Origin of the sequence: Corallococcus sp. AS-1-12, assembly GCF_020036995.1 — a bacterium.
In the GTDB taxonomy this organism is placed as follows: Bacteria; Myxococcota; Myxococcia; order Myxococcales; family Myxococcaceae; genus Corallococcus.
Window position 1 is genome coordinate 568,191 of sequence record NZ_JAIQDD010000001.1, and the last position, 57,671, is coordinate 625,861.

General features: G+C 71.0%; 29 protein-coding genes (2 of these 29 cut by a window edge). 22 read left to right on the forward strand and 7 right to left on the reverse strand.

Features of this window, described 5'->3' with window-relative positions; translation table 11 throughout:
- The 8 genes from era to K8556_RS02220 all read left to right on the forward strand — a co-directional run.
- On the forward strand, nt 1–252 hold the 3' portion of the coding sequence (era, locus tag K8556_RS02185) for a GTPase Era (protein ID WP_223738356.1). The gene continues 702 nt to the left of window position 1, outside the view; the window shows 252 of its 954 coding nt (coding positions 703–954); its start codon lies beyond the left edge, outside the window; the stop codon is at nt 250–252.
- 70 nt (nt 253–322) lie between these two features.
- A complete protein-coding gene (der, locus tag K8556_RS02190; protein ID WP_223738357.1) occupies nt 323–1,732 on the forward strand; it encodes a ribosome biogenesis GTPase Der in 1,410 nt (469 codons plus the stop codon).
- A 98-nt stretch (nt 1,733–1,830) separates the two neighbouring features.
- Nucleotides 1,831–2,640, forward strand: a complete 810-nt coding sequence (locus tag K8556_RS02195; RefSeq protein WP_370639876.1) for a tol-pal system YbgF family protein — start codon at nt 1,831–1,833, stop codon at nt 2,638–2,640.
- 46 nt (nt 2,641–2,686) lie between these two features.
- The gene (locus K8556_RS02200; protein WP_223738359.1) at nt 2,687–3,826 is read left to right on the forward strand and encodes a PQQ-binding-like beta-propeller repeat protein; all 1,140 of its coding nucleotides are present in this window, start codon (nt 2,687–2,689) and stop codon (nt 3,824–3,826) included.
- 8 nt (nt 3,827–3,834) lie between these two features.
- Entirely contained in the window at nt 3,835–4,260 is a 426-nt protein-coding gene (locus tag K8556_RS02205; RefSeq protein WP_370639874.1) for a (deoxy)nucleoside triphosphate pyrophosphohydrolase, read from the forward strand.
- On the forward strand, nt 4,260–5,135 hold the full coding sequence (locus K8556_RS02210; RefSeq protein WP_223738360.1) for a ribonuclease H-like domain-containing protein: 876 nt from the start codon (nt 4,260–4,262) through the stop codon (nt 5,133–5,135). Before K8556_RS02205 ends, K8556_RS02210 begins: the two co-directional genes overlap by 1 nt.
- An 11-nt stretch (nt 5,136–5,146) precedes the next feature.
- A complete protein-coding gene (locus tag K8556_RS02215; protein WP_223738361.1) occupies nt 5,147–6,211 on the forward strand; it encodes a hypothetical protein in 1,065 nt (354 codons plus the stop codon).
- A gap of 69 nt (nt 6,212–6,280) precedes the next feature.
- A complete protein-coding gene (locus K8556_RS02220) occupies nt 6,281–7,162 on the forward strand; it encodes a DUF3014 domain-containing protein (RefSeq protein ID WP_223738362.1) in 882 nt (293 codons plus the stop codon).
- A 3-nt stretch (nt 7,163–7,165) separates the two neighbouring features.
- Here the strand turns inward: K8556_RS02220 and K8556_RS02225 are convergent, their stop codons facing one another.
- A complete protein-coding gene (locus tag K8556_RS02225; RefSeq protein WP_223738363.1) occupies nt 7,166–7,723 on the reverse strand; it encodes a hypothetical protein in 558 nt (185 codons plus the stop codon).
- Between the two features lie 310 nt (nt 7,724–8,033).
- Between K8556_RS02225 and chrA the strand changes: the two genes are divergently transcribed.
- The gene (chrA, locus tag K8556_RS02230) at nt 8,034–9,197 is read left to right on the forward strand and encodes a chromate efflux transporter (RefSeq protein ID WP_223738364.1); all 1,164 of its coding nucleotides are present in this window, start codon (nt 8,034–8,036) and stop codon (nt 9,195–9,197) included.
- Nucleotides 9,198–9,319: 122 nt separating this feature from the next.
- Nucleotides 9,320–9,619 carry a hypothetical protein gene (locus K8556_RS02235; protein ID WP_223738365.1) on the forward strand — a complete coding sequence of 100 codons (300 nt, stop codon included), beginning with the start codon at nt 9,320–9,322 and terminating at the stop codon, nt 9,617–9,619.
- 46 nt (nt 9,620–9,665) lie between these two features.
- Here the strand turns inward: K8556_RS02235 and K8556_RS02240 are convergent, their stop codons facing one another.
- Nucleotides 9,666–10,505, reverse strand: a complete 840-nt coding sequence (locus K8556_RS02240) for a LysR family transcriptional regulator (protein WP_223738366.1) — start codon at nt 10,503–10,505, stop codon at nt 9,666–9,668.
- Between the two features lie 95 nt (nt 10,506–10,600).
- Between K8556_RS02240 and K8556_RS02245 the strand changes: the two genes are divergently transcribed.
- From K8556_RS02245 to K8556_RS02265, 5 genes are all read left to right on the forward strand, one after another.
- On the forward strand, nt 10,601–11,374 hold the full coding sequence (locus K8556_RS02245) for a DsbA family protein (RefSeq protein ID WP_223738367.1): 774 nt from the start codon (nt 10,601–10,603) through the stop codon (nt 11,372–11,374).
- A gap of 206 nt (nt 11,375–11,580) precedes the next feature.
- Complete coding sequence (locus K8556_RS02250; RefSeq protein ID WP_223738368.1) at nt 11,581–16,680, forward strand: non-ribosomal peptide synthetase; 5,100 nt, start codon at nt 11,581–11,583, stop codon at nt 16,678–16,680.
- Nucleotides 16,677–19,655, forward strand: coding sequence for a type I polyketide synthase (locus tag K8556_RS02255; RefSeq protein WP_223738369.1), 2,979 nt, complete (start codon nt 16,677–16,679; stop codon nt 19,653–19,655). Before K8556_RS02250 ends, K8556_RS02255 begins: the two co-directional genes overlap by 4 nt.
- On the forward strand, nt 19,652–20,407 hold the full coding sequence (locus K8556_RS02260) for a thioesterase II family protein (protein ID WP_223738370.1): 756 nt from the start codon (nt 19,652–19,654) through the stop codon (nt 20,405–20,407). Before K8556_RS02255 ends, K8556_RS02260 begins: the two co-directional genes overlap by 4 nt.
- Nucleotides 20,404–22,149 (forward strand): acyl-CoA dehydrogenase family protein, encoded by a 1,746-nt coding sequence (locus K8556_RS02265; protein WP_223738371.1) that lies wholly within the window; start codon nt 20,404–20,406, stop codon nt 22,147–22,149. Before K8556_RS02260 ends, K8556_RS02265 begins: the two co-directional genes overlap by 4 nt.
- A 209-nt stretch (nt 22,150–22,358) precedes the next feature.
- Here K8556_RS02265 and K8556_RS02270 read toward each other — a convergent pair whose 3' ends face one another.
- Both K8556_RS02270 and K8556_RS02275 read right to left on the reverse strand, forming a co-directional pair.
- Nucleotides 22,359–23,681, reverse strand: coding sequence for an amidohydrolase family protein (locus K8556_RS02270; protein WP_223738372.1), 1,323 nt, complete (start codon nt 23,679–23,681; stop codon nt 22,359–22,361).
- Between the two features lie 11 nt (nt 23,682–23,692).
- On the reverse strand, nt 23,693–24,532 hold the full coding sequence (locus tag K8556_RS02275; RefSeq protein WP_223738373.1) for an MBL fold metallo-hydrolase: 840 nt from the start codon (nt 24,530–24,532) through the stop codon (nt 23,693–23,695).
- Between the two features lie 104 nt (nt 24,533–24,636).
- Here K8556_RS02275 and K8556_RS02280 point away from each other — a divergent pair, with 104 nt between their 5' ends.
- The 3 genes from K8556_RS02280 (at nt 24,637) to K8556_RS02290 (ending at nt 28,573) form a co-directional block, all read left to right on the forward strand.
- Nucleotides 24,637–25,413, forward strand: a complete 777-nt coding sequence (locus K8556_RS02280; protein ID WP_223738374.1) for an AraC family transcriptional regulator — start codon at nt 24,637–24,639, stop codon at nt 25,411–25,413.
- A gap of 200 nt (nt 25,414–25,613) precedes the next feature.
- Nucleotides 25,614–27,707: a S46 family peptidase gene (locus K8556_RS02285; protein ID WP_223738375.1), complete on the forward strand. Its 2,094-nt coding sequence runs from the start codon at nt 25,614–25,616 to the stop codon at nt 27,705–27,707.
- Nucleotides 27,708–27,787: 80 nt separating this feature from the next.
- Nucleotides 27,788–28,573, forward strand: coding sequence for a phytanoyl-CoA dioxygenase (locus tag K8556_RS02290; protein ID WP_223738376.1), 786 nt, complete (start codon nt 27,788–27,790; stop codon nt 28,571–28,573).
- Nucleotides 28,574–28,662: 89 nt separating this feature from the next.
- Here the strand turns inward: K8556_RS02290 and K8556_RS02295 are convergent, their stop codons facing one another.
- Nucleotides 28,663–29,973 (reverse strand): HEPN/Toprim-associated domain-containing protein, encoded by a 1,311-nt coding sequence (locus K8556_RS02295; protein WP_223738377.1) that lies wholly within the window; start codon nt 29,971–29,973, stop codon nt 28,663–28,665.
- 92 nt (nt 29,974–30,065) lie between these two features.
- On the opposite strand from K8556_RS02295, the gene K8556_RS02300 reads away from it, so the two are divergent.
- Nucleotides 30,066–30,884 carry an IS5 family transposase gene (locus tag K8556_RS02300; RefSeq protein ID WP_223738378.1) on the forward strand — a complete coding sequence of 273 codons (819 nt, stop codon included), beginning with the start codon at nt 30,066–30,068 and terminating at the stop codon, nt 30,882–30,884.
- A 304-nt stretch (nt 30,885–31,188) separates the two neighbouring features.
- Here K8556_RS02300 and guaA read toward each other — a convergent pair whose 3' ends face one another.
- Nucleotides 31,189–32,742, reverse strand: a complete 1,554-nt coding sequence (gene guaA, locus K8556_RS02305) for a glutamine-hydrolyzing GMP synthase (protein WP_223738379.1) — start codon at nt 32,740–32,742, stop codon at nt 31,189–31,191.
- Between the two features lie 124 nt (nt 32,743–32,866).
- On the opposite strand from guaA, the gene K8556_RS02310 reads away from it, so the two are divergent.
- Nucleotides 32,867–33,454 carry a hypothetical protein gene (locus K8556_RS02310; RefSeq protein WP_223738380.1) on the forward strand — a complete coding sequence of 196 codons (588 nt, stop codon included), beginning with the start codon at nt 32,867–32,869 and terminating at the stop codon, nt 33,452–33,454.
- 97 nt (nt 33,455–33,551) lie between these two features.
- On the opposite strand, the gene guaB is transcribed toward K8556_RS02310, so the two are convergent.
- Complete coding sequence (gene guaB / locus K8556_RS02315; RefSeq protein WP_223738381.1) at nt 33,552–35,009, reverse strand: IMP dehydrogenase; 1,458 nt, start codon at nt 35,007–35,009, stop codon at nt 33,552–33,554.
- A gap of 164 nt (nt 35,010–35,173) precedes the next feature.
- Between guaB and K8556_RS02320 the strand changes: the two genes are divergently transcribed.
- Complete coding sequence (locus tag K8556_RS02320) at nt 35,174–37,417, forward strand: TIGR02266 family protein (RefSeq protein ID WP_223738382.1); 2,244 nt, start codon at nt 35,174–35,176, stop codon at nt 37,415–37,417.
- 138 nt (nt 37,418–37,555) lie between these two features.
- Nucleotides 37,556–57,671, forward strand: the 5' portion of a protein-coding gene (locus K8556_RS39660; protein ID WP_223738383.1) for a non-ribosomal peptide synthase/polyketide synthase. Its footprint extends 8,411 nt past the window's final position; only the first 20,116 of its 28,527 coding nucleotides appear in the window; the start codon lies at nt 37,556–37,558; the stop codon falls past the right edge of the window.

Below are 57,671 nucleotides of genomic sequence, written 5' to 3' on the forward strand. Positions count from 1 at the left end.
CCGCGCCCGGGCACGCCCCCCGGCCAGTTGGGCGGCCTCATCCGCATCGCGGCGTCCATCTACGTGGAGCGCGACAGCCAGAAGGCCATCCTGATTGGCAAGCAGGGGCAGATGCTGAAGCTCATCGGCACGGACGCGCGCAAGTCCGTGCAGCGCCTGCTGGGCGCGCACGTGTACCTGGACCTGCGCGTGCGCGTGGAGGCCCGCTGGAGCGAGCGCGCCGCGGGCCTGAGGAAGCTGGGTTACGAGTGATGTCGCCGCTGAAGTCCGTGCCGCAGACGTCGTTGCCTTCGAAGTCGTCGTCGCCGTCGAAAGAGACTCCATGAAGCCGCTGGTCGCCATTGTCGGTCGCCCCAACGTGGGCAAGAGCACGCTGTTCAACCGCCTGGTGGGCCGGCGCATCGCGCTCGTCGAGGACCAGCCCGGCGTCACCCGCGACCGGCACTACGCCGACGCGGAGTGGGAGGGCCGCGCCTTCACCCTCATCGACACGGGCGGCTTCGTCCCCGGTGAGAAGGACACGCTGCTCAAGCAGGTGCGCGAGCAGGCGCAGTTCGCCGTGGAGGAGTGCGACGTCATCATCTTCGTGGTGGACGCCCGCGCGGGCATGACGACCGCGGACGAGGCCGTCGCCAACTACCTGCGCAAGGCGGGCAAGCCCGTCGTCGTGGCGGCCAACAAGCTGGACAACGAGTCCGGGCAGATGCAGTCGCTGGCCGGCGAGTTCTTCCGCCTGGGCCTGGGCGACGTGAACGCCATGTCCGCCGAGCACAACCTGGGCATGGGCAGCCTGATGGACTCCGTGGTGTCCAAGCTCCCGGAGAAGCAGGAGGGCGAGGACTCCGAGGCGCCGCCGGACGACGGGAAGATCCGCGTGGCCATCATCGGCCGGCCCAACGTGGGCAAGAGCACGCTGGTCAACGCCATCCTCAAGGAGAAGCGCGTCGTCACCAGCGACGTCGCCGGCACCACGCGTGACCCCATCGACTCGGAGGTCACGTACAAGGGCAACCCGCTCATCCTCACGGACACCGCGGGCATCCGGCGCAAGAAGACCATCGCGCACCAGGTGGAGCAGTACTCCGTCATCGCGGCGCTGAAGGTCCTGGAGCGCAGCGACGTGGCGGTGCTGCTGATGGACGCCACCGAGCCCGCGGTGGATCAGGACGCGAAGCTCGCGGGCCTGTCCATGGACCGGGGCCGCGCGCTGGTCATCGTGGTGAACAAGTGGGACCTCATCGCGGAGGACAAGCGCCGCCAGGAGGCCTTCCGCGAGGACCTCAAGATCGCCCTCAAGTTCGTGGGCTACGCGCCGGTCATCTTCACGTCCGCCCTGCACGGCTCCAAGGTGGAGAAGGTCGTGGACGTGGCGGTGGAGCTGGCCAAGCAGTTCCGCTTCCGGGCGCCCACCCCCCAGCTCAACAAGCTGCTGGACTACATGGTGGACAACAACCCGGCGCCCATCGTGAAGAGCAAGCCGCTGCGCCTGTACTACATCGCCCAGGTGGCGGCGGCCCCGCCGACCTTCACCCTCACCTGCAACGAACCGCAGGGCGTGCCGGACATGTACAAGCGGTACATCACCAACCAGATCCGCAAGACGTTCGATTTGCGGGTCCCCATCCGCCTGCTCTTCCGCGAGCGGCCAGGCAAGGCCAAGCGCGAAGCCCGCAAGAACCCGCACCTGGCGGGGAAGGGCGGCAAGGGTGGGAAGCGCGCGGGGCGTGACTGACCGCGCTCGCGCGTTGACACTCCCAGCGGGCGCTCTTTACAGTGCGCCGCTTTCCCAGCAGAGCGAAGAGCACCGTCGAGCCGGAGAGAGGTCCCTTCATCGTGGCCCAGCAGAAGACCGAGAAGATTCGCCAGCAGGAGCTTCGTCAGCCGGACGCCTTCCAGAAGGTGGGCGCGGACGCGCGGGACTGGCTGATGCAGCGCCAGAAGTTCCTCGCCATCGGCGCGGGCGTGCTGGTGCTGGGCGCGGTGGGCGTGGCCATCGCCAGTGAAGTGTCCAAGCGCGGCGAGGAGCAGGCCGCCATGGCCCTGGGCCAGGCCCTCACCGTCCTGGACCGCCCCGTGACGGGCGTGGACCCGGTGGACCCCTCCGCCTCGGAGCCCCCGTTCCCCACGGTGCAGGCCCGCGACGAGGAGGTCGTGAAGCAGCTTGCCGCCTTCCGCAAGGAGCACGGCGGCACCCGCTCGGCGACCACGGCCGCCCTGCCGCAGGCCAAGGCCGAGTTCCGGCTGGGCAAGAACGACGACGCCCTGGCGTCTCTGGACGTCTTCCTCAAGGGCGCCCCGGAGAACGACGCCCTGCGCGCGAGCGCGCTGGAGGGCCAGGGCTACGCCTACGAGGCCAAGGGCGACTACGCCCAGGCCATCACCTCCTTCGAGGCGATGGAGAAGGCGGACACCGGCGAGTACCTGGTCGGCATGGGCGCGTACCACAAGGCGCGCATGCTCATCCTCCAGGGCAAGAAGGACGAGGCCGCGCAGGTGCTGTCCAAGATCCCCACGGACCACCCGAACAGCGCCGCGGCCCGTCAGGCCACCGAGCGCATGGCGGTGCTGGCCGCGGAGGGCGTGAAGGTGCCCACGCCGGCGCCGCCCGCCGCGACGGACACGGACGCGGGGCAGCCGTAGCGCGCTCATGACCATGCGGCTTGCTCGGTGGAAGCGGTGGGTGGGAATGGCGGCCGGGGCAGGGCTCCTGGCCGGGTGCGCGACGGCGCCGCTGTACGGCAACCCGGAGCTGCCCGCGGCGCCCCGTCAGCCGCCGGTGGATTACTTCCGGGTGGACTGGTGGACGGGGCTCGTCGACAAGGTCCCGCTGCTGGAGTACTCGCCGCGCGAGCCCGCCTCCCCGGTGTACGACCCGGAGAGCCGGAACGTCATCGTGCAGACGCGCGACGGCTACGTCCGCGCGGTGGGGCCGGACGGGAAGGTGTCCTGGTCCCTGCGCACCGGAGCCCGGGCGCTCGCGGGCGGCCTGGTCAGCGAGGGCGTCGTCTACGTGCCGGGCGGTGACGGCGTGCTGTACGCGCTGGACGGACGCACCGGCGCGGTGAAGTGGAAGTACGCCACCAACGAGTCCCTGGCCACGGTGCCGGTGCTCGCGGACGGCCTGGTGCTGGTGTCCACGGACACCGACACGGTGTTCGCGGTGAAGGCCACGGACGGCACGTGGGTGTGGCAGTACCGGCGTGACCCGCCGTCCGGCTTCACCATCCGGGGCGCCTCCGCGCCGAGGGTGGACCAGGACACCGCGTACGTCGGCTTCTCCGACGGCTTCCTCGTCGCCCTCAAGGTGGAGGACGGCGCCGTCGTCTGGGAGAAGTCCCTGTCGGGCGCGGGCACGGAGTTCCTGGACGTGGACACCACGCCCGCCATCGACTCGGCGGGGCGGCTGTATGTCGCGTCGTACAAGAACGGCCTGTACGCCCTGGAGGCGGACTCCGGCGCCGTCATCTGGAACACCAGCGTGGGCGGCCTGACGTCGCTGCTGTCGCGCGGCGAGGTGCTGTTCGCCACCGGTGACGGCCGCGTGGACGCCTACCTGGGGGAGACGGGGAAGCTCATCTGGTCGCTCCCCCTCAAGGACAGGACGGCGCTCGCTCCGGTGTTGGCCCGGGGGATGCTCCTGGTGCCCAACGAGCGTGCATTGCTGTTCGTGGACCCGACGACGGGCAGGTCGCGCATGGCGTGGAACCCGGGCGTGGGCATCACCGCGCCGCCGTTCGTGGTGGGCTCGCGGGTGTACGTGCTGTCCAACAACGCGTACCTGTACGCGCTGGACCTGAACGACGTGAAGAAGGGGCCGCGCGGGTGACGCGCGCCGTGCCCCGGACGGTTCGGGTGGTGGCCGCGCTGATTCCCCGGCCCGGTCCGGAAGACGGCGGGCCGCGGTACCTGGTTCAGCAGCGCCTCCCCGGTGGGAGCCGCGCGCTCCTCTGGGAGTTCCCCGGCGGCAAGGTGGAGGCGGGCGAGACGGACGAAGCCGCCCTCGCGCGCGAGTGCCGCGAGGAGCTGGACGTGGAGCTGTCGGTGGGCCGCCGCCTGTGGGAGGGCCGGCACACGTACCCGGACCTCACGGTGGAGCTGGTGCTGTTCGCGGCCACGCTGGTGTCCGGTGAGCCCAAGCCGCTGGGCGCGCACCAGCTCGCGTTCCACACGCCCACGGAGATGCAGGCGCTGCCGTTCTGCGAGGCGGACGTGCCGCTCCTGGACGACCTGCTGGCGGGAAGGCTGGGTGCGCTCGATTGATGCTGCTGCACACGTTCCAGCTCATCCCCGGCGTGGGGCCGTGGCGCGAGAAGGACCTGTGGTCCAAGGGCATCCGGACCTGGGATGACTTTCCGGACGGCGGCATCGTCATCAGCCGCAAGGCGGACACGGTGGCCCGCGAGCGCATCGCGGAGGCGCGGGCGGCGCTGGCCCGGCGCGACTTGAAGGACCTGGCGCGCATGGTGCCGCCGCGCGAGCACTGGCGCCTGTTCCCGGAGTTCCAGGACGACGCCGTCTACTTCGACATCGAGACGGACGGCAGCAAGACGCAGGTGCCCACGGTGGTGAGCCTGTTCGACGCCGCGGGGCTGCACGTCTTCATCCAGGGCCGGAACATGGACGCGCTGCCGGAGGCCCTGGCGAAGCGGCGGCTGTGGGTGACGTTCAACGGCTCGTGCTTCGACGTGCCGGTGCTGAGGGACTACTTCGGCGAGAAGAACTTCCCGGTGCCGGAGGCGCACATCGACCTGCGCTTCGTCACGCGGCGGCTGGGGATGGGCGGCGGGCTGAAGGAGATCGAGGACAAGCTGGGCGTGGGCCGGCCGCCGCACCTGAAGGGCGTCAACGGCTACGACGCCGTGCTGCTGTGGCGCGCGTACCTGCGGCGCGGCGACGTGGAGGCCCTGCGCTACCTGGTCGAGTACAACCTCTATGACTCGTTCCAGCTCCGGTCGCTGATGGACCTCACGTACAACAAGGGCGCGGACGACCTGAACCTGGACGTCCCCCGGCTGAAGGTCTTCGAGCGCGGGGACCTGCTGTACGACGTGAGCCGGCTGCTCCTGGAGCTGGGCCCCACCGAGCGCGACGTGGACACGCTCGCGCGCGTGCGGGCCATGGAGCAGGATTCCTGAGCGGCCAGGTCGTGCCTTGGATTGGCCGGCCGAGGCCCGGCACGCCGTGGGGCATTCCCAGCCGCCGCGTGGCGCTCACCCGCGTCACGACGCTGCCGGTGACGGACGCGGAGTGGGCGGGCGACGGCTTCGTGCTGCCTCCCACGGGCTCGGGCTCGAGCGCCGCGGTGGGGCTGGCCTTGGGGACGCGGCGCCTGGCCGTGCTCGAGGCGCGGGAGTCCTGGCCTCCGGGGCGCGCGCTGGAGCTGCCTCGGGCCACGGGGCTCGTGGCGCTGCATCCGTCGCTCCGGTGCGCGGCGGTGCTGGGGCCTGGGCGCATCGAGGTGGTGGGCCGGGCGCCGGAGGGCGGTCCGGTGGAGACGCCCGCGCGGGCCTGGACGCGGCACACGCAGGCCCTGGGGTTCGACGTCACCGGCGAGGGCCTCTGGGCAAGCGGTCTCCAGGACGGCCGGGCGGCGGTGCGCGTCCTGGATGCCCGAACGTTATCGGACGTGGCGGGGACGGAGGCGGGGCTCCAACTCGACACGCCGGCGCTGGGCGAGGACGACCTGGACGGGCTGCACGAATGGATGCCGCATCCGCGCCTGCCGGTGATGGGCGTGTCGGTGAGCCTGGGCCAGGAGGGCACGTGGCTCACGTTCGTGGAGCGTGGGGACACGGGGCTCGTGCGTGGCGCGGCGGTGGCTTCGGTGGAGGCGCCGTTCTATCCGGCGGGGTTCCTTCCGGACGGCTCGGGCTTCATCGGCGTGGGCGGCACCTGGGTGCGGCGCTGGACGTACCCGGAGGCCACGCTGGCGGCGGAGTTCCTGCTGCCGGAACAGGGCACGCTCGCCACGGGGTACACCGGCCTGGTGATGGCGCACGCGGTGCTGGTGGCGGTGGAGGACCTGTTGGAGGCGGGGGAGTGGTACCTGCTTCAACTGGACCCGCTCACGTTGCGGCCCGTGTGCGCGTGGGAGCTGCCGCTGTCCACGGAGGCTGTCACGTCGGTGCACCTGCTGCCTGGCGGTTTCCTCCTGTCGCCGGAGGATGGCCAGCTCTGGCGCCTGCCGGACGAGGTCCTCTCCGAGCGGTGAACACAGACGGCGCGGATTGTTCACGCGCGCGTGGAATGGCTCGGAGGCCTGTCTGTAAGGTCCGGGACCATGAGTGATCCGAATTTCGTGAACCCGGCCCCTGGAGGAAACCCACCGCCGCCGGAGGCAGAACCGCCGAAGGCTCCGTCGCGGGGCAAGGTCCTGGGCATCCTGGTCGCGCTGATGGTCGTGGGGGTGGTGGGTTCGTACTTCGGCTTGAGGCGCCAGTCGGAGGCGCCGCCGGTGGTGACGGCGCCGCCCGTGGTGGACGCGGGCGTGGCGGAGGTGCCCGCGGAGGTGTCGCTGCCGGAGAGCGACGGACGCATCCGCGACCTGGTGGGCAAGCTGTCGGTGGACCCGGAGCTGGCGAAGTGGCTCCAGGAGCGCGACCTGGCGCGCCGGTTCACCGCGTCCGTGAGCAACATCGCGGACGGTGAGAGCCCCCGGGCGTCGCTGTCGTTCATGGCGCCCGTGGGGGCGTTCCAGGTGGGCGCGGCCGGGGCGAACGGGCGCTCGGAGATCGCGCCGCAGAGCTACGCGCGCTACGACCTGGTGGCCCGGGTGCTGGGGTCGCTGGACGCGTCCGGCGCGGCGATGGTGTACCGGGAGCTGAAGCCGGTCATCGACCAGGCGTACCGGGAGATCGCGCCGCCGGACCAGGGCTTCGAGACGGCGTTCGGCCGGGCCATCCAGCACCTGCTGGCGGTGCCGGTGCCGAAGGGGCCGGTGGAGGTGGAGCCCCAGGGCGCGCTGTATGTCTACGCGTCGCCGGAGCTGGAGGGGCTGAGCAAGGCCCAGAAGCACCTGTTGCGGATGGGCCCGGGGAACATGCGGCTCATCCAGGCGAAGCTGCGGGAGCTGCGCACGGCGCTGAACCTGCCGACCCCGGCGCCGGCCACGCCCGAGCCGTTGCCGGATCAGGCGCCGGGGCAGTCAGAAACCCAGGAATGACGGCTACTTGGACCGCTTCTTGCCGCCCTTGGCGGGCGGCGGAGGCGGCTTGGGCTTTTCCTTGTCGCCGATGATCTGGAACGAGGCCCGGAGGTCCTCGACGTCGCGGCCGCGCGAGTCCTGGAACGACGAGCCGGTCTGCGAGTCGACGACCAGGGTGTACGAGTAGCCGGTCTTGAGGGGCTGCGGCAGGTGGATGCGGTACACGAGGCCGTCATCGGCCTCGGACACGGAGTCGTCGGAGACCATGGCCCGGTCGGCTTCGTCCATGAGCCGGACGCGGTAGTTCTTGAGGCCCAGGGTGCTGCGCAGCTCCAGGTCGGAGGTGGGCTCCACGAGCGGTTTTTCCTCCAGGGCCAGGGGGATGAGCGCGGAGCCGCCATCCGGCGCCTGGTACTGGAGCGTGAAGACCACGGCCTCGGGGCCCGAGTCCGGGGCCGCCGTGGCGCCGGTGACGCCGCCATCCACGGGGGCCTGGGACGTCTTTTCAGGACAGCCCGTGAGCAGGGCCGCGGTGAGGCCGCACAGCGCGGCGAGTCCGGTTCGTCGGAAGAGGCGCATGGGGCGGCAAGGTACGTTCCGGACCCGGACTCGGGAAGCACGAGATTCCACGGCGTGGCGGCCGAAGGTTGGTGGCCGACGGGCCGGGGATGGGCCGGTTGCGCGGACGTCCAGGGAGGACTTGGGTGGCCGGGGAAGCGCCTGGAATCCTTGGGGAACCCCTGGTCGAAACGTCTGATAAGAAGCGTTATGTAAACTGAGCCTCTGGGTTCCTGGGTGGGGTTCATCGAGGCCCATCCCCTCCCTGGCGCCGTGGCACCATCCGCCGCGATTCCGTCGGTTCCGGTTCATCACGAGGCTCCCGCGGCGCATGGACTCAACGCATTCCCACGACGTCGCCCGGGGCTCGCTTGGTGAGATCGCGCGGGTCTTCCTCCGGCTGGGGCTGACGGCGTTCGGGGGCCCTGCTGCCCACATCGCCATGATGGAAGACGAGGTCGTCCGGCGCCGCCGCTGGCTGCCCCGTGAGGAGTTCCTCGACTTGCTGGGCGCCACGAACCTCATCCCCGGTCCCAACTCCACCGAACTGGCCATCCACCTGGGCCACCGGCGTGCGGGCTGGCCAGGGCTCATCGTCGCCGGCGTGTGCTTCATCGTCCCGGCGATGCTCCTGACGCTCGCGGCGGCATGGGCCTACGTGCGTTTTGGCACCCTGCCGCAAGTCGACGCCCTGTTGTACGGCGTGAAGCCCGTCATCCTGGCCGTGGTCCTCCAGGCCCTTTGGGGACTCGGCAAGACGGCCCTGACGACGCGCCCCCGGGTCGCCGTGGCCATTGCCGCGACCGTGGCGAGCGCCCTTGGCGCCAACGAGCTGCTCATCCTGGCCCTGGCCGGTGGCGCCCTGGCGGCCTGGACCCATTTTCGGTCGTCCCCCGCGTCCAGGTCGACGGTCGCGCTGACGCCGTTCGCCCTCCACGGCGTCACGGCCATGGCTGCCACGGCCGCCGTGCCGTTCAGCCTTGGCGGCCTCTTCCTGTTCTTCCTCAAGGTCGGCAGCGTCCTGTTCGGCAGCGGCTACGTCCTGCTGGCCTTCCTCCGGGCGGACCTCGTGGAACGCTGGGGCTGGCTCACCGAGGCCCAGCTCCTGGACGCGGTGGCCGTGGGCCAGTTCACGCCGGGCCCGGTCTTCACCACCGCGACCTTCATCGGCTACCTGGTGGGTGGAACCCCCGGCGCCGGTCTCGCGACGCTGGGCATCTTCCTGCCCGCCTTCGTCTTCGTGGCGCTCAGCGGCCCTCTGATTCCCAGGCTTCGCCGGTCGCGGACCGCGGGCGCGGTGCTCGACGGCGTCAACGCGGCCTCGCTGGCGCTCATGGCCGTGGTGACGTGGCAACTGGGACGCGCGGCCCTGGTGGATGGCTGGACGGTGGCCCTGGCCGTGGCCGGAGCCGCGTTGCTGCTCCGCTGGCGGGTCAACTCGGCCTGGCTGGTGCTGGGCGGTGCTGTCGCCGGGCTGTTGCGGTCCTTGTTGTGAAGCGATGGCCCAACCGGCGCCGTTTTTCCTGCTAAGAATTGGGCCCTCCGGATGTTTGCCTTTCCCATTCCTGATGGAAGGGCATCCACCTGGGGGTCGCAGTGCACACGAACGGAGCAAACATGCCCAAGCTGATGAAGTCTCTGCTGGCTGTTTCGGCGGTCCTCACCCTCGCACCCACCGCGGCCCTGGCCCTGCCGCCGCAGTGCGATGACATCTGTTGGGACAAGACCTGCGATTACCCGTGTGCCTTCCACAACCGGTGGGCCACGTGCGCGGACTGGAACATCGTCGAGTGCGCCTCGGGTGTCGTCGCCCCCACCGAGCCCTCGGCGTCGGTGATGCCGGACGAAGCGCTCCCGTCCGATGACGTCCCGCAGGTGTGCAGCGAAGAGCACCCGGACGCCAGCGCGGAAAGCTGAATCGCGGACCGGGCGTCGGCTGGGGGCCCGGGCTTGAACGAGGCCCTCAGTCCTCCCACACGCCCGGGGCGCTCCGGAGGGCTTCCGAGAGTGACTCCCGAGCCCGCCGGAGGGCCGCGTCCGCGCGCCGGGTGGCGGCGGACAGCAGCCATACCGGTGGGCCGCCCGGGAGCTTCTCCTCCAGCACCAGTCGCGGGTCCCCCTCGGCGAGCAGCGCCGGGAGCACGCTCCGCCCCAGGCCCGCGACGCAAGCGTCCCTGATGCCGAGCAGCGTGTCGCACTCCACGAGGGCCTCCGCGTCCTCGGGGACCGCCTTCCACCAGCGCATGGAGGATCGGGTGCGCAGGTTCCCGGATGGCAGGACCCAGGCCGCCGGGGCCGGCCTGGCGGCCCGCGCCCGGAATACTCCGAGCCGCAGCCTCCCGAGTTGCTGGCCCCGCAGCGCCCCGCCCGGCGTGTGACTCGGACGCAAGGCCAGGTCCGTCACCCCGGGCTCCAGCGCCAGCTCGCTCTCGGAGATGCGCACCTGGACCCGCTGTGTGAAGCCGCACGTGCGCAGCGCGCCGAACAGCAGGGATGCCAGCACTTCGTTCGTGGTGATGACGATCTGGCCTGCGCGCGCCCGGCGCTGCTCCTCGATGAGTCCCCCCACATCCACGGCAAGGGGGCGCATGCGGCCCGCGCGCTCGGCGATGGCGAGCCCGAGCGGCGTCGGGCGCAGCGTCGCCCCACGCAGGAAGAGCGGCACCCCGAGCGCGCGCTCGAGGGCGTCCACACGCCGCGAGATGGACGAGTGGCGCAGCGAGAGCTCGCGCGCCGCGCCCACGACGCTCCCCGTGCGCACCAGCGCCTCCACCGTCTGCAGGTCGTCCCAGGCGATGTGCATGAACGCACATGCTGTGCGCGTCTACGCGAGTCGTCAACGCAGGGGGCTGGGGCTATCTCTCCGGGCGTGGCAATGACCGTCACCAGGAGCTGGCCATGAAGCCCCCCAGAAACGAGAACGAGACGCCCTCTGACGCGCAGGCGCTGTGTGATCCCGAGACCGGGGCATGCGCGCTCCCCGGCGCGGCCCCGAAGAGGGCCGGGCCGAACGCGGAGGGGCCCGTGGGAGAGGTGATCTATGTGGGGGACCCGATGTGCTCCTGGTGCTGGGGAGGCTCGCCCGGCCTTCTCCAACTGGAGGCGGAGGCAAACCGCAGGGGCATCCCCTTCCGCGTCCTGGTGGGCGGGCTCCGTGCGGGAGGCGGGGATCCCTGGAACGAGCGGTTCAAGGGCTTCCTGCGCCACCATTGGGAAGAGGTTGCCGCGCGCACTGGCCAGCCGTTCTCCACCCGGTTCCTCGACCGGGCGGCGTTCAACTACGATACGGAGCCTGCGTGCCGCGCGTTCCTCGTCATGCGCGAGATGCTCGCGGAGTTACCGGGACCCGAGACGCGAGTGTACGAGGTGTTTGCCGCCATCCAGCGGAAGTTCTACGCCCAGGCGGAGGACCCGACCGTGGCGCCCTTCTACGAAAGCATCTGCGCCGCGCACGGCCTCGACTTCAGGGCGTTCCTGAACCGGTTCGACCACGCGGACGCGAAGCGGGCGACGGCGAACGAGTTCCAGGCGGTCAGGGCCCTGGGCGTGAGCGGGTTTCCCACCGTGCTCTACCGTGGCGGCGCCGGCCTCGAAGTGCTCGCGAGCGGCTTCGCGACCGGACCGCGCATGGTCGAAGCGCTCGCTCGGGCGACGAAACGGTCCGAGGCGTGAAGCTCGGTCGCCGCGCCTGGCTGCTCCCCTTCTCCGAAGCCGCGACATTGCCGGTCACGAAGCTGCCCTGGCTGCGTTGAGGGCGACCCAACAGGGTGGATCCGCACTGCTTGGTGACGGGACATGTCTCACGGTGTTTCACCGGGTCATGTAAAATCCTGAAAACGGCCTAGCTCCGCTAAACGCCTGATTCTCTTAGGACGGGCGTGGCGCCGGTTGGAGGATTCTTGCTGCCCCCCGTCCACCAGCTCGTCGAGCGACGAGCGACCGAACTTTCCTCCCAGATCGCCGTCGCCTCCCGGGCCCGCTCGCTCACCCATGCCGCGCTGAATTCCCAGGCGAACCGCTTGGCTCATGCGCTGATCGCCCGGGGCGCCGGACCGGATGTCCTCGTCGGCGTCTGCCTTCCGCGAAGCGCGGAGCTGGTCGCGTCCGTGCTGGGCGTCCTCAAGGCCGGAGCGGCCTGGCTTCCCCTGGATCCGTCCTCCCCTCCTGAACGCCTGCGCTACATGGCCGTCTCCGCGGGGGCCCGGTTCGTCATCGGCACGGGGCCGGTCGTGGAGCGGCTCGCGGCGGACGGCCTCCAGGTCCTGGCTCCGGGGGCCGTGGCGCTCCAGGCGTTCCCGGACGTGAACCCGGGCGTCGCCGTTCAGCCGGATCACCTCGCGTATGTGATCCACACCTCGGGCTCCACCGGGCTGCCCAAGGGCGTGATGATCAGCCACCGGGCGCTGTCCGCCTTCACCGGGTACCACCTCGGCGCGTCCGGCCTGTCGCCCGCGGATCGCGTTGGTGTGGTGGCCTCGGCCGGCTTCGACGCGTTCGTCATGACGCTCCTGCCGTCGCTGGCCGCGGGGGCCCGGCTGGAGCTGCCGCCCGACGAGGAGACCCGCCTGTCTCCCCAGCGGCTGCAGGACTGGCTCCTGGCGCGGGACATCACCTGCGTCTTCCTTCCCACGCCGCTGGCCGAGCGCGTCCTCCCGCTGTCCTGGCCCGAGTCCTGCGCCCTGCGACTGATCCTCACTGGCGGCGACCGGCTGCACCTGCACCCCGGGCCCGGGCTGCCGTTCCAACTCGTGAACGGCTACGGCCCCGCCGAGTGCACCATCTACAGCACGTCCGGTGTCGTCCCTCCCGGTGACGCATCGGCCGTTGAACGGCTGCCATCCATCGGCCGGCCCATCGGCGGCGTGGAGGTGCACGTCCTCGGCCCGGACCTGACACCCATGGCGGATGGCGAGACCGGGGAGCTGTTCATCGGCGGCCCCGGATTGGCTCGCGGTTACGTGGGCACGCCGGACCTGACCGCGGACCGGTTCATTCCGGATCCCTTCTCCCGGTTCGGCGGCGAACGGCTGTACCGCACGGGCGACCTGGGCCGCCGGCTGCCGGATGGCTTGCTGGAGTTCCATGGCCGCTCCGACCGGCAGGTGAAGGTCCGAGGCATCCGCATCGAGCCCGCGGAGATCACCGCCGCGCTGCTGACCCATCCGCACGTCGGGGCCGCGCACGTCCTCGCGCGGAGCACCGATGGGACCGAAGGCCAGGACGTCTTCTTCGTGGCGTGGTTCGCGCCCAAGGACGCTCGGGCCGTCCCCGGAACGGAGCAGCTCCGCGAGCACCTCCGGGCCTGGCTCCCCGAGGCCATGCTCCCCCGGACCTTCATCGTCGTGGACGCCCTACCCCTGGGCCCCACCGGCAAGGTCGACCTCCAGGCGCTTCCCACGCCCGACGCCCACGCGACCCGCAGCAGCGCGTACGTCGCGCCCCGCTCGGAGCTGGAGCATGGACTCGTGCAAGTGTGGCAGGAGGAGCTGCGCCTGGAGCGGATCGGCATCGAGGACGACTTCTTCGAACTCGGTGGCCACTCGCTGCTGGCCACGCGGATCACCGCCCGGGTCGCGGAGGTGCTGGGGCTCCCGCTGTCGCTGACGGAGCTCTTCGCGCACCGCCGGATCTCCCAACTGGCGAACGTGCTGGAGCCGCGCCGGGCCGCTCCCGCGCAGAATGCACTGCCGCCCGTGATCCGCGTCGCGGACCCTGAACGGGCACCGCTGTCCGTGCAGCAGGAGCAGGTCTGGTTCCTCCAGAAGCTGTCCCCCGGCAGCATCTCCTACCAGGCGCAGACGACGCTCCGCGTGTTGGGTGGGCTGGACCTGGCGGTGCTCGAACGCGCGCTGACGGAGATCACCCGGCGCCACGAGCTGCTGCGGACGACCTACGAGGAGATCGACGGCCGACCGTGGCAGCGCGTCCTCCCTGTGACTCCAGTGCAGGTCCCGCTGATCGACCTGTCCGGGCTGCCCTCGGCCGAGCGGGAACATCGGCGTGAAGAGGCCCTGCGCCAGGAGCTGCGGCGACCCCTGTCCCTCTTCGAACCGCCGCTCGCGCGCTGGACCGTCGTCCGTCTGGCTCCGGATGATCACGAGCTGGTCCTCGTGGAGCACCACGTCGTCCACGACGGCGTGTCCTTCTCCGTGCTGATGCGGGAGCTGGACGCGCTCTACAACGCGTATCTGCGCGGTGCGTCCTCGCCGCTCCCGGAGCTCCCGGTGCAGTACCGCGACTTCGCGGCGTGGCAGCGCGAAGCGCTCGACGGGCCTGCGATGAAGGCCCAGCTCGACTTCTGGCGGAAGCGGCTGGCGGGGGCTCCGGAGGTCCTGCCGCTGCGCACCGACCATCCGCGCCCCCGCGTGCAGACCTTCAACGGCGACCTGCTCCGGTTGGAGCTGCCGCCCGCCCTGCCCGGCGCCCTGCGCGCGTTCTGCCAGCGGGAGGGCGTGACGCTCTTCAACGCCCTCTTCGCCGCCTTCGCCACGTTGCTGCATCGCTACACCGGCGAGCAGGACCTGTGCATCGGTTCGGCGTTCGCGGCCCGGGCGGGTGTCCGGAACATCGAGAACGTCGTCGGCATGTTCGTCAACGCCGTGGTCCTCCGGTGTGACGTCTCCGGCGCGCCGTCGTTCCGCGAGCTGGTCCGCCAGGTGCGGGACCTCACCGTGGCGGCGGCCGAGCATCAGACGTATCCGTTCCTCAAGCTGATCGAAGCCCTGGGCGTGAAGCGCGACCCCAGCCGCAATCCGCTCGTGCAGGCCATGTTCAGCTTTCACGACTCCGCCGTGCGCAGCCCCCGGCTGGGGGATGCGTCGTGCACCATCTTCGAGCGGGGCAACGGTTCGTCGAAGGTCGACCTGGACGTCGTCGCCATTCCGCACGCGGGCCGGTACCTGGGCGACAAGGAGCGCGGCGACGCGCGCATCTCGCTCATCTGGGAGTACAACCGGGACCTGTTCGACCGCTCGACCATGGAGCGGATGGCCGCGCACTTCCTCCGGTTGCTCGAGGCCGCGGTGGCCAGCCCCGGGATGCCGGTGTCGCGACTGCCGATGCTCTCGGACGCGGAGCGACAAGGCCTCCTGGCGAACGGCTCCGCGAAGCCCGTCAGCGCGGATCCGCCCGTGCCTCAGCAGGTCCTGGCGCAGGCCTCGCGAACCCCTGACGCCGTGGCCGTGCGCGATGAGGCAGGCACCCTCACCTACGCGGAGTGGGTCCGGCGCGCGACGCTGCTCGCGGAGCATCTGCATGCGCGTGGCGCGAGCGCGGAGTCGATCATCGGCGTCTGCGCGCCTCGCGGCGCCGACCTGGTGACAGCCGAGCTGGGCGTGATGCTGACCGGTGCGGCCTTCCTGCCCCTGGATCCGGAGCATCCCGCCGAGCGGATCGCGCTCATCCTCGGTGACGCTGGCGTGCGCCAGGTGGTCACCACGGGGCCGCTCGCGGAGCGACTCCCCGCCACGGTGGAGCGCGTGCGCATCGAGTCCTTCCAGGGCCCCGGCACGTCCCGGGGAGGTCTGCCCGCTGAGGTGAGGCCCGGACAGCGGGCGTACGTCATGTACACCTCGGGCTCCACGGGTGTGCCCAAGGGCGTGGTGGTGGAGCACGGCGCACTGGCCCACCTCGTCGGGTGGCACCGGCGCGAGTTCGGACTGACGGCGAACAGCCGCACCACGCTGCTCTACTCGCCCGCGTTCGATCCGTCCGTCGCGGAGCTGTGGCCTGCCCTCACCGCGGGCGCGACGTTGCATGTCCCCGGACAGGACGTGCGCCTGTCCCCGGAGCGGCTCCAGGCGTGGCTCCTCTCCGAGCGGATCACCTTCACGGACCTGCCCACCGCCCTGGCGGAGCGGCTCCTGGCCCTGCCATGGCCGGCGTCGTGCGAACTGCGCACGGTGCTCGCGGGAGGTGATCGGCTCCACGCGCGTCCCGTGCCCGGGTTGCCGTGGCGGCTGTTCAATCAGTACGGCCCCACCGAGACGACCGTGACGGCCACCTCCGGCGAAGTGCTGCCCTCGGAGCCCGGCGAGTCTCTGCCCTCCATCGGCCAGCCCATCGACGGGACCACGGCCTACGTCCTGGACGCGGAGCTGCAACCCGTCCCCACGGGCGTCATGGGAGAGCTCTTCATCGGCGGGGCCGGTGTGGCGCGCGGCTACCTGAACCGGCCGGGGTTCACCGCCGCGAGCTTCCTCCCCGACCCCTACGCGGCACACCCGGGCGCGCGCATGTACCGCACGGGCGACCGGGTCCTGCTCCGTCCGGACGGGAGGCTCGAGTTCCTGGGGCGCATGGACGCGCAGCTCAAGATCCGGGGCTTCCGCGTGGAGCTCGCGGAGGTCGCGGTCCGCCTTCGCACGCATCCGGGGCTCGCGCAGGCGCACGTTCGCGCGTGGAGCCCTCCCGGTGGCGCACCCCAACTGGTCGGCTACCTGGTGCCCCACGCGGGTCAGCCCCTGCCCACACCGGCGCGGCTGCGTGAGCACCTGTCTCGCGAGCTGCCGGCGTACATGATCCCTGCCGCCTACGTGGAGCTGAAGGCGCTGCCCCTCACCCACGGCGGCAAGGTGGATGAACGGGCGCTGCCCGAACCCATGCCCGGCACCCAGGCGCCTCGGATCCCGCTCGCGAACGAGCACGAACGGCGGATCGCCGGCATCTGGTGCGAGACGCTGCGCCTGGAGCACGTGGGCGCGGAGGACAACTTCTTCGACCTCGGGGGCCACTCGCTGCTGCTGGCCCAGGTGCAGTACCTGCTGAAGCACCGCATGGGCCATGACGTGCCCATGGTGACGCTGTTCGAGTTCCCCACCGTCCGCGCGCTCGCGGGTCACCTCCAGGGCCGCGACGATGGTGGAGAGGCCGAGGCCGCGCAGGCGCAGCGCCAGGAGCAACGGCGCAGTGGACGTGCGCGCCTGCTGGGCCGTCAGGGCCGGCTGTCGTCGGACCGCTCGCGGGAGGAAGTGGAGTGAGCGCGTCCCTCGATGGGATGGAGGAGGAGGACCGCTCGGCGCACCTCGCGGTGGTGGGGCTTGCGTGCAGGCTTCCCGGTGCGGCCAACGCGGCGGAGTTCTGGTCCAACCTGGCAGGCGGCGTCGAGTCCATCACCTTCTTCGGTCCGGACGGCCAGCACTGCGCCGAACCCCCCACCGAGCGCGCCGTGGGCGAGGCGGTGCCCGCGTTCGGTCTGGTCACGGACGCGGACCGGTTCGACGCGGAGGCCTTCGGCGTCTCACCGCAGGAAGCGCTGATGCTGGAGCCGCAGCACCGGGTGTTCCTCGAGTGCGCGCGGGAGGCGCTGGAGGACGCGGGGTATGATCCGGCCCGCTACCGGGGCGCCATTGGCGTCTACGCGGGCGGCAGCGAGACGGACTACCTGTCCGCGCTGCGGGCCCGGAGGGACCTGCTGGCGGGCGCCAGTGACTGGCAGCTCCGGCTGGCCACGGGCGTGGACTTCCTCACCAGCCGCGTGGCCTACAAGCTGGGCCTGCGCGGGCCGGCCGTCACGGTGCAGACCGCGTGCTCCACGTCCCTGGTCGCGATCCACCTGGCCGCGCAGGCGCTGCTCGCGGGGGACTGCGACCTCGCGTTGGCGGGAGGCGCGTCAGTGCATGTTCCGCCCCGGTTCGGCCACTTCAGCGAGGGCGGGCCGCTGTCCCCGGACGGCCGCTGCCGCGCGTTCGACGCCCGGGCTCAGGGCACGGTGGGCAGCAACGGCGCGGGGATCGTGGTGCTCAAGCGGCTCGCGGATGCGCTGGAGGATGGGGACACCATCCGCGCCGTCCTCCGAGGCACCGCCGTCAACAACGACGCCGCCGGGAAGATCGGCTTCACCGCGCCGAGCGTGGAGGGCCAGTCCCGCGTCATCGAGACCGCCCTGCATGCCGCGGGTGTGGACCCCGCGAGCATCAGCTACCTGGAGGCGCATGGCACCGGCACGCGGCTGGGAGATCCCATCGAAGTCGCCGCGCTGACGAAGGCCTTCGGCGCACGCGAGCCCCGGTCCTGCTGGCTGGGCTCAGTGAAGACGAACATCGGCCACACGGACGCGGCGGCGGGCGTGGCGGGCTTCATCAAGGCGGTCCTCGCGCTGGAGCACGGGAAGCTGCCACCGAGCCTGAACTTCGACCGGCCCAACCCGGAGATCGACTTCGAGCACGGCCCCTTTCGCGTGAACACGGAGCTGCGGGACTGGGACACCGGCGGCCACCCGCGAAGGGCCGGCGTCAGCTCGCTGGGCATCGGCGGAACCAACGCGCACGCCGTGCTGGAAGAGGCACCCACCCTGCCCGCCCCCGAGCGGTCGCGCACGCCGCAGCTCCTGGTGCTGTCGGCCCACGGTCCCGCTTCTCTGACCCGTGCCGTGGAGCGGCTCGGAGGTCACCTGCGCGCGCATCCGGAGGCGGAGCTGGGGGACGTCGCCTGGACGCTCCAGATGGGACGCACCGCGCACAAGCACCGGACGTTCGCGGTGGGCCAGGACACCGCGGAGGTCCTCCGCGCCCTGTCGGAACAGGACGGCACCCCGAACGCCGAGGCCCGTGAGCGCCAGGTGGTGTTCATGTTCCCTGGCCACGGCGGGCAGCACGTGGGCATGGGGCGGGAGCTGTACGGTTCCCAGCCCGCGTTCCGCGAGGCCGTGGACGCATGCCGTGCGCACCTGACGCCGCTCCTCGGGTTCGACCTGGGGACGGTGCTGCATCCGGAGCCCACGGATGCCGCCGCGTTGGAACAGGCGTCCGCCCGGATGGGCGAGTTCGTCACCGGTCAGCTCTCCGTGTTCGTCATCGAGTACGCGGTGGCGCGCCTGTGGAAGCGCTGGGGTGTGCAGCCCGCGGCGGTCGTGGGGCACAGCCTGGGGGCCTATGCCGCGGCCACGGTCGCCGGGGTGTTCCGTCTGGAGGACGCGCTTCGGTTGGTGCTGGAGCGCTCGCGCATCCTCGCGAGCCTGCCCGCGGGGGCCATGCTGGCCGTGCCGCTGCCCGAGTCGGAGCTGGCGCCCCTGCTTCAGGGAGGACTCGCGCTGGCGGCCGTGAACGGGCCCGCGCAGTGCGCGGTGTCGGGCCCGGTGGCGGAGATCGAAGCGCTTCAGGCGCGGCTGACGGCGCGCGGTGTGGAGTCCCGGCTGCTGCGCATTCCGGGCGCGGGGCATTCGCCGCTCGTCGAGCCGTCGCTGGCCGAGTTCACCGCCCGCGTTCAGCGCGTCGAACGGCGTGCTCCCCAGCTCCCATGGATCTCCGACCGCACGGGTGTGGCGGTCACGGCGGAGGAGGCCGTGGACCCGGCGTACTGGGCCGCGCACCTGCGCCACACCGTGCGCTTTGGCGACGCGCTGGACACGTTGTTCGCCGGTCCGCCTGGCGTGTTCCTGGAGGTCGGCCCCGGACGGACGCTGGCGACGCTGGCGCGCCAGAACCCCGGAGCCGGGCCGCACCTCACGGTGGCCACCCTCCCCCATCCCTCGGACAACACGTCCGATGCGGTCAGCGCGCTCACCGCCGCGGGGCGCCTGTGGAGCGCGGGCGTCGCGATCTCCTGGCAGGGACTTCATGGGGGCGCTCCTCGTCGCCGGGTGCCTCTGCCCACCTATCCGTTCGAACGTCAGCGCTACCTCGTCGAAGCGCCCACCACCATTGCGACCGGGGTGAGCCCGGCCATCCACTCCACGGTGGCACCTCCGCCCGACACTGGAGCCCTGGAGGTGCCGGAGCTGGCAGAGGACGAGCTCGGGCGCCGTGTCGCCACTGCGTTCGCGGAGGTACTGGGGCTGGCGCGGGTCGGGCTCCACGACAACTTCTTCGCGCTGGGTGGCGACTCGTTGATGGCGGCGCAGGTCATCGCGCGGCTGCGCCCGCATGTCGCCGCGCCCCTCAAGGTGAAGGCCCTCTTCCGCGCGCCCACCGTGGCGCGTTTGACCCGCTTCATCGCGGAGTCGTCCCCGGCATGACCTCGACCTCTCCGTGGCTCGCCTGCCGCATCCGGCGTCCGGAAGCCGCCGTGCGCCTCTACTGCTTCCCGCACAGCGGCGGCTCCGTGGGAGAGTACGTCCGCTGGGCGGACCTGCTCCCGGACATCGAGGTCTGGGGCGTTCAGTTGCCCGGCCGTGGGGCTCGGGCGGAGGAAGCGCCGTTCACCCGGCTGGACGAACTGGTGGACGCGCTGGTGCATGCGGTGGACTTCGGATCCTCCTTCGCGTTCTTCGGGCACAGCCTGGGCGCGTTCGTGGCCTTCGAGACGGCCCGCCGTCTGCGAGACCTGGGCCGCGCGCTTCCCGCGGCGCTGTTCCTCTCCGCGGCCCCAGCCCCACAGCTCCCTCCGCGAGGCATCCCCGCGAGCCACCTGGACGAGGCCGGACTCCTCACCGCCCTGGAGCCCACCTACGGCGAGCTGATCCACGAGCTGCGCGAGGACGAAGAGCTGCGCGAGCTCATCCTCCCCGGGCTGCGAGCCGACCTGCTGCTCGTGGAGTCCCACCGGCACGAGGCCCGCGCCCCGCTCCCCTGCGCGGTGACCGTGACGGGCGGAACCCAGGACGACCTGAGCCGCGCCGAACTGGAGCCGTGGAGCCTCCACACCTCCGGGCCCTTCGCGCTCCACCTGCTGCCCGGTGGGCACTTCTACCTTCGGGACCCTGAACCGAAGTCCACCCTCCTGGGCCTCATCGCGGAGCCCCTCTCCCAAAGGACGCCGAACCCATGAGCCACGAGCCACTGCACCCCGCCACCCGCAGCCGCGAGGGCTTCCTGGGCCAGCTCTTCGCGGGGAAGCTCCGGTGGGATCTCGTCCGCGCATTCCCCGACCAGGACGCCGAGGAGCGCCGGCAGGGCGACGCCGTCATCGCGGAGGTGGAGCAGTTCCTCCGCGAGCACGTGGATCCGGACGAGATCGAACGCACGGGCCGCATTCCGCCGGAGCTGCGTGAGGCCCTGCGTTCACGCGGCTACTACAAGCTCCCGGTGGATCGCGAGCTGGGCGGCCGGGGGCTCTCCATGCTGAACACCTTCCGGGTCATCGAGGCCGTGATGAGCGTGTGCCTGCCGGTGGGCTACACGCTGGCCATCCACAGTGGCCTGGGAGCGGGCGCCATCATCGAGGCCGTGCAGGACGGTCCCCTCAAGGACTACGTCCGGGGCCGCGTCGCCGACGGGGTCATCTCCGGCTGGGCCGACACCGAGCCCATCGGCGCCTCCGTGCGGCGAGCGTCCACCACCGCCGTGCCCACGGAGGACGGAGCGGCCTATGTGCTCAACGGGGAGAAGGTCTTCATCGGCAACGGGTCCATCGCGGATCTGCTGAACGTCACCGCGACGCTCCAGGAGGACGGCCGGGAGCAGATCAGCCTCTTCTTCGTGGAGACCACCAGCCCCGGCTTCCACGTCCGAGCCGAGCACAGCCTGATGGGCCTGCGAGGACTGCCCATCGCCGCGCTGAGCTTCGACAACGTGCGGGTGCCGAAGGAGCGGATGCTCGCGATGTCGCAGGAGCACTGGCGGAACACGCCGCTGCTGGAGCCGCTCAGCGCCCTGGGCCGCATGTACATCATCGTGGCCGCGTCGCTGGCGCTCTCCAAGAAGTGCCTCGAGTGGTCGCGGGGGTTCCTCCACCGGCGGCTCGCGCAGGGGCGCAGGCTCGGTGACTTCGACGAGATCCAGCGTCAGGTGTCCGCCACGGCGGCGGAGGTCTTCGCCATGGAGAGCGTGGCCCGCTGGAGCCTCACGGGCGTGACGGCGGACACGCTGCCCCTGCGCTGGTTCGAACAGGTGGCGGCCAAGAACATCGCGTCGCTGAGCTGCGCGCGGATCACGGACCGGACGATGTCGCTGCTCGCCGCGGAAGGCTACGAGACGTCCGGGAGCAAGGCCGCTCGCGGAGCCACGCCCGTTCCCCTGGAGCGCACGCTGCGCGATGCCCGTGCGTTCCGGGTCGCGGGAGGCGTGGACTTCCTCGTGGATCACAAGGCCGCGCGAGAAGGCCTGTTCTCCCTCTACTACCCGTCGGCCGCGCACGCGGCGGAGCTGGAGTCGCCCCCGCTCCCGTTGCCCGTGGAGGAGCACCTGTCCCCGCGCAACCGCGACCATCTCCAGCACACGGCCCGGGAGGTGCATCGGCTCGCGAAGCGAAGTCTGGACCTGTCGCGACGCTACCCTGACGCGGGAGTCCTGCACGCGAAGCAGCGGACGCTCATCCTGATGAACCAGCTCTGCAACGAGCTGTTCACGATGTCCGTGACCCTGGCCCACGCGTCGGCCCTGGCTTCACGCGGCCAACCTCAAGCCGACGCACTGGCGGACATCTACTGCACCGCAGCGCGCTACCGGATGGAGGACCTCTGGCGCCAGGCTGACGCCGAAGCGGAGCCGGACTTCGCGGGCGTGAGCAACCGCTGGCTGTCCGGGGACACGCTCGACTTCCTGCTGAGCGACGTCCTCATCCCAAAGTGAGCCCCATGGCGCGCTGCGCAAACAGCCGCCATGTCGCCCTCAGTGGAGGACAAGCCTCTTTGACCCCACACGGGCCAGCCCGCCCGCCGGGAGCAACCTGCGCCAAAACCTGTCCGACAGTCGGACAGGTTCGCGGTGCCCTCGGCCCGGGGGCTTGCTGGCTCAGCACGTGACGCGAACGGTCGGACCGGTGATTGGGGCCGTGAGCCTTACGGCGCGGCGCTTGCTCCGGTCGCGGTGTCGTTGCGGTGGATGACGCCCTCCTTCATTACGAAGAAGACCTTCTGTGTGGCGCGGATGTCCTTCACCGGGTCGCCCGGCACCGCGACGACGTCCGCCAGCTTCCCCGGCTCCAGCGTCCCCAGCCGGTCCGCCACTCCGAGCAGCTCCGCCGTGTTCACCGTGGCGGTGCGCAGGGCTTCCGCTGGCGTGAGCCCTGCCTCCACCAACTGCGCGAACTCCGCCGCGTTGCGCCCGTGGGCGAACACGCCCGCGTCCGTGCCGAAGGCGATGCGCACGCCCAGGGAGATCGCCTTGCGCAGCACGTGCTCCCGCCTCCGGTCCACCGCGCGCAACTTGGCGACCGTGTCCGGCGGGAGCTTCCCCTGGTCAGCCAGCTCCTTCACTCCGAAGAACGCGAAGGCCGTGGGCACGTACCAGGTGCCCTTCTGCTTCATCAGCGCCACCCCTTCATCGTCCATCAGCGTGCCGTGCTCGATGGAGTCCACTCCCGCCCGGATGGCTCGCTTCGCTCCCTCCGCGCCGTGCGCGTGCGCGGCCACCTTGCGCCGGTGCGCGTGGGCTTCATCCACCACCGCGTCCAGCTCCGCCTGGGTGAACTGCGGCGCGTCCGGGTCCGCGTTGAGGCTCATCACGCCTCCCGTGGCGCAGACCTTGATCACGTCCGCGCCATACTTGATGTTCTCGCGCACCCTGGCGCGCAGCGCGTCCGGACCATCCGCCACGCCGGGACTCGCGTCGTGGGCCAGCAGCCCCTTGCGGAACGAGTTGCCGTAGTCACAGTGCCCGCCCGTGGAGCTCAGGCTGGACGTCGCCGCGAGGATGCGCGGCCCCACCACGAGGCCTCGCGCGATGGCGTTGCGCAGCCCCACGTCGATGAAGTCCTCCGCGCCCAGGTTGCGCACGGTGGTGAAGCCGGCCATCAGCGTCGCCCGGGCCCACGGCAGCGTGTCCAGGGTCTGCTCGGGGATGGTGCGCTGGAAGCTGTCGATGAGGTCCTTCCTCCAGTCCGGGCCGGGCTCCACCGTCAGGTGCGTGTGCGCGTCCATGAAGCCCGGCAGCAACGTGGCGTCGCCCAGGTCCACGACGCTCGCGCCCTCCGGCACCGGCGCCTTCGGGCCCACCCCCACCACCCGGCCCTCCGACACCACCACCACCCCCGGGGTGACGACCCTCCCCGCCTTCGCGTCGAACAGGCGGGCGGCCTTCAACACCTGGACCCGGGCGGGTTCGGCGGCGGAGGCGGAGGACAGCGACCACAGGAGGGAGCCGAAGAGCAGAACGCGTCGCAAGGTCCCGCATGCTACGCCGTGCCTCCTCCCGCTCGCATCCGGTCGAACTCCACCGCGCAGTGCGCGGAGAACACCTTCACCGCGTGTCCGTGCGCTCGCACCAGGACCCGCAGCCGCTCCTGGTTCTGGAGCCGCACGGCGTTGTCCACGGACCTCAGCCGCTGGAACAGCGCCACCCCCCACGGGCTCCGCGGCGCCACCGGGTCCACCTCACGGTGACTGAAGTACGCGTCCCCCGCGTGCAGCACCCAGCCCTCGGTCCCCTTCACCGCGACGCCGCAGTGGCCCGCCGTGTGGCCCGTCAGCGGCACCAGCAGCACCTCTGCGTCCAGGCCCGGAATCACCCGCACCGCGTCGAAGCCGAACCAGCGCTCACCGTCCACCGCGTAGGGGTGCCACTTCGGTCCGTGCGCCCACTGGAGCGGCCGGTACCCGAACTTCGCGCCGGCCTGGGGCGGCGTCATGGCGGCGGCGTGCTCGTCCGCGAAGACGTGGACCTGCGCGTCCGGGAAGTCCGACAGCCCGCCGACGTGGTCCAGGTCCATGTGCGTGGGCACGATGTGCCGGACGTCCTCGCGCCGGAAGCCCAGCCGCTCCACCTGGGCCAGCGCCGTCTCCGCCGGATCCAACCGGGGCGTGTTCCGTCTCACGAAGCGCTGTCCCAGCCGCGCTGCCGCGTCCCCCACATCCCGGGTCCCCAGGCCCGTGTCCACGAGCACCAGCCCCCGGGACGTCTCCAGCAGCAGGCAGTGACAGACCATCCGGGCCCGCTCGAACAGGCCGCCCGAGCCCGTGACGAACCGGGCGCTGGCGGGACACAGGGTTCCACAGTTGAGGTGATGGATTCGCATGGCCCGGCAAGCTACGGACCGGACGCGGCGCCCGATTGGAGGAATCGGCCATCCGGCCCGGGCCCGGGTTGAAGCCAGGCGCCGTCCGCCCCATGCTTCCCCGCATGGCCGCTCCGGCTGACACCGCGCTGGCCCCCCGGGCCGACCTGTCCCGCTTCATCCAGCGCGCGCGCGTGCTGTGGCGCGGCCCGTCCCCGGGCGACTACGTCCGCATGCCGGACGGCACCGTGGAGCTGGTGGTCCGCGTCACCTCCACCACCTGTGACGTGCACGCCCTGGGGCCCCGGGAGCAGGTGGTGCGCAAGGCACCCTCGGAGGTCCCGCCTGACACGTTGGGCATCCAGTTCAAGCCCGGCGGCGCCTACCCCTTCTTCGGCCTGCCCATGTCGAAGCTGGCCCACCGCGCGCTCTCCATCGACACGCTCTGGGGCAAGGCGGACGGCGCCCGGCTCCGCGAAGCGCTCGCGGAGGCCCCCTCCTCCCAGGCCCGCCTGCGCACGCTCGAGGCCGCGCTCGTGGACCGGCTCCACCGGGACGACGTCTACGAACCCGCCGCCGCGCACCTCGTGCGGCGCGGCATCCGCCTGCTCACCGGGGCCGGGGAGCTCCCCCGCGTCGCGGAGCTGGCCCGCACGCTCGGCGTGAGCGAACGGCACCTGCGCCGCGCCTTCGACGACGTGCTGGGCATGGGCCCCAAGGCCTACGCCCGGCTCGTGCGCCTCCAGCGCGCGCTCCAGGCCTCCAGGGTCCAGGGCGCGCGGCCGGACTGGGGGAGCATCGCCGCGGGTACTGGCTACTATGATCAGGCCCACTTGATCGCGGACTTCCGGGCCGTGCTGGGCACCACGCCGGGCGCGTGGCTGCGTGCACGGGCGGCCTGAGGCGGGCCCGGACGCGCTGCGTCGGGATGGGGCGGGTGGGAAAAGCGCCTGCCCGGTGGGGGTCCCAGGGAATCGTTCGGGCGCTCGGACGTTCTGCGGCTATCGCGGGCGTTTTCCCAGCTTGACCGTTGTCAGGCCATCCCTCACAAACGCCCCCGTCCCCGCGGGTGTCCGTCCCGCGGCCCGAAAGGATCCCATTCATGAAGCGATTGGTCGTCATCGCCGCCCTCGTGGGTGCCGCCCCGGCGCTCGCCGATGAAGGCATGTGGACGTACAACAACTTCCCCGCCGCCAAGGTGAAGGAGAAGTACGGCTTCCAGCCGGATCAGCAGTGGCTGGACAAGCTGCGGCTGGGCGCGGTGCGTCTGGCCGGCGGCTGCTCGGCCAGCTTCGTGTCGCCGGACGGCCTGGTGATGACCAATCACCACTGCGCGCGCGGCTGCATCGAGCAGCTCTCCACCGCGAAGCAGGACTACCTGGCCAACGGCTTCTACGCCAAGACGCAGGGCGAGGAGAAGCAGTGCCCGGCGATGGAGGTGAACCAGCTCGTCGAGATCACCGACATCACCGAGCAGCTCAACAAGGCCACCGCGTCGCTGACCGGCAAGCAGTACTCGGACACGCTGAAGGCGGAGATGTCCAAGGCGGAGAAGGCCTGCTCCAACGGCGACGACAAGGTGCGCTGTGACGTCGTCACGCTGTACCAGGGCGGCAAGTACAACCTGTACAAGTACCGCCGCTTCCAGGACGTGCGCCTGGTGTTCGCGCCGGAGCACGCCATCGCCTTCTTCGGCGGTGACCCGGACAACTTCGAGTTCCCCCGCTACGACCTGGACGTGACGTTCGTGCGCGTCTACCAGGACAAGCAGCCGGTGAAGACGCCGGACTACTTCAAGTGGTCGGAGGGCGGCGCCAAGGAGAACGACCTCACGTTCGTGGCCGGCAACCCGGGCCGCACCTCGCGCGCGCTGACCATCGCGGAGCTGGAGTACACCCGCGACGTGTCCATGCCCAAGACGCTCATGTACCTCTCCGAGCTGCGCGGCATGCTCACCGAGTTCCAGAAGCGGGGCCCCGAGCAGAAGCGCATCTCCAGCAACCTGCTGTTCGGCGTGGAGAACGGCCTGAAGGCGTCCAAGGGCCGCCACGAGGCGCTGCTCGACAAGAAGTTCTTCGCCTCCAAGGTCGCCGCGGAGCAGGAGCTGCGCAAGAAGGTCGACGCGAACCCCGAGCTGAAGAAGAAGTACGCCGCCGCCTGGGATGAGATCGCCAAGGCGGAGGCCCAGTTGCTCACGATCCGCAAGGACCTGAACTTCATCGAGCAGGGGCAGGGCCTGTCCGCCAGCCTGTTCCACACCGCCCGGGCGCTGGTGCGCGCCGGCGACGAGCTGCCCAAGGACAACGGCCAGCGGCTGCGCGAGTTCAACGACGCCAACCTGCCCGCCCTCAAGGCGCAGCTCTTCAGCCCCGCGCCCATCTACGCGGATCTGGAGATCGCCCGCCTGACGTTCGGCCTCACCAAGATGCGTGAGGAGCTGGGCGCCAAGCACCCGTTCGTGAAGAAGGTGCTGGGCAAGGAGTCCCCGGAGCAGGTCGCCACCCGCGTGGTGAAGGGCACGAAGCTCTTCGACCCGAAGGCGCGCAAGGCGCTCTGGGACGGCGGCAAGAAGGCCGTGGACGCGTCCAAGGACCCGATGGTCCAGCTCGCCGTCCTGACGGACGCGGACGCCCGCGCCATCCGCAAGAAGTTCGAGGACGACGTCGAGTCCGTCATCAAGAAGAACAGCGAGCTCGTCGCCAAGGCGAAGTTCGACATCTACGGCACCAGCCAGTACCCGGACGCGACCTTCTCCCCGCGCGTGTCCTTCGGTTCCGTGAAGGGCTACATGGATGAGGGCCAGCAGGTCGCCCCCATCACCCAGATGTCCGGCACCTTCGAGCACGCCACGGGCCAGGATCCGTACGCGCTGCCCAAGTCGTGGCTGAAGTCGGAGAAGGTCATCACCGGCACCACGCCGATGAACTTCGTCACCACCAACGACATCATCGGCGGCAACTCCGGCTCGCCCGTGGTGAACAAGAACCACGAGGTCGTCGGCCTGGTGTTCGACGGCAACATCCAGTCGCTGGGCGGTGAGTACGGCTTCGACGAGTCCGTGAACCGCACGGTGGCCGTGCACTCGGAGGCCATCATCGAGGCGCTCCAGAAGATCTACGGCGCCAACCGCGTCCTGGAAGAGCTGCGCCCCGGCAGCACCAAGGTCGCGCCGGTGAAGGCGAACCCGGCGGGGTAGTCCTCCCCCCGGAGTCCTGAAGTCCCCAGAGGCTGTCCGGTGCGAACCGGGCAGCCTCTTGTTCTTGCTAGCGTGCGCCCATGCCGTACGACACGCGCGCCGAGCAGTTCATGCGGGACGGGTTCCTCCGCCTCGACGGGGCCTTCCCCCGCCAGGTCGCGGACGAGGCACGGGCCATTCTCTGGCGGGACACGGGGTGTGAGCCGGACCGGCCCGCTACCTGGACCCGCCCCGTCATCCGCCTGGGCATGTACGCCCAGAAGCCCTTCGTGGATGCCGCGAACACGCCCGTGCTGCACGCGGCCTACGACGCGCTCGTGGGCGCCGGCCGGTGGCTGCCGCCCGGGGCCCTGGGCACCTTCCCCGTGCGCTTCCCGACCCCCGACAACCCGGGGGCCGACCCGGGCGACGCGGGGTGGCACGTCGACGTGAGCTTCGACTTCGACAAGCCGGACTTCATGGACTGGCGCGCCAACGTCGCCTCCAGGGGCCGGGCGCTGCTCATGCTCTTCCTCTTCTCCGACGTGGGCGGCGACGACGCGCCCACCCGCATCCGCGTGGGCTCGCACCAGGACATCGCCCGGCTGCTGGGCCCGGCCGGCGAGGCGGGCCTGACGCTGCGTCAGCTCGCGGCCAACGGCTTCGCGGAGTCCGCCCACCGGCGGGAGGTCCTGGCCACGGGCGAGGCGGGCACGGTGTACCTGTGCCACCCCTTCCTCGTGCACTCGGCCCAGCCGCACCGGGGAACACGGCCGCGCTTCATGGCGCAGCCGCCGCTGCTGCCCCGGGAGCCCCTGAGCCTGGCCCGGCTCCCGGAGGACACGTCGCCGGTGGAGGAGGCCATCCGAATTGCATTGGTGGCATAGACACCCGGTTCGTGACTTCGTCAACTCGGCTCATGAACGTTCCAGGTTCGCTGCTTCTGCAGCGGACGCGCGGGCCCTGGCAGACGGCCTTATTCGTCGCAACGTTCGCGCTGAGCTGCTGCGATTGAGCTGCATTGCAGTATTATCGCATCTAGCACTGCGCTTATTTTGCTGACGTCATAAGCGCTAGCTGTAAGCGTCTCGGGTTTCAGTTCAAGGAAGTCCTTAACGTATGACTCCTTAAACTCTAACGATCCTTGGTATGTGTCCAATTCTTTTTTGTAGTTAGTCCAAACTATTTTTGCGCATGGGTATTTGTTGGTAGATAGATCCAGGTAACACTCAATTGCCGCCGCGCGTCGATTAATGTCGACGGCGCTCACTCCTTCGGGGCCACGGGCTGGAAACGAGCGAAATTGTTCCAGTTCTGGCAAGAGCATGGTGCGCATATTGGTGGGTAGCGAAAACTTCAATAGGCGCTGATGTGCGTCGAACCCTTCGGCATCGTTGTCGAAAACAAACACGACTTGATTGTGAACATCGATCTTTGCGAGCCCCTCCGCGAACTTTAAAAGGTTGCCAGTTCCAGAGAAAGGGTGGCGCTCGCTGACGTCGATAAATCGGAAGAAGTCGGCGATCTCTGGTTTGAGGAGTGTAAATGCATGCTTCAATATGTGCGCATCCGAACTGCCCTCAGTGGCAACCAGAAACGTCTCAGTTCGTCTTGCGCCCGTTGGGAACTCTTCGGCGCTCGCCCAGCCGCTCTCCACTAAGGGGCCATATTGCCAGACTACGGTTGCATCTAGGTTATCCGTGCGTGTAGCTAGCACGCGCAGCACGGAATAGGGATGGATGATGCTTACTAAGTCAGAGAAATAGCTGCGTTCGGAGTAGGCGAAATTTTCATGACGATCGTAGTTTGGAAGACGTTCAATGATTGGCTCATGTGCAAAGCGGCCCCTGGTTCTGGCTTGGGTTTCGAGGTCGATTTCGTCCGCGAATGTGTCGTCCAGGGTGCTGATTGAGTATCGCGTAACTAAGTATTTGAACTCTTCAAAGCTTGCAGCGCTTTCGGACGACTCTGGCTCGTCTTCGTCTGCCAGAGTACGCTGTTCCTTGGTCCAGCTTTGCGCAATCTCTTCGTACTCGCGCTTTGCGCTTTCAAGTGTAAAGCCCAGTAGTTCAATCCGCGGAATGACGTCCCTTAGTGTTCGCGAGAGTGCCATTTCCATTGGAGTGGGGCTTTTGCCTGTTTCTTTGAAATATTCGTAGTTAATCTGATCTGAGTGTGTGGCTTTGCGGTCTTGCTCTTGAAATAGTGAGCCGTGATCAGTGCCACGTGAATTCTTGCTGTGCGTGAGTGTGATCCCGCCGACGTCTAAAGTGATTAGTGTTCCCAAGGCTCGTATCTCCTGCGGTTTTGGTCGGCCCTTGAATTGGTGGGCCTAGGCAATTGTAATGCTTACAGCACCTAACGAAAGTGCGGGCCGGGGTGGGCAGGAGCAAGGGCCAGCTCCAGTTTGAGGAGCATGGTCGCGAACTCGTTCCCGATGCCTTCTGGCAGCGCGTAGCGCCGCTGCTTCCTCCGCCCCGGCCCAAGAAGAAACTGGGCCGTCCTCGTGCGGACGACCGGGCGGCGCTGGAGGCCATCGTCTTCGTGCTTCGCAGCGGCATCCCGTGGGACATGCTGCCTCGCAAGCAGTTCGGCCTGTCGGTCATGACGGCCTGGCGAAGGCTGGAGGAATGGAGCCGAGCCGGCGTGTGGGAAAGCTCCAGGAACGGCTGCTGGATGAGTTGGGGCTACGAGGCAAGGTGGACTTCTCGCGAGCCTCCATCGACTCCTCGTCCGTACGGGCGTCAAAAAGGGGGCCCTCACGGGCCCAAGCCCGACGGACAGAATCTTCTCGTGGAGGCCCACGGCCTACCGCTGACCGAGTCGGTGACGGCTGCCAACGTGCACGACACGCACGAACTCTTCCCGCTCGTCGACTCCGTGCCCGCAGTGAGGATGCCTTCTGGCCAGCGACGCCTGCGGCCAGGGAAGCTGCATGCGGACAAGGCCTACTCCTCCAGGAAGAACCGGCGCGGCCTCCGTCTGCGCGGCATTGCCGCTCGCATCGCGCGTCCAGGCATCGAGTCGAAGGAGTGTCTGGGGCGCTACCGCTGGGTCGTGGAGCGCACGCTGGCTTGGAAGAACCAGCTTCAAAGACTTCGAGTCCGCGACGAGCGCAGGGACGACGTCCACTTTGGATTCCTCGTCCTCGGCTGCTGCGTCATGCTCCTCCGGCGCCTCTTTCCTGGCATTTGTTAGGAACTGTTAGTGAGTCTGCGCTCTTTCCAGGGTCAACTGCGCGGGCAGATAGGAAGTGGCTCGCCATGCGGGAAGGTGCAGGCGCGCGCTGGTCTGGCTCCACGCTGTGGAACTCAACTTGAAGGCGGCTAGCGGTAGCCCCTTACGGTCAGCCAGTACCGTCTTTCACTAACAGCGATGCTGTAACTAGCTTGGTTCTATCGGGTGATGCGCCGCTTCATCTGCAATGCCGCGCGTTGGCGAGAAGTTCATCTCGACAACTCGCGGCAATTTCAACGAGCGATTCTTCTCAATTAGTTTGGGCTCACTCCCACTCGATGGTGGCGGGCGGCTTGGAGGAGATGTCGTAGACGACGCGGTTGATGCCGCGCACCTCGTTGGTGATGCGCGAGGAGATCTTCTCCAGGATGGGGAACGGGATGCGCGCCCAGTCCGCCGTCATGCCGTCCACGCTGGTGACGGCGCGCAGCACGCAGGTGGACTCGTAGGTGCGCTCGTCGCCCATCACGCCCACGCTCTGCACCGGAAGCAGGACGGCGAAGGCCTGCCACACTTCCTTGTACAGGCCGGCCTTGTGGATCTCCTCCTGCACGATGGTGTCCGCGCGGCGCACCAGGCCCAGGCGCTTCTCGTTCACCTCGCCCAGCACGCGGATGGCCAGGCCCGGGCCCGGGAACGGCTGGCGGGAGACCATCTCGTCCGGCAGGCCCAGCTCGCGGCCCAGCGCGCGGACCTCGTCCTTGAAGAGCTCGCGCAGGGGCTCCACCAGCTTGAGCTTCATCTGCTCCGGCAGGCCGCCCACGTTGTGGTGGCTCTTGATGGTGACGGACGGGCCCTTCCACGACACGGACTCGATGACGTCCGGGTACAGCGTGCCCTGCGCCAGGAAGCCCGCGTCCTGCACGTCGCGCGAGGCCTCCTCGAAGACGGCGATGAACTCCCGGCCGATGATCTTCCGCTTCTGCTCCGGATCCGTGACGCCGGCCAGCTTCGACAGGAAGCGCTCGCGCGCGTCCACCGTCTTGAGCGGCACGTGGAAGCGATCCACGAAGAGCGCCTCCACCTGCGCCCGCTCGCCCTGACGCAGCACGCCGTTGTCCACGAAGATGCACTGGAGCCGGGGGCCGATGGCCCGGTGCAGCAGCAGCGCCGCCACGGAGCTGTCCACGCCGCCGGACAGGCCGCAGATGACGCGGCCCTCGTCACCGACCTGCTTGCGGATGGTCTCCACCGCCTCGTCGATGAAGCCCTTCATCGTCCACGAGCCGGTGACCTTGCAGTCGTTGAAGAGGAAGGCGCGCAGCATGGCCTTGCCCTGCGGCGTGTGGACCACCTCCGGGTGGAACTGGAAGCCGTACCAGGGGTTCGTCTTGTGGGCCGCCGCCGCGAAGGGCGAGTTGCCGCTGCGGCCGATGGCCTCGAAGCCGGGCGGCAGCTCGTCCACCCGGTCGCCGTGGCTCATCCACACCTGCACCTCGTCGCCCGGGCGGAACTCCGCGAAGGGGCCCCGCGCGGCGAGCACCTCCACGGAGGCGCTGCCAAACTCGCGGTGGGCGCTCCGGTCGATGCGGCCTCCCAGGAGCTTGGAGATCAGTTGGAGGCCGTAGCAGATGCCCAGCACCGGGACGCCGGCCTCGAAGACGTACGGGTCGCAGCGCGGGGAGCCGGGCGCTTCCACGGACGCCGGCCCGCCGGAGAGGATGATGCCCTTCGGCGCGAACTGCCGGATGTCGGCGGCGGGGAGGTCCGGGCGGTGGATCTCGCAGTAGACGCCCAGCTCGCGCACCCGGCGGGCGATGAGCTGGGTGTACTGGCTCCCGAAATCAAGGATCAGGATCTTCTCGGAGTGCAGGTCCACCGGCGATTCTCCCAGGGGGCGTCGTTGACGGGTGGGGGCCCTTATCGCTACAAACTTCGGGAAATCAACGCTGAAAGGCCGTCAATTGTTCGTGCGCCGCCTGTCCGCTTCCACTGCAGCAGCCATGCTCCTCCTGTCCTCCGCGGGGTGCGTGAAGGAGATCACCTCCGACGAACGCCTGGAGCGGGACACCCGCAGCGTCGCGGTGAAGGACGCGCCCGGGGTCGAACAGCTCTCCAAGCTCACCTGCGACGACACCACCGCGCCCCTGAACAAGGCCCGGGACGTGAACCGGCCTGAGTCCGACCGGCTGGTGGACTACGTCAACCTGTACTCGTCCCTGAAGGACCGCACCCACACCTTCGAGGAGGCCATGGCCCGCAACCCGGACCTGAGCTACCGCGAGGGCAGCCAGAGCCTGGTCAACGCCAAGGACACCTGCATCCAGCAGACCGCGGACGTGCGGGTGGAGTTCGAGACCTACCTGCGCGAGCTGGTGGACGTGCCCACGGTGCAGGAGATCAAGGGGGGCAACACCGTCACGGTGGCCCGCCTGGACTTCGGCACCCTGAAGAAGGCCATCGAGACGCTGGACCCGGACGACCGCGAGTCGCTCCTCCAGCGCGTCAACGCGGCGGAGAAGCGCGTGTCCACCACGGCCGCCCCCGCCGAGGACTCGTCCACGGGCGGCGGCAAGCGTCGCGGCAAGTAGCCGCCCGCGGTCCCCTCCCCCGGCGCGCTGGCTGGGGGAGACTCCCCTGCCCCCCGAAGCCTCCCGGTGACGGTGAGGCCAGGGGGCGGTGGAGGCCCTACTCCATCCGGTAGTTGGGCGCTTCCTCGGTGATGATGACGTCGTGCACGTGGCTCTCCTTGAGCCCGGCGGACGTGATGCGGACGAAGTTGGCCTTCGTGCGCAGCTCCTCGATGGTGGCGCAGCCCACGTAGCCCATGCCGCTGCGGATGCCGCCCAGCATCTGGTGCACGTTCATGGAGAGGGTGCCCTTGTAAGGGACGCGGCCCTCGATGCCCTCCGGCACCAGCTTCACCGCCTCCACGTCGGACTGGAAGTAGCGGTCCTTGGCGCCCTGCTTCATGGCGCCCAGGCTGCCCATGCCCCGGTAGCTCTTGTAGCTGCGGCCCTGGTACAGGATGACGTCGCCGGGGGACTCCTCCGTGCCGGCGAACAGCGAGCCGATCATCACGGAGCTGGCGCCCGCGGCGAGCGCCTTCACGATGTCGCCCGAGTACTTGATGCCGCCGTCGGAGATGATGGGGATGCCGTGCTTGTCCGCCTCGCGGGAGCAGTCATCCACCGCCGTCACCTGGGGCACGCCCACGCCGGCCACCACGCGGGTGGTGCAGATGGAGCCCGGGCCGATGCCCACCTTCACCGCGTCCACGCCCGCTTCAATCAGGGCGCGCGTGCCCTCCGCGGTGGCCACGTTGCCGGCGATGAGGTCGAAGCCCTTGAAGTTCTTGCGCGTGTCGCGCACGCCTTCGATGACGCCCTTCGAGTGGCCGTGCGCGGTGTCCACCACGATGACGTCCACGCCCGCCTTCACCAGCGCGTCGATGCGGGCCTCGCGGTCCGCGGACACGCCCACGGCGGCGGCGCAGAGCAGGCGGCCCTTGGCGTCCTTGGCGGCGTACGGGTGGGTGCGGCGCTTCTCGATGTCCTTGATGGTGATGAGGCCCTTGAGCTCGTAGGACTCGTTGACGACGAGCAGCTTCTCGATGCGGTGCTCGTGCAGCAGCTTCGTGGCGTCGTCCTGGGTGATGCCCTCGCGGCCGGTGACGAGCTTGGTCGTCATCACGTCCTCGACCTTCTGGGACAGGTTCTTCTCGAAGCGCACGTCGCGGCTGGTGAGGATGCCCACCAGGCGCTTGCCCTGCACCACGGGCACGCCGGACACGCCGTGGACCTTCATCAGCTCCAGCGCGCGGGCGAGCGGCGCCTTCGGGTCGATGGTGATGGGGTCCACCACCATGCCGCTCTCGAACTTCTTGACCTTGAGGACTTCCAGGGCCTGCTGCTCGGGCGTCATGTTCTTGTGGATGACGCCGATGCCGCCCTCCTGCGCCATGGCGATGGCGGTCCGCGCCTCCGTCACGGTGTCCATGGCGGCGGACAGCAGGGGCACGTTCAGCCGGATGTTGCGGGTCAGGCGGGTGGTGAGGTCGGCATCACGCGGGGTGACGGCGCTCTCACCGGGCAGCAGGAGCACGTCGTCGAAGGTGAGGGCCAGCCGGATATCGGGGTTCAACATGGGGGCTCCCGGAGGCCCCGCGGGGCACCAGCGCCCGGCGGGTGCGTGTCCATACGGTTTGCGCGGCTGCCGCGCAACGGAAGAAGGTTTTTTGCCGCCCGTTCCCGGGGACTTCAGGTGATACTCGGCGTCCCACCAACACTTCTTGGGACTTGGACCGGGCCTTGGCGGAATTGAATCAAGCGGGGGCGGTCGGGCTGGTGGTGAAGCTGCCCTTCGCCACCCCCGAGGAGTTCCTCGCGAAATACGGGGGCAACATCACCCGGGGCGGCATCTATTTGCGCGCCAAGGCCGTGCGCCCCCCGGGCACGGCCGTCACCCTGGACCTCCGCCTGGCGAGCGGCGACCGGCTCCTCTACACGGCGGCCATCGTCCACTTCGTCACCGGGCAGCAGGGCCAGGGCATCTCCGGCATGGGGCTGAAGTTCGGGGAGGCGGATCCCCCGACCCGCCGGTTCCTGGACGCCGCGGTCGCCATCCTCCCGCACGCCCAGTCGGACGTGCCGCCCGTGCCCAACGGCGTGGGCCCGCCGGACTTCACCGTGCCCGCCCCGGCGGCGGCCCCTGCCCTGCCCCCGACCGTGGCCGCGGACCCTGGCGCTCCGGCCCGGATGGACGCCCCGGCCGCGGCCCCCGCGCCCGCGCTGGAGATGGTGACGGACGCGTCCCTGGGGCTGAACATCGAGGAGCCGCCCCGGACGGGGCCCGTCATCGGCATCGACCTGGGGACGACGAACTCGTGCGCCGCGTTCGTGCGCGGCAACAAGCCCGGGGTGCTGCCCAGCCGCGAGGGCCACAACACGGTGCCCTCCATCCTCGCGTTCAACCAGCGCGGCAAGCTGGTGGTGGGCCACCCCGCGAAGGGGCAGATGCTCACCAACCCGCGCCAGACGGTGTACGGCGCCAAGCGGCTGGTGGGCCGGCCGTACGCGTCGCCCATCGTGGGGCAGATCAAGGGCCGCTTCCATTACGAGATCGCCGCGGGCCAGAACGGCGAGGCGGCGGTGCGGCTGGGTGACCGCATCTATTCGCTCCAGCAGATCTCCGCGCTGATCCTCCGCGAGGTGCGCGAGGTGGCGCAGAACCAGTTGGGCCAGCCCATCTCCCGGGCGGTCATCACGGTGCCCGCCTACTACAACGACAACCAGCGGCACGCGGTGCGCGAGGCGGGGAAGCTGGCCGGCCTGTACGTGGAGCGCATCCTCAACGAGCCCACGGCGGCGGCGCTGGCGTACGGCTACGGCAAGAAGCTGAACCAGCGCGTGCTGGTGTACGACCTGGGCGGCGGCACGTTCGACGCGTCGGTGCTGGAGCTGAACGACACCGTCTACGAGGTCATCTCCACCGGCGGCGACACGTTCCTGGGGGGCATCGACTTCGACAACGCCATCGTGGAGTACCTCCTGCAGGAGTTCGAGCGGCAGACGGGCCGCGCCTTCCAGGGGGACCGGGTGGCCCTGCAGCGCATCAACGACGCGGCGGAGCGGGCCAAGTGCGCCTTGTCCGAGCGCTCGGAGATGCGGGTGCACGTGGCCTTCATCACGATGATCGACAACAAGCCGTACGACCTGGACGTCACGCTCACGCGGCAGAAGTTGATCGCCCTCACGGAGGGGCTGGTGGACCGCACGGTCCAGGTCTGCGAGGAGGTGCTCCAGGCCAAGGGGCTGAAGCCGCAGGACATCGACGAGGTCATCCTCGTGGGTGGGCAGAGCCGCTTCCCGCTGGTGCACGAGAAGATCACGAAGTTCTTCGGCCAGCCGCCCAGCAAGGGCGTGCACCCGGACGAGGCCGTGGCGCTGGGCGCGGCGCTGCTGGCGCACAGCCTGGGGCAGTTGGAAGGCGTGGTGCTCATCGACGTGCTGCCCATGGCCATTGGCGTGGGGCTGCCGGGTGGGCGCTTCAAGCCGGTGCTGGAGCGCAACGTGTCGCTGCCGGCGGTGAAGAGCTACACGCTCTCCACGCACCGGGACGGGCAGACGGAGCTGGAGCTCACCGTCTTCCAGGGTGACTCCGAGCGCGCGCAGGACAACGAGTACCTGGGCACGCTGCGGCTCGCGGGCCTGCCGAAGAAGCCTCGCGGCGCGGTGCAGGTGACGGTGACGTTCGAGGTGAACAACGAATCGCTGCTCAAGGTGACCGCGAAGGAAGGCACCACGGGGCGCGAGGTCGTCAGCACGTTCACCACCCGCGATACGCCGGAGGCGGTGAAGGCCCGGCTGGCGCAGGAGGAGTCCGTGGCCGCGGCGCCGGTGCCTCCGGTCGTGACTCCGGGCAACGTGGCTGTGGCGGCGCGCAGGGTGGCGGCGTCCGTGCCGGTCGTTCCGGAGGCGGCGCCGGATGCCGCCGTCGTGTCCAAGCAGAAAGGTTTCATGGGGTGGTTGAAGGGACTGTTCGGACGCGCCTGAGGGCGTGACGGGTCCCTGCTCCCCGAGTGGGCTGGCGTCGAAGGTCTCCTGTGATTCATGACCGGGAGTGCCTGAGGAATTGAGCAGTCGGGCTGCTATGAAGTGTCGAAATTTTTCGACACTGGACGGCCCCCCCCCGTGACCGACCTCCCTCAATGCCTTCCTGGCGTTCTGCTGAAGCTTGCCCAAGGGCCCTCCGGCCGCGCGCCGCTCTACACATTCCTGGGAGATGACGGAGAGGAGGAGCACGTCTGGAGCGCGTTCGACCTGGACGTGCGCGCACGGCGGATCGCTTCGGCGCTGCGTGAGTGTGGAGCGCGAGGCGAGCGCGTGCTGCTGCTGTACCCGCCGGGGTTGGACTACATCGCGGGCTTCTTCGGGTGTCTGTACGCGGGAGCGGTGGCGGTGCCGGCGTATCCGCCGGACCCGATGCGGCTGGAGCGCACCCTGCCCCGCCTGCGGGCCATCATCCAGGACGCGCGTGCGTCGGTGGTGCTCACCACGTCGGGCATCCTGGAGTTGTCGGACTTCGTCTTCGAGCAGGCGCCGGACTTCCGGGCGCTGCGGTGGATGGCGACGGACACGCTGCCGGAGGGCGGCGAGCGGGACTGGGTGGCGCCGGAGGGGCTGGGGACGGAGTCGCTCGCGTTCCTTCAGTACACGTCCGGGAGCACGGGCACGCCGAAGGGCGTGATGCTCACGCACGGCAACCTGCTGCACAACCTGTCGCTCATCCACGGAGCGTTCGGCGCGCGTGCGGACAGCGTGGGCGTCATCTGGCTGCCGCCGTACCACGACATGGGACTCATCGGCGGCATCCTGGAGCCGCTGTACGGGGGCTTCCCGGTGGCGTTGATGTCGCCGATGGGCTTCCTGAAGAGGCCCATGGCGTGGCTGGAGGCGGTGTCGCGCTTCGGGGGCACCATCAGCGGCGGGCCGAACTTCGCGTTCGACTTGTGCGTGAGGAAGAGCACGCCGGAGCAGCGCCGGGCGTTGGACTTGAGCCGGTGGGAGGTGGCCTTCTGCGGCGCGGAGCCGATTCGGCCTGAGACGCTGGAGCGCTTCGTGGAGGCGTTCGGCCCGAGTGGCTTCCGGCGGGAGGCCTTCTACCCGTGCTACGGGCTGGCGGAAGGGACGCTCATCGTCTCCGGAGGCGAGAAGTCGGCGCCGCCGGTGTCGGTGACGCTGTCGGGAGAGGCGCTGGAGCGGCACCGCGCGGAGGAAGTGGGCGCTGCGGAGCCCGGTGCGCGGACGCTGGTGGGGTGCGGCCAGACGTTGGCGGAGCAGCGAATCGCCATCGTGGACCCGGAGACGCTGCATCGGCGCGGGCCCGGTGAGGTGGGCGAAGTCTGGGTGTCGGGCCCGAGCGTGGCCCAGGGGTATTGGGGCCGGGAGGAAGCGACGCGCGAGACGTTCCATGCGCGCATCGCCGGGGAGGACGGCGGGCCGTACCTGCGCACGGGTGACCTGGGCTTCCTGAGGCCCGAGGGCGAGCTGTACGTCACGGGGCGGCGCAAGGACCTGCTCATCCTGAGAGGGAGAAACCACTACCCGCAGGACCTGGAGGCGACGGTGGAGGGGGCGCACCCGGCGCTGAGGCCCGGGGGCGGCGCGGTGTTCTCGGTGGAGGTGGGGGGCGAGGAGCGCGCGGTGGTGGTGCAGGAAGTGGACGTGCGGCGGTTGGGCGGGCTGAGAGAGCAGTTGGCGGCGGCGGACGCGGCGGTGGGAGTCATCCGCCAGCGGCTGGCGGAGTCGCACGAGGTGCAGGCGCAGGCGGTGGTGCTCATCGAGCCGGGCAGCCTGCCCAAGACGTCCAGCGGCAAGGTGCAGCGGCACGCGTGCCGCGCGGCCTACCTCGCGGGGACGTTGCAGGAGGTGACGGCGTGGCGGGCGGAGGGCTCCAGCTCCGCCAATGGACGCCCATCACCTGCCGAGGCTCCCCTGCCCCCTGTTGCCGAGATTGCCACGGTTGAGGCTGGGCCCATGGCGGAGGTGGCCCTCCCGGCGAAGCCGGATGCGGAGGCCCTGATCGCTTGGCTGCGCGACGTCGTGGCCCGGCACGTGCGCATGCTTCGTGAGGACATCGACGTCGACGCCCCGGTGACGCGCTACGGGCTGGACTCGTTGGGCGCCGTGGAGCTGGCTCACGAAGTGGGCGCAGGCACCGGGCTGACGGTGCCCATGGAATGGCTCCTCCAGGGGCCGAGCATCACGTCCCTGGCGCACCGGCTGATCTCCCTCCGTGACTCAGCGGGCCCCTCTCCCCGGCGCGTGAGCGTGGGCGGCGACCGCGAGGCTTCTTCCTCGCAGGCCCGGCTGTTCTTCCTGTCCCGCTACGCCCCCGGCGACGTGTCCTACAACCTGCCCGCCGCCGTGCGCCTGGAGGGCGACCTGGATGTGGCCGCGCTGGAGGGCAGCCTCGTGGCCCTCGCGGCCCGGCATGAGGGGCTGCGGACCTCCTTCCGCGAGGCCCCGGGACAGCCCCGGCAGATCATCGCCGCGGACGCGTCCCTGCCGCTGGCGCGCGTTTCGCTGGAGTCCCTGCCCGCCGACGCCCGCGAGGCCGAAGCGCTCCGCCTGGCGCATGAAGAGGCCCGCCGCCCGTTCGACCTGGAGCGCGGACCGCTGGTGCGCGCCACGCTCCTCACGCTGGATGCGCGCACCCACGTGCTGGTGCTCGTCATGCACCACGCCGTGTCCGACGCCACGTCCATGGCGGTGCTGGTGCGCGAGGTCTCCGCCCTCTACTCGGCGCTGTGTGAGGGCCGCCCGTCGCCCCTGCCCGCCCTGCCCCTGGACTACGCAGACGCCGCGGACTGGCAGCGGGATGCGCTGGACGACGCCACGCTGGAGTCGCGCCTGGACTACTGGCGGACGCAGCTCGCCGGGGCTCCCCCACTGCTGGAGCTGGCCACGGACCGGCCGCGTCCCTCGCGGCGTGGGTCCGCGGGCGCGCGGGTGCCGGTGTTGCTGGACGCGCGTCTCGCGGACTCGGTCCGGCGGCTGGCGGAGCGCGAACGCGTCACCCCGTTCATGGTCCTGCTCGCGGCCTTCCAGACCGTGCTCGCCCGCCGCGCCGGCCAGGACGACATCAGCGTGGGCACGGCCATCACGGGGCGTCAGCGCGCGGAGTTCCAGGGGCTCGTCGGCCTCTTCGTCAACTCGCTGGTCCTGCGCACGCGACTGACGGGTGCTCCTTCGTTCCGGGAGCTCCTGGCCCGCGTGCGGGAGACAGCGCTGGGCGCGTACGCGCACCGGGACGTGCCCTTCGAGCGGGTCGTGGAGGCGCTCCGGCCTCCTCGCGAGCTGGGGCACACGCCGCTGTTCCAGGTGATGTTCAACCTCCAGGGCGCACGCGTGGACGCGCCCGTCCTGAAGGGGCTCCAGTCCCGGCTGCTGGACGTGCACACCGGCACGTCCATGTTCGACCTCACGCTGTCGCTCGCGGAGTCCCCCCAGGGCTTCGAGGGCTGGCTGGAGTACGCCACGGAGCTGTTCGACGCGGACACCGTGGCGCGGCTGGCCGGACACCTCCGTGTGTTGCTGGAGGCCGCCATCGCGGACCCCCGGACGCCCATCCACGCGTTGCCCTGGATGACGGACGCGGAGCGCCACCAGGTGCTCACCGCGTGGAACGACACGGCCCGCGACTACCCGGCCGACAGGACGATCCCCGAAGCGTTCGCGCTCCAGGTCGCCCGCACTCCGGACGCCATCGCCGTGGAGGACGGGGACGTTCGCCTGACGTACGCGCAGTTGGAGGCGCGGGCCAATCCGCTCGCGCACTTCCTGCGGGCCCGGGGCGTGGGCCCGGACGTGCCGGTGGCGGTGTGCATGGAGCGCTCCGTGGACTTCGTCGTCACGGTGCTCGCCATCCTCAAGGCGGGCGGTGCCTATGTGCCGCTGGACGCGTCGTACCCCGCGCGGCGGCTGGCGTTCATGATGGAGGACGCCCGGCCCCGGATGCTGCTCACCACGCGCGCGCTGCGGGAGCGGCTGAACGTGCCCGACGCGACCCTGGCCTGCTTCTTCGTGGACGCGCTGGCGCTCGATGATCAGCCCGTCACCGCGCCGGAAGTCACCGCGGGGCCTCGAAACCTGGCCTACGTCATCTTCACCTCCGGCAGCTCCGGGCGTCCCAAGGGGGTGGCCAGCGAACATCGCGGCGTGCTGCGCCTCGTGCACGCCGAGCCCTACTCGCGCGTCGGTCCGCGCGAAACGGGCATGCTCTTCGCGCCGCTGTCCTTCGACGGCTCCGTGATGGAGCTGTGGACGATGCTGCTGCATGGCGGCCGGCTGGTCGTCTTCCCCGGCAAGGTCCCCGCCGGAGACATGGACACGCTCGCGCGTGTGGTGGAGCGTCACGCGGTCGGCTTCGCCCACCTGCCGTCGGGGCTCTTCTCGCAGTTGGTGGAGCACCGGCCGGACATCCTCGGACGGCTGCGCGCGGTGCACGTGGCGGGCGACGTCATCTCCGCCCCGCATGTGCGTCGCGCGGTGGAGCTTCTGGGCCGGCCCGTCATCAACGCCTATGGCCCCAGTGAATGCTCCGTGGCCGCGTCGTTCTTCACGGTGGAGCGGCCGGAGCAGGCGGGCGCGTCGGTGCCCATCGGCGCGCCGCTCGCGAACACCACGGCGTACGTGCTGGACGCGCGGCTCCAGCCGGTGCCGGTGGGCGTGCCGGGGGAGCTGTTCCTCGGCGGTGATGGCGTGGTCCGGGGCTACGTGTCGCGGCCGGACCTGACGGCGGAGCGCTTCGTGCCGGATGTCTGGGGCGCGAAGCCGGGGGCACGGCTGTACCGCACGGGCGACCGGGTGCGCTGGCGCGCGGATGGGACGCTGGACTTCCTGGGCCGCACGGACCACCAGGTGAAGGTGCGTGGCTTCCGCATCGAGCTGCCGGAAGTGGAGGCCGCCCTGCGCGAGCTGCCCGAGGTGCACGAGGCCGCGGCGGTGGTGCGCGAGGACGTGCCCGGCGACAAGCGGCTCGTCGCCTACGCGATGCCGCGCCCGGGGCAGGTGCTGGAGGCCTCGCGGCTGCGGGAGGCCCTGCGCCGCAAGCTCCCCGACTACATGGTGCCGTCCCTGTTCGTGGCGCTCCCCACCCTGCCCCTGAACCCCAGCGGCAAGGTGGACCGCAAGGCCCTGCCCGCCCCGGACTCCGAGGCCACCGGCCGGCGCGAGCGCTACGTGGCGCCGGCCCACCCGCTGGAGGAGCAGATCGCCTCCACGTGGGCCCGTGAGCTGGGCGCGGACCGCGTGGGCACGCAGGACCACCTGTTCAACGACCTGGGCGGCACGTCGCTGTCCGTGATGCGGCTCGCCTCGCGCTTGAAGGAGACGCTGGGGCGCGAGGTGCCCGTGGTCTGGTTGTTCGAACACCCCACGGTGGAGTCGCTCGCCCAGCGGCTGGAGCACGAGTCCCGGTCGCCGGGAGCGCCGTCGCCCACCACGCCCGGCCACCGCCCGCGCGAGGCGTCGAAGCCCGGCGCGTCCGGCTCCATCGCCATCATCGGCATGGCGGGCCGCTTCCCCGGCGCGGGGACGGTGGAGGCGTTCTGGCGGAACCTGCGCGAGGGCGTGGAGTCCATCACGCGCTTCTCCCCCGAGGAGCTGGAGCACCTGCCCTCGCTGCCGGAGGGGTTCGAGCTCTGGTACCACCCGGCGTTCGTTCCGGCCGCCGGGGTCCTGGACGACGTGGAGGGGTTCGACCACGCGTTCTTCGACATGTCCCTGCGCGAGGCGCAGTTCACGGATCCGCAGCAGCGGTTGTTCCTCCAGACGGCGTGGGCCGCGCTGGAGGACGCGGGCGTCAACCCGGAGCGCTACCCCGGCGCCATCTCGCTGTACGCGGGCGCCGCGGCCTCCGGGTACGCGGAGGCCGTGCGGCAGGCGATGCCGCTGGACGCGGCGTCCTTCTTCGAGCTGAACGGCACCGCCACGCACGAGAGCCTGCCGACGAAGGCGTCCTTCAAGCTGGGGCTCACGGGGGAGAGCACGCTGCTCTACACCGCGTGCTCCACGGGCCTGGTGGCCGTGCACCTGGCCTGTCAGAGCCTGCGGACGGGCCAGTCGGACGTGGCGCTCGCGGGGGCCTCGCGGCTGTCGCTGCCGCAGCGCACGGGCTACGTGGCGCAGGAGGGGCTCATCTTCTCGCCGGACGGCCACTGCCGTGCGTTCGACGCGAAGGCCCAGGGGACGCTGCCGGGCAACGGCGTGGGCGCGGTGGTGCTCAAGCGGCTGGAGGACGCGGTGCGGGATGGGGACGCCATCTACGCCGTCATCCGGGGCTCGGCGCTGAACAACGACGGCCGGAACAAGTCCGGCTTCACCGCGCCCAGCGTGCAGGGACAGGCGGCGGTGGTGTCTCAAGCCCTGGCCAACGCGGGCGTGGCACCGGAGGCCGTGGGCTACGTGGAGGCCCATGGCACCGCGACGCCGCTGGGGGACCCGATTGAAGTGGCGGCGTTGACGCGCGCGTATGGCCTGGGTGTGGAGCACCGGGGGCGCATCGCGCTGGCGTCGCTGAAGACGAACGTGGGGCACCTGGACACGGCCGCGGGGCTGGCGGGCCTGATGAAGGCCGCGCTGTCGCTGCACCATGGGGAGATTCCCCCCAGCCTCCACTTCGAGAAGCCCAACCCGCAGATCGACTTCGACGCGGGGCCGTTCTTCGTCAACACCACCTTGCGGTCGTGGCCCCGGGGCGAGACGCCTCGCTTCGCCGCGGTCAGCTCCTTCGGCATTGGCGGCACCAATGCCCACGCCATCCTCGAGGAAGCTCCCATGCGGCAGAGTGGTTCGACCACGCGTTCCCACCAGCTCGTCGTGCTGTCCGCGCGATCGCCGGAGGCGCTGGAGGCCGCGGCGCGGCGGTTGGAGGCGAAGGGCGTCGGGGACACGGCGCTGGCGGATCTGGCGTTCACGCATGCCGTGGGTCGCAAGGCGTTCGAGTACCGGCGCGCGGTGGTGGTGAAGGACGCGGAGGACCTGTCGCGGCAGCTCCAGAAGCCGGTGGTGCCGGCGAAGAGTCCGGGCAAGGCGCCGCGCGTGGCGTTCGTGTTCTCCGGGCAGGGTTCGCAGCGGCTGGCCATGGGGCGTGAGCTGGCGGAGGCGTCGCCCTCGTTCCGCGCGCACCTGGATGCGTGCCTCGCGTTGCTGGACGCGCCGCTGCGGGCGCGGGTGTCGGCGGTGCTGGCTCCGGAGGCGGATGCTGCTTCGGCGGACCTCGCGGACACGCGCGTGGCGCTGCCCGCGCTGTTCAGCGTGCAGGTGGCGCTGGCCTGGATGTGGCGAGACCTGGGTGTCACTCCGGCCGCGGTGATGGGACACAGCTTCGGTGAGTACGCGGCGGCGTGCGTCTCGGGGGCGCTGCCGGTCGAGGACGGGATGCGGCTCGCGGTGGCTCGCGGGGAGCTGATGCACCGGATGCCGCCGGGCGCGATGCTCGCGGTGGCCCTGCCCGTGGAGCGCGTGCAGGCGTTGCTGTCGGGACGGTTGTCGGTGGCGGCGGTGAACGCGCCGGACCGCTGCGTGGTGTCCGGGCCGGTGGAGGAAGTGGAGCGGCTGGAGGCCGCGCTGAAGGAACAGAAGGCCGGGGCGGTGCGCATGCCCGCGCCGCACGCGTTCCACTCGGCGGACGTGGAGCCGTTGATGCCGGAGCTGGCGCGCGTGGTGGGCACGCTGCGCTGGTCGGAGCCTGCGGTGCGGTACGTGTCCAGCCTTACGGGGACGGGGGTTGGGCCGGGGCAGCTCGCGGCGCCGGAGTACTGGACGGAGCAGATGCGCCAGCCGGTGCGCTTCACCCGCGCGGTGGAGGCGCTCCAGGCGGATGGCTGCACGGTGCTGCTGGAGGTGGGACCGGGGCAGGACGTGACGCCGCTGGTGCGCGCGAACCTGGTTCGGCCCGAGGGCAGCGGTGCCCCTGTCCTCGCGCTGGCGTCGTTGCGAGTGGGTGGGAAGACGACTGAGCAGGTGGGCTGGCTCCAGGCCGTGGGGGAGCTGTGGACGGTGGGCGTGTCCGTGGACTGGAGCGCGTTCTACGCGCACGAGCAGCGCCTGCGGCTGCACCTGCCCACGTACGCGTTCCAGACCAAGGCGGTCTGGGTGCAGCCGAGAGCGCGCGCCACGACGTCTCCGTTCGCGCCGCCCACGGGGCGCCCCGTCCAGGCGCCGCGAACGCTGGTCGAGGCCACGGCCGCGCCCGTTGAGCGTGCGCCCGAAGTGGCCTCCGAGCTGGCCCTGGTCACCGCGTCGATCCGCGCGCCCCAGTCCGTATCCGCGATGACGGACACGGCGGGCCGAGGCCCGCCATCCGCGTCAGCGATGACGGCTCCGAACGGCGCGCCGCAGAGCGGGTCCGTGACGACGGAGTCGAACAATGCGCCGCAGAACGGGTCCGAGCTGACGGAGTCGATCGGCGTGCTGCAACCGGAGGCCGCGGCGTCCTCGCATGGGGAGGTCGTGTCCCCGGACGCGTCCCCCGTCGCCCCTCCCCCACCCGGCCGTGAGGACGCGCCCCGGGGCGACATCGAGGAGCGCGTGGCCGCGCTGTGGCGCGACCGTCTGGGCCTGGAGTTCGTGGGCCGCCACGCCGACTTCCTCGAACTCGGCGGCAACTCGCTGACGGCCGCGCAGTTGCTCAATCAGCTCCGTGAGGCCTTTGGCGTGAACCTGCCGCTGGCCGTCCTCTTCGAGGCGCCCACCGTCGCCGGCATCGCCGAACACCTGGAGCCCCTGCTCCTCCAGGCACCCCAGGCCCCCGTCTCCACGGAGCTTCCGCTGGTGCCCCTGCCGCGCGATGGCAGCGAGCTGCCGCTGTCCTTCGTGCAGGAGCGCGTCTGGCGCCTGGAGCAGCACCTGCCCGGCCTGTCCGCGTACAACCTCCCGTTCGTCCTCCGGCTCGAAGGCGACCTGGACGCGGACGTCATGGAGCGCGGCATCCAGGAGATCGTCCAGCGCCACGAAGCGCTGCGCACGACCTACGACACCGTGGACGGCCGCCCCGTGCAGCGCTTCCACCCGCGCATGCGCGTGCCCCTCACCCGCGTGGAGCTGCGCGGCCCCATGGAGACGCGCGAACCCGAGGCGCTGCGCCTCGCCCGCGAGGACGCCGCGAAGCCGTTCGACCTGGTCCGCGGCCCCGTGCTGCGCACCACCCTGGTCCGCCTGGACGCGAAGCTGCACCTGCTGATCGCCAGCATCCACCACATCGTCAGCGACACGATGTCCATCGCCCTGCTCGTCCAGGAGCTGGGCCAGCTCTACGACGCCTTCCTCCAGGGCAAGCCGTCTCCCCTCAAGCCGCTGCCCCTCCAGTACGCGGACTTCGGCGCGTGGCAGCGCCGGGGCATCTCCAGCGGCCGGCTGGCCGAGCAGGACCAGGGCTGGCGGCAGCGGCTGGCCGGCATGCCGCGCCGGTTGGATCTGCCCACCGACCGGCCCCGCTCCAACGAGCCCGTCATCGCCTCGCAGCGCATGACACTGGACTTCCCGCCCGCGCTCGCCCACGAGCTGGTGGCCTTCACCCGCCGCGAGGGCTTCACCGGCTACATGACGGTGCTCGCCGCGTGGCAGACGCTGCTGCACCGCTACAGCGGCCAGACGGACATCGTCGTCGGCACGCCCATCGCCAACCGCACGCGGCCGGAGCTGCTGTCGCTCATCGGCTACGTGGCGCACTCGGCGGCGTTCCGGACGCGCTTCACCGAAGGCCTCACCTTCCGCGAGCTGCTCGCCCAGGTGCGAGGCGAGGTCGCGGACGCGCAGTCGCGCCCGGACGTGCCCTTCGAGTACCTGGTGGAGGCGCTCGTCCCGGGCCACGACATCGGCCGGGGGCGCATGACGGACTCCGTGTTCGTCTACCACACGGGCGCGAGCTCCTCGGAGACCCTGGAGCTCATCGGCCTGCGCGGGACGTTGGTGGAGGTGCCGGGCACGCCCGTGCAGTGGGGCTCCACCCTGAGCGCCCTCACCCTGGTCCTCTTCGAGTCCCCCACCCGCGTCCACGGCGCGCTGGAGTACGCGTCGGACCTGTTCGACCCCGCCACCACGGCGCGGCTGATGGAGCACTTCCAGGTGCTGCTCGGCGCGGCGCTCGCGAACCCCGACACGCAGGTGGCGCACCTGCCGCTCGCCACGGATGACGAGCGCCGGGCCTGGCCCACGCCTCGCGCCACGCCGGGGCTGGTCCCCGTGCCCTCCCTGCTCGCGGAGCGGCGCGCGCGCCACGCTGGCGCCACCGCCCTGTCCCAGGGGGAGACGCACTGGAGCTGGGCGGAGTTGGGCGCCCGCGCGGACGCCCTGTCCTCGAGGCTCAAGTCCCTGGGCGTGAAGGCCGGCACCCCCGTGGCCGTGTGCCTGCGCACGTCGCCGGAGAAGCTGGCCGCGCTGTGGGGCGTGCTGGGCGCGGGCGGCGCGTGCGTCGCCCTGGGCCCGTCCGACCTGAGCCACCTGCCCGTGTACGCGCCCGAAGGCGCGCCGGTGCCGGTGCTCGTCACCACGCGCGCGCTGGTGGCCTCCGTGCGCGTGGACGCGTCCCGCGTCGTCTACGTGGAAGATGTGCCCGCCGCGAGCGAGCCCGCCGCCACGACCGCGCCCGTGGAGCCGCACGCCCTGGCGTGGCTGCTGCCCACGGGCCGGGGCCAGCCCGCGTGGGCCCTGGGCCACCGGGAGCTGGCGGAGTTCTTCACCGGCCTGGACGCGCGCCTGTCGCCCCCGGACGGCGGCGCGTGGCTGGCCGCGAGCGAGCCGTCCTCCGACCGTCCGGAGCTGGAGGCCCTGTGGGCGCTCTCGCGCGGCCTGCGGGTGGTGTTCCCGCCGGAGCGCATCACCGCCCGGCTGGTGGGCCTGGGCGATGGGGGGCCTCGCGCGAAGGCAATGGACCTGAGCCTCATCTACTTCGCCAACGACGAGGACACGCTCCAGGGACCCAAGTACGAGCTGCTGCTGGAGGGCGCGAAGTTCGCGGATGCGAACGGCTTCTCCGCGGTGTGGACGCCGGAGCGGCACTTCCACTCGTTCGGAGGCCTCTACCCGCAGCCGGCGGTGGTGGCGGCGGGTCTGGCCACCGTCACGAAGCACCTGCGCCTGCGCTCCGGCAGCGTGGTGCTGCCGCTGCATGATCCGCTGCTCATCGCGGAGCAGTGGTCCGTGGTGGACAACCTGTCCCAGGGCCGCGTGGGCCTGTCCGTGGCCACGGGCTGGCACACGCAGGACTTCACCTTCGCGCCGGCCAACTACGAGAAGCGCCGCGACATCCTCCTGGAGAAGCTGTCCACGCTGCGCGCGCTGTGGCGGGGCGAGCGCTTCAAGCGGCCCGCGGGCGCGGGCAGCACGGCGGAGGTCGGCCTGCGCCCGAAGCCCGTGCAGAAGGAGCTGCCGGTGTGGCTCACCGCCACGGGCAACCCCGAGACGTTCCGCATGGCGGGCGAGCTGGGCGCGGGCGTGCTCACGGGCCTGCTCTCGCACACGCTGGAGGAGCTGAAGCAGAAGGTGGCGCTGTACCGCGACGCGTGGCGCCGCAACGGGCACCCGGGCCGGGGCCACATCACCTGCATGCTGCACACGTACCTGGGCGACGAGGAGCAGGAGGTGCTGCGCACGGTGCGCCAGCCCCTGCTGTCGTACTTCCGCAGCTCGGTGGACATCAGCACGTCGCTGCTCCAGGCGCAGGGCATCACCGACGTGCAGAAGCTGTCGCCGGAGGACATCAACGCGGTGCTGGAGCGCACCTTCGAGAACCACGCGAAGAACACCGGCCTGCTGGGCACGGTGGACAGCGCGCTGCGGCGGCTGCGCGACGTGCGCGCGGCGGACGTGGACGAGGTGGCGGCGCTCATCGACTTCGGCCTGGACACCCCCGTGGTGCTGGAAGGCCTGCGCCGGCTGGCCGTGGTGCGCGAGCGCATGGACGCGGAGGCCGCCGCCCGCCAGGAGCAGGTGCTGGTGGAGGCCGAGGCGGGCGTGGAGGGCCTGCTGGAGCTGGCGCGTCAGTCCGGCGCGGTGCTGCTGCACACGTCGGCCCGGCTGGCGCGTTCGCTCAGCGAGCTGCCCGGCGCGCGCGAGTCCCTGGCCCGCGTGGGCGCGCTGGTGTTGGAGGGCGCGTCGGTGGAGCTGGGCGCGGCGCTGCACCGGGCCGCGGGCGTGGAGGTGTGGCTGTCCGGTGATGCCCAGGAGGGCGCGCTGCTGCCGCGCACGTTGGCGGAGCGCATCCCCTCGAACCTCCAGGCCTGGGTGCTGGACGCGGCCGGTCAGCCCGTGCCCGCGGGCGTGGTGGGCGAGCTGGCCCTCGCGGGCGCGGGGCTCCCCTCCGCCCTGTGGCGCGCGGGTGACGAGGAGCACCGCCGCCTGGTGCCGCACCCCCGCGAGGCGTCCGCGAAGCTGTTCCGCACCGGCCGTCATGCCCGCCTGCGCGGGGACGGACGGCTGGAGCCGGTGGCCTCGCCGTCGCGGCTCCCCCCTCCGCCCGTGGCGCGTCCCGCCGCCGTCGAAGCGCCGCGCCCCGTGGCGCCCGCTACCCCGGCGAGGGTGGACATGACCCCGCCGCCCATCCCGCGCGTGGGCCGCGACCGGCCGCTGCCCCTGTCCTTCGCGCAGCAGCGCCTGTGGTACCTCCAGCAACTGGAGCCCACGAGCAGCGCGTACAACAACCCGGCCATCTTCCGGCTCACGGGTGAGCTGGACCGGGACGCGCTCCAGGCCGCGCTGGACGCGATGGTGGTCCGCCACGAGGTGCTGCGCACCACCTACGCCCTGGAGGGAGACCACGCGGTGCAGGTCATCCATCCGCCCCGGGGACTGCCGCTCCAGCACTGGGACGCAGCCGGCGACACGCCAGAGGCGCGCGAGGCGGCGATGCGCGCGTTCTGCCAGGACTCCGTGCGCCAGCCCTTCGACCTGGAGCAGGAGGTCGTGCGCGCGGCGCTGATCCGCATGGGGGCCCGCGAGCACGTGCTGCTCGTCACCTTCCACCATGCGGTGTCCGACGCGTGGTGCACCCTGGTCATCGCGCATGAGCTGACGGTGAACTACACGGCCTTCCGCACGGGCCAGCCGTCGCCGCTGCCGGAGCTGCCGGTGCAGTACGCGGACTACGCGGTGTGGCAGCGCGCGTGGCTGGAAGGCGGCGTGATGGAGAAGCAGGTGGCCTGGTGGAAGGACCACCTGGCCGGCGCGCCTCCGCTGTCGCTGCCCACGGACCGGCCCCGCCCGGCGGTCATGTCCTCCGCGGGCGCGCGGCACACCTTCCTCCTGCCTGCGACGGTGTCCGCGCCGCTGCTGGCGCTGGGCCGCAAGCACGGCGCCACGTCGTTCATGGTGCTGATGGCGCTCTTCCAGACGGTGCTGTCGCGCTACTCGGGCCAGGACGACTTCGTGGTGGGCACGCCCATCGCGGGCCGCACGCGTCCGGAGCTGGAGTGGCTGATGGGGTGCTTCATCAACACCCTGCCCTTCCGCTCGCGGCTGTCCGGCCAGCCGTCCTTCGTGGAGCTGCTGGGCCGCGTGCGCACCCAGGCCCTGGAGGCCTACGCGCACCAGGACGCTCCCTTCGAGCGCGTGCTGGATTCGCTGGAGCTGCCGCGCGACCTGAGCCGCACGCCGCTGTTCCAGGTGAGCATCAACGTCGTGAGCATGCCGGAGGTCCAGGGCCGGCTGCCGTCGCTGGAGCTGACCCCGGTGGAGGTGCCGACCGGCACCGCGAAGTTCGACCTGGGCATGGAGGTCGTGGACGGCAAGGACGGCTTCACCTGCAGCATGGAGTACGCCACCGCCCTCTTCGACGCGGCCACCATGGAGCGGCTGGCGCGGCACATGGTGGGCCTGGCGCGCGAGGTGGTCGCCCATCCCCAGACGTCCGTCGCCCTGCTGCCGCTCATGGACGCGGCGGAGCGCCAGCGCGTGCTGGTGGAGTGGAACGACACCTTCCAGGACTTCCCCCAGGACGCGCGCATCCCGGACCTCTTCGCCCGGCAGGTCGCGGCGAGGCCGGACGCGGTGGCGGTGGAAGCCGGCGGCGAGCGCCTGACGTACGCGCAGTTGGACGCGCGCGCGAACCAGTGGGCGCACGTGCTGCGGGAGCACGGCGTGGGCCCGGACGTGCTGGTGGCGGTGTGCCTGGAGCGCTCGCTGGAGCTCGTCGTCGCGCTGCTCGCGGCCGTGAAGGCGGGGGGCGCGTACCTGCCGCTGGATCCCAGCTACCCGGCGCCTCGGCTGGCCGCGATGCTGGAGGACGCGCCCGCGAAGGTGCTGCTCACCACGCGGGCCCTGCGCGCGGCGGTGCCCCTGCCGCCGGAGCTGCCGTCCGTCTTCGTCGAGGAGCTGTCCGCCCGGGACCTGCCCACGGCGCCGGTGGTGCCGGGCGCGGACTCGCGCCATCTGGCCTACGTGGACTTCACCTCCGGCAGCACCGGGCGCCCCAAGGGCGTCGCGGTGGACCACCGCGCGGTGATGCGCCTGCTGCACCACCCGGCGTTCGCGCGCATGGGCGCGAACGAGACGTTCCTCCAACTGGCGCCCATCTCCTTCGATCCGGTGACGCTGGAGATCTGGGGACCGCTGCTGCACGGCGGGCGGCTGGTGATGTTCCCGCCCACGTCTCCGTCGGACCTGGACGTGTTGGCCCAGGTCATCCAGCGCCACGGCGTCACCGCGATGATGCTCACGGCGGGCCTCTTCACGCAGGTGGTGGACCTGAAGCCGGAGGCCCTGACGGGCGTGCGCCAGTTGCTGGTGGGCGGCGACGTCGTCTCCCCGCCGCACGTGCGCAAGGTGCTGGAGGCGCATCCGGGCCTCGTCGTGACCGCGGGCTACGGCCCGACGGAGGCGACGCTCATCGCCGCCACGCACGTGATGACGGACGCGGCGCGCGTGGACGCCCCCGTGCCCCTGGGCCGGCCCATCGCGCGGACGGACCTGTACGTGCTGGACGCGCGCGGACAGCCGGTGCCCCCGGGCATCCCCGGTGAGCTGCACATCGGCGGCGAGGGCCTGGCGCGCGGCTACATCTCCCGGCCCGACCTCACCGCGGAGCGCTTCATTCCGCATCCGTTCTCCTCGCGGCCCGGTGAGCGCCTCTACCGCACGGGCGACCTGACCCGCTGGCGCGCGGATGGGACGCTGGACTTCCTGGGCCGCACGGACCAGCAGGTGAAGGTCCGGGGCTTCCGCATCGAGCTGTCGGAGGTCGAGTCCGCGCTGGGCGCGCACCCGGACGTCCGCGAGGCCGTGGCCGTGGTGCGGGAGGACGTGCCCGGAGACAAGCGCCTGGTGGCGTATGTCGTCGCCCCGTCCGCCCCCCAGCCGGAGGCGCTGCGCGACTTCATGCGCCAGCGCGTGCCGGACTACATGCTGCCGTCCGCGTTCGTCCTGCTGGAGTCGCTCCCGCTGACGGCCCAGGGCAAGGTGGACCGCAAGGCCCTGCCCGCGCCCGAGGGACAGCGCGCCTCGCGCCGTGAGTACGTGGCGCCGCGCACCCCGAGGGAGCAGGCCCTGGCCCAGGTGATGGCGCAGGTCCTGCGCGTGGAGCGCGTGGGCCTGGACGACAACTTCTTCGAGCTGGGCGGCGACTCCATCATCAGCCTCCAGGTGGTGGCGAAGGCGCGGCAGGCCGGCGTGCGGTTGCAGGTGAAGGACCTCTTTCAGCACCCCACCCTGGGCGCGCTGGCGGCCGTGGCCCGCGACGGCGAGGCCACCCTCGCGGAGCAGGGCCCGGTGGTCGGCGACGTGCCCCTCACGCCCATCCAGGTGGATCTGTTCGAGCGTGAGCCGACGTACCCGCACCACTTCAACCACGCCCTGCTGCTCAAGACCCGTCAGCCGCTGAAGGCCGACATGGTGCAGAAGGCGCTCACCGCGCTCGTCACCCACCACGACGCCCTGCGCCTGCGCTACGTCCACTTGGAGGACGGCACGTGGCGCCAGGAGGCCGTGGCTCCCGAGGCCGCGCCCCCCGTGCTCCTCCAGGTGGACCTGTCCATGCTGGCGCCGGAGGCCCGGCTCGCCGCGATGGAGCGGGAGGCCGCGCGCCTCCAGGCGGACTTCGACCTGGCGACGCCGCCGCTGGTGCGCGTGGCGCTGTTCCACTTCGGCGCCGGGGAGCCGCAGCGCCTGCTGCTCATCATCCACCACCTGGTGGTGGACGCGGTGTCGTGGCGCATCCTGGTGGAGGACCTGGAGGCGGCATACCTCCAGCTCCAGGCCGCCCGCGCCCCGGCGCTGCCCGTGAAGACGACGTCGTTCCTGTCCTGGGCGAAGCGGCTGGAGAAGCACGCCCTGTCCGAGGCGCTGGGCGAGCAGGAGGCCTTCTGGCGCGAAGCGATGCGCGGCGACGTGGCCCCGCTGCCCGTGGACGGCCCGGGTCCGTACACGTACGCGTCGCGGAGCAGCGTCGCCGTGGAGCTGGACGCGGAGGAGACGCGGCAGTTGCTCCAGGAGACGCCCACCGGCTGGCGGGCGCGCATCGACGACGTGCTCCTGACCGCGCTCGCGCGGACGCTGGGCGAGTGGACGGGGAAGCCGGACGTCCTCATCGAGCTTGAGGGCCACGGCCGCGAGGAGCTGTTCGCGGACCTGGACGTGTCGCGCACCGTGGGCTGGTTCACGTCCGTGGCGCCGGCCCTGCTGCGGCTGCCCGAGGGCGGCTCGCTGGGAGACGGGCTGCGCGCGGTGCGGGACTCGCTGAAGGCGTGGCCCGGCCGCGGCATCGGCTTCAACCTGCTGCGCCACCTCGGGCCTCCGGAGACGCGGGCCCGGCTGGCCGCGCTGCCCAAGGCGCAGGTGTCGTTCAACTACCTGGGCCAACTGGACGGCACCGCCGCCGCCAGCACGCTCTTCACCATGAGCGACGAGCCGGTGGGCCCCATCGTGGAGCCCCGGGCCTTGCAGCCGCACGCGCTGGCCGTGGACGGCTCGGTGCTCCAGGGCCGGCTGCGGATGACGTTCGGCTACAGCCACCAGCAGCACCACGAGGCGACGGTGCGCGCGCTGGCGGAGCGCTTCCTCGCGGTGCTGCGCGAGCTCATCGCCCAGCGCCATTCGGAGGACGCGCGGCGGCGCACGCCCGGGGACTTCCCGCTGGCCCGCCTGTCGCAGGCCGCGCTGGACGCGGTGTTGGCGGCGCAGGGCCCCACGGTGGAGGACCTGTTCCCGCTGTCCCCGCTCCAGGAGGGCATGCTCTTCCACGCCCTGAATGATCCGCAGGCGGCCTACTACTTCGAGCAGGCCGGGTGGTCGAGCCACTCGGACGTGGACATCGCGCTGCTCCAGCGGACGTGGCAGACGGCGGTGGACCGCAACCCCATCCTGCGCACCGCGTTCGTGTGGGAGGGCCTGGAGTCGCCGCTCCAGGTGGTGCATTCGCGCGCCACGCTGCCGTTCATCGTCCACGACTGGCGCCACCTGCCGGAGGCGGAGCAGCCGGCCGCGCTGGCGAAGCTCACGGCGGAGGACCGTGCACGCGGCTTCGACGTGTCGAGCGCGCCGCTGTCGCGCATGACGGTGGTGCGCCTGGGGGATGCGCGCTGGCGCTTCCTGTGGAGCCACCACCACCTGCTGATGGACGGCTGGAGCATGGGCCTGTTCTTCCAGGAGGTCTTCGCGCTCTACGACGCCGTGCACGCCGGGACGCCTCCGCCGCCCGCGGGCCGGCCGCCGTTCCGCGACTACATCGCGTGGTTGGACCGCCGCGACGGGGCGGAGGACGAGCGCTTCTGGCGAGACCAGCTCGCGGGCCTGTCCGTGCCCACGCCCCTGCCCTCGGCGCGGCCCGCGTCCCTGGTGCGGCCCACCACGTCCGAGAAGCGGCCCGACGCGAGGGTGACGCTGCCGGCGCCGGTCACCACCGCGCTGGAGGCCTTCGCGCGGCGGCATCAGCTCACGCTCAACACGCTGACGCAGGCGGCCTGGGCGCTGGTGCTCGCGCGCCACGCGGACACGCGCGACGTGCTCTTCGGCACCACGCTCGCGGGCCGTCCGCCGGAGCTGCCGGGCGCGGACGCCATGCTGGGCCTGCTCATCACCACGCAGCCGGTGCGCATCACGCTGCCGGGTGACGGCGAGCCGGTGCTGCCGTGGCTCCAGTCGCTCCAGGCGAAGCTGCTCGGCATCCAGCAGCACCAGTACGCGCCGCTGGTCTCGACGCACGGCTGGAGCGACATCCCCCGGGGACAGCCGCTCTTCCAGTCCCTGTTCGTCTTCGAGAACTACCCGTTCGACGAATCGGTGTTGCGCCGCTTCACCGCGATGGACCTGCGCGACCTGGAGTTCGGCGACAGCACGAACTACCCGCTCTCCGCCACCGTGGTGCCGCGCGAAGAGCTCCAGTTGCAGCTCGTCTACGACGAGGGCCGCTTCGACGCGGACGCCGTGCGGCGGGTGCTGGGCCAGTGGCGGCAGGCGCTGGAGGGACTGCTCCAGCCGGACGCGCGGCTCGACGACGTGTCGCTGCTCCCCGCGGAGGACCGGGCCTGGCTGCTGCGCGCCGGCAGCGGTGACGCCATGGACTTCGAGCGCGACGCCACGTTGCAGGCGCGCTTCGAGGAGCAGGCCGCCGCGACGCCGGACGCGGACGCCGTGGTGTCCGGCGGGACGACGCTGACCTACGGGCAGCTCAACGCGAGGGCGAATGAGCTCGCATGGCAGTTGCGGTCACTGGGCGTGGGCCCGGAGGTGACGGTCGCGCTGTGCCTGGAGCGCTCGGCGGAGGCCATCGTGGCGCTCCTCGCGGTGCTCAAGGCCGGAGGCGCCTTCGTGCCGTTGGACCCGGCGGCCCCCGCCGCGCGCAAGTCGTTCGTCCTCAAGGATTGTGGCGCGTCCGTGCTGGTGACGACGCAGGCGCTGCAAGAAACGTGGCACCCAGAGGTGCCCCACCTGGTGCGGCTGGACGCAAAACCTGTCCGACAGTCGGACAGGTTTTCGGCCAACCCGCCGCCGGTGGCGGGCCCGGCGAACCTCGCCTACGTCATCTACACGTCCGGCTCCACCGGCACGCCCAAGGGCGTGATGGTGCAGCACCGGTCGGTCCTCAACTTGCATCAGGTGCTGACCCGCAGCCTCCACGCGGGGCTGGCACCGGGACAGCGCGTCACGGTCAACGCGCCGCTGCACTTCGACGCGTCCATCGCCCAGGTGGTCCAGTTGCTGAGCGGCCACTGCTTGCACGTCGTCCCGCAGGAGGTGCGGCAGGACGCGGAGGCGATGGTGGCGTGGCTGGAGGACCAGCGCATCGACGTGCTGGACTGCACGCCGTCGCAGTTGCGGCTCATGCTGGCCGCGGGCCTGCTGGAGCGCTCGCATGTCCCGGGAGTCATCTCCGTGGGCGGCGAGGCCGTGGACGAGAGCTCCTGGCGCCAACTGCGTGCCTCCCACCGGACGCGGGCGTTCAACGAATACGGCCCCACGGAATGCACGGTGGACGCGATGGACTGGCGCATCCAGGACGCCGCGCAAGAGACTCCCGTCATCGGCCGCCCGTTGGCCAACCTCCAGGCGTACGTGCTGGACGCCCGGCAGCGGTGGGTGCCCTTCGGGACGCCGGGGGAGCTGTGCCTCGGGGGTGAAGGCGTCACGCGCGGCTATCTGGGCCGCCCGGACCTGACGGCCGAGCGCTTCGTTCCGGATCCGTACAGCGCGGAGCCCGGCGCGCGGCTCTACCGCACGGGTGACAAGGCCCGTTGGCGCGAGGACGGCACGCTCGAATACCTGGGCCGGTTGGACTTCCAGGTGAAGCTGCGCGGCTACCGGATCGAACCCGGCGAGATTGAAGCCTCGCTGCGCTCGCACCCGGACGTCCGGGACGCGGTGGTCCTGGTTCGCGAAGACCGGCTCATCGCCTGGGTCGCGCCCCAGGTGGATACGGCGCCCCTGCGTCAGCACCTCCTGCGGACCCTGCCGGAGTACATGGTGCCCGTCGCGTTCGTGGCGCTGGACGCCCTGCCCCAGACCGCGAACGGCAAGGTGGACCGTGACGCCCTGCCCTCGCCGGACGCCGCCCCGGCCTCCGAGCGCGTCATCGAGCCGCCCTCGACGCCCACCGAGGCGGCGCTGATCCCGCTGTGGCTCGAAGTGCTGCGCGTCCCCGCCGTGGGCCGCCACGACGGCTTCTTCGAGCTGGGCGGCCACTCGCTGCTGGCCACGCAGTTGGTGTCGCGCGTGCGCAAGCACTTCGGCGTGGAGCTGCCCCTGCGGGCCCTGCTGGAGGGGCCCACCGTGGCGGAGCTGGCGCGACGCATCGACTCGCTCCTGCAACCCCGGAGTC

What these genes read in the sequence shown, in the direction of transcription:
- der (WP_223738357.1), top strand. Translation starts at nt 323, where the DNA reads ATGAAGCCGCTGGTCGCCATTGTCGGTCGCCCCAACGTGGGCAAGAGC.
- K8556_RS02200 (WP_223738359.1), top strand. Translation starts at nt 2,687, where the DNA reads ATGGCGGCCGGGGCAGGGCTCCTGGCCGGGTGCGCGACGGCGCCGCTG.
- K8556_RS02210 (WP_223738360.1), top strand. Translation starts at nt 4,260, where the DNA reads ATGCTGCTGCACACGTTCCAGCTCATCCCCGGCGTGGGGCCGTGGCGC.
- K8556_RS02220 (WP_223738362.1), top strand. Translation starts at nt 6,281, where the DNA reads ATGAGTGATCCGAATTTCGTGAACCCGGCCCCTGGAGGAAACCCACCG.
- K8556_RS02225 (WP_223738363.1), bottom strand. Translation starts at nt 7,723, where the DNA reads ATGCGCCTCTTCCGACGAACCGGACTCGCCGCGCTGTGCGGCCTCACC.
- chrA (WP_223738364.1), top strand. Translation starts at nt 8,034, where the DNA reads ATGGACTCAACGCATTCCCACGACGTCGCCCGGGGCTCGCTTGGTGAG.
- K8556_RS02235 (WP_223738365.1), top strand. Translation starts at nt 9,320, where the DNA reads ATGCCCAAGCTGATGAAGTCTCTGCTGGCTGTTTCGGCGGTCCTCACC.
- K8556_RS02240 (WP_223738366.1), bottom strand. Translation starts at nt 10,505, where the DNA reads ATGCACATCGCCTGGGACGACCTGCAGACGGTGGAGGCGCTGGTGCGC.
- K8556_RS02245 (WP_223738367.1), top strand. Translation starts at nt 10,601, where the DNA reads ATGAAGCCCCCCAGAAACGAGAACGAGACGCCCTCTGACGCGCAGGCG.
- K8556_RS02260 (WP_223738370.1), top strand. Translation starts at nt 19,652, where the DNA reads ATGACCTCGACCTCTCCGTGGCTCGCCTGCCGCATCCGGCGTCCGGAA.
- K8556_RS02265 (WP_223738371.1), top strand. Translation starts at nt 20,404, where the DNA reads ATGAGCCACGAGCCACTGCACCCCGCCACCCGCAGCCGCGAGGGCTTC.
- K8556_RS02275 (WP_223738373.1), bottom strand. Translation starts at nt 24,532, where the DNA reads ATGCGAATCCATCACCTCAACTGTGGAACCCTGTGTCCCGCCAGCGCC.
- K8556_RS02280 (WP_223738374.1), top strand. Translation starts at nt 24,637, where the DNA reads ATGGCCGCTCCGGCTGACACCGCGCTGGCCCCCCGGGCCGACCTGTCC.
- K8556_RS02285 (WP_223738375.1), top strand. Translation starts at nt 25,614, where the DNA reads ATGAAGCGATTGGTCGTCATCGCCGCCCTCGTGGGTGCCGCCCCGGCG.
- K8556_RS02290 (WP_223738376.1), top strand. Translation starts at nt 27,788, where the DNA reads ATGCCGTACGACACGCGCGCCGAGCAGTTCATGCGGGACGGGTTCCTC.
- K8556_RS02310 (WP_223738380.1), top strand. Translation starts at nt 32,867, where the DNA reads ATGCTCCTCCTGTCCTCCGCGGGGTGCGTGAAGGAGATCACCTCCGAC.
- guaB (WP_223738381.1), bottom strand. Translation starts at nt 35,009, where the DNA reads ATGTTGAACCCCGATATCCGGCTGGCCCTCACCTTCGACGACGTGCTC.